Genomic DNA, 55,760 nt, shown 5'->3' with positions numbered 1-55,760 from the left:
AGGAGAACCAGGCCCGGCGGCTGCTCAACGACTTGGAGAGCTGGATGGCCACCCAGGACGACTACGCCCCGGGCGACCCCCTCGGCGCCCGCCCGGAGGTGCTCGCCCACCGCTGGGTGCGGGAGGTGTTCCGGCCGACCGTGCGGGCGGTGCCGGTGGAGCTGCGGGGCGCGATGGACCCGGCGGAGATCTACCACGAGCTGCTGGAACACCGCTGGTACCTGTCCGAACGGGCCCAGCACGACATCGGCCTGGACACCGCCGTCCAGGACTACATCACGAACATCCTGCCGAAGGCCCGGGAGACGCTCCAGCCCATGCCGGAGTGAGGCTCCCGGGCACGGCTCAGGCGTGCGGGACCACCGCCACCGGGCAGGCCGCGTGGTGCAGGACGCCGTGAGCCACCGAGCCGATCCGGGCGCCGACGGCGGTGCGGCGGGCGCGGCGGCCGACGACCGTCAGCTGGGCGTTCCCGGCCGCCGCCAGCAGCACCTGGCCCGCGCTGCCCATCTCCACGTGCTCGACCACCGGTACGTCGGGGAAGCGCTCGCGCCACGGCGCGAGCGCCTCGCCGAGGGCCTTCCTCTCGTACTGCTCCAGGCCGCCGGCCTCGTCGGCGAGCCGCATCGAGCCCGGGCTGTAGGTGAACACCGTCGGCAGGGTCCAGGCACGCACGGCCCGCACGGTGGCGCCGCGCGCGGCGGCCGCCTCGAAGGCGAACCCGATCACGTCGGCGCTGTCCTCCGGTTCCCCCTGCTGACCCACGACGACCTCGCGGCCGGCGGCCTCCGCCGCGGCCTCGTCCCCGGCCCGCACGAGGACGACGGGCCGGGGCGTCTCGGCGATCACCTGTTGGCCGACGGAGCCGAGCAGGAAGCCGACGACCGCTCCGTGGCCGCGCGAGCCGAGCACCAGCGTCCGGGCCTCGGCCGCGGCGGCGAGCAGCACGGCGACGGCGTCGTCGGCCTCGGTGACGTCCGTGGTCACCGCGAGGTCCGGGTGCCGCTCGGTGACGGTCCGGACCGCCTCGGCGACCGAGTCCCGGACCCACCGTTCCTGCGCGTCCCGGTCCCCCGCGCCGGCCGCTTCCGGCTCGGCCCGCCAGGCGTGCACGACGTGCAGCGGATCTCCCCGGCGGACCGCCTCCCTGGCGGCCCAGGCCAGTGCGGCCAGGCTCTCCTCGGATCCGTCCAGCCCTGCCGTGATCGGGCGCGTCATGCGGGTCCCTCCCTGTGTCGCGGTCACGTCCATGGGGCCAGTCTTCACCACGGTGCACGCGCGGCGTCACAGCGGGAGCGGGTGGTGACCTGCGGGGGGCCGCGGCCGGCAGCTCCGCGTGCCGGGCGGGCGCGGCCCGGTCGGCCCGAGCGGTGCGGGGCGATCGACCCTACGATGGGTCCCAGGCCGGTGCGGTGACGGGGACGCCGTGCCGTGAACCCGGCCGTTCGACGTGGGGGACGCATGGCACAGGCGGACGCGGCGACACGGACCGTCATCATGACCGTGGACGACGATCCGGGGGTCTCCCGCGCCGTCGCCCGTGACCTGCGGCGGCGCTACGGCGCCTCGTACCGGATCGTGCGCGCGGAGTCCGGCGAGTCGGCACTGGAGGCGCTGCGCGAACTCAAGCTGCGCGGCGACCTGGTGGCCGTGATCCTCGCCGACTACCGGATGCCGCGGATGAACGGCATCGAGTTCCTCGAGCAGGCCCTCGACGTGTACCCGGGGGCACGGCGGGTGCTGCTGACCGCGTACGCCGACACCGACGCGGCCATCGACGCGATCAACGTCGTCGACCTGGACCACTACCTGCTCAAGCCGTGGGACCCGCCGGAGGAGAAGCTCTACCCGGTGCTGGACGACCTGCTGCAGGCGTGGCGCGCCGGCGACCACCGGCCGGTGCCCAGCACCAAGGTCGTCGGACACCGCTGGTCGGCGCGCTCCTCGGAGGTCCGCGAGTTCCTGGCCCGCAACCAGGTACCCTACCGCTGGTACTCCTCCGACGAGCCGGAGGGACGGCGGCTGCTGGCGGCGGCCGGGCAGGACGGGCAGCGGCTGCCGGTGGTGATCACGCCCGACGGGACATCGCTGGTGGAGCCCCAGGCGCCGGACCTCGCCGCCCGGGTGGGGCTGGCGACGACGCCGGCGGCCGAGTTCTACGACCTGGTCGTGGTCGGCGGCGGCCCGGCCGGGCTCGGGGCGGCGGTGTACGGGGCCTCCGAGGGCCTGCGGACGGTGCTGGTGGAGCGCTCGGCGACCGGTGGGCAGGCCGGGCAGAGCTCCCGGATCGAGAACTACCTCGGTTTCCCCGACGGCGTGTCCGGCGGGCAGCTCACCGAACGGGCCCGGCGGCAGGCCGCGAGGTTCGGCGCCGAGATCCTCACCGCGCGGGAGGTGACGGGCCTCGAGGCCAACGGGGCGGCGCGGATCGTCCGGTTCTCGGACGGCTCGGCGGTCGCCGCGCACAGCGTGATCCTGGCGACCGGCGTCTCCTACCGGCAGCTGGCCGCGCCGGGCACGGACGAGCTGACCGGCTGCGGGGTGTTCTACGGTTCGGCGCTGACCGAGGCCGCGGCCTGCCAGGACCACGACGTGTACATCGTGGGCGGCGCCAACTCGGCCGGGCAGGCGGCGATGTACCTGTCCCGGGGCGCCAAGTCGGTGACGCTGCTGGTGCGCGGCGACTCCCTGACGGCGTCGATGTCGCACTACCTGATCCAGCAGATCGAGGAGACGCCCAACATCCGCGTGCGCTGCGGCACGGTCGTCGAGAGCGCGCACGGCGACGGGCACCTGGAGCGGCTGACGCTGCGCGACGCGGAGAGCGGGCGCACCGAACTCGTCGACGCGCAGTGGCTGTTCGTGTTCATCGGCGCGGCCCCGCTGACCGACTGGCTGGACGGCACCGTGCTGCGCGACGAGCGCGGTTTCATCCTCGCCGGACCCGACCTCACCCCCGACGGACGGCCGCCGGCGGACTGGGAGCTGGACCGGCCGCCGTACCACCTGGAGACCAGCGTCCCGGGCGTGTTCGTGGCGGGCGACGCCCGCGCCCGGTCCGCGAAGCGGGTCGCGTCCGCCGTCGGAGAGGGAGCCATGGCCGTGATGCTCGTCCACCGCTACCTGGAGCAGTCGTGAGCGGGCGGCCGATGCCGTGCAGCCCCGGGGAGATCGGGAAGCTGTTCCTCTTCGAGAAGCTCTCGCCCGAGCAGCTGGGCCGGCTGTGCGCCGAGGGCCGGGTGGAGCTGTTCGAACCCGGCCCGGTGTACACCGAGGGCGAGCCCGCGACCTGCTTCTACGTGATGCTCGACGGCACGGTCGTGCTCTCCCGCCGGGTCGGCGGGGACGACGTGGAGACCAACCGCACCTCGCAGCGCGGGGTGTACGCGGGCGCGATGCAGGCGTACGTCGGCGACCGGGTGCCGCAGGTCTACACCAACTCTCTGCGGGTCACCGAGCCGACGCGGTTCTTCGTCCTGCCGGCGGACACCTTCGCGTCCGTCATGCGGGAGTGGTTCCCGATGGCCGTGCACCTGCTGGAGGGGTTGTTCTTCGGCTCGAAGAACAACCAGCGGACCATCGGGCAGCGGGAGCGGCTGCTCGCGCTCGGTTCGCTGTCCGCCGGTCTCACGCACGAGCTCAACAACCCGGCGGCGGCCGCCGTACGCGCCACGTCGACGCTGCGGGAGCGGGTGGCGAAGATGCGGCACAAGCTCGCCGTCATCGCCGAGGGCCCGTTCTCCCGGGACGCGCTGGCCGGTCTCATCGAGATCCAGGAACGCACGGCCGAGCGGGTCGCGAAGGCGCCGTCGCTGAGCCCGCTGGAGGCCGCCGACCGGGAGGACGCCCTCACCGACTGGCTGAAGGACCACGGCATCGAGCAGGGCTGGCAGCTCGCGCCGACGTTCGTGCAGGCCGGCCTGGACACCGAGTGGCTGGAGCAGGTCGCGGCGGCCGTGGACGCGGAGATCCTGCCGGGAGCCGTCGGCTGGCTCAACTACACCGTCGAGACCGAGCTGCTGATGAACGAGATCGCGGACTCCACCGCCCGCGTCTCCCACCTCGTGGACGCGGCCAAGCAGTACGCCCAGCTCGACCGGGCGCCGTACCGGACCGTCGACGTCCATGAACTCCTCGACAGCACGCTGCTGATGCTGTCGGGCAAGATCGGCCCCCGGATCGAGGTCGTCAAGGAGTACGACCGCACGGTGCCGGCCGTCCCGGCGTACCCGGCGGAGTTGAACCAGGTGTGGACCAACCTGATCGACAACGCGGTCTCCGCGATGAACGACGGCGCGGGCGGCGAGGGCACGCTGACCGTGCGGACCGCGCTCCACCACGACCGGCTGCTGGTGGAGTTCCGCGACACCGGCACCGGGATCGCCCCGGAGATCCGGGAGCGGATCTTCGACCCGTTCTTCACCACCAAGCCGGTGGGCGAGGGCACCGGACTCGGCCTGGACATCTCCTGGCGGATCGTGGTGAACAAGCACCACGGCACCCTCCGGGTCGATTCCGTGCCGGGCGACACCCGCTTCCAGGTGCTTCTCCCGCTCACCGCGGACGAACCCGAACCGGCCGCGGACTAACCCGAACCGGCCGCGGACTAACCCGACACGACCGCGACCGGGCCCGACACGACCGCGACCGGGCCCGAACCGACCGAGGAGCCGGCATGACCAGCGACACCGGAATCGACCCCACCGCCGCGCCGAGCGGCACCGGCTGCGTCGAGTGCGACACGACGGGCGGCTGGTGGTTCCACCTGCGGCGCTGCGCCGCCTGCGGCCACGTCGGCTGCTGCGACAGCTCTCCGGGGCAGCACGCGACCGGCCACTACAGGGCCACCGGGCATCCCGTGGTGCAGAGCTTCGAGCCCGGCGAGGACTGGTTCTGGGACTACGCGACCGACGAGGTGCGGCCCTCCGGTCCGGACCTCGCCCCGCCCCGCAGCCACCCCGGCGACCAGCCCTCGCCCGGCCCGGCGGGACGGGTCCCGGAGGACTGGGCCGACACGCTGCGGCGCTGACCGCTCGCGGACCGGCGGCGCCGGCCCACCGTCCGGCGGCGCGTGTCAGGATGGGCGGCGTGTCACAGACCTCACCCACCCGCCCACTCGTCGGCCGCGAGGACGAACTCGCGCGTCTCACCGAGGCGTTGGACCGTGCCCGCGGCGGTGAGGCCCGCGCGGTGCTCGTCGCCGGGGACGCCGGGGTCGGCAAGACCCGGATGCTGGACGAGGTCGCGGGGCGGGCCGCCGCGGCCGGGACGACCGTGCTCACCGGGCACTGCGTCGACCTGGGCGACGTCGGCCTGCCGTATCTGCCGTTCACCGAGATCCTCGGGGTGCTGGCCGCCGACGAGCGGTTCGCCCCCGTGCTGGCCGCGCACCCGGTGGCCGAGCGGCTGCTGGGGGGCGGTCCGGAGGACGACGCCGGCGCCCCGCGTTCGCGACTGCTGCTCTTCGAGGGCGTGGCCGCCCTGCTGACCGACCTGGCGGACGCCGCGCCGCTGCTGCTGGTCCTGGAGGACCTGCACTGGGCCGACCAGTCCTCCCGGGACCTGCTGAGGTTCCTGCTCAGCAGGGGGGTGCTCCAGCGCCACCGGATCGCGGTGTTCGCCTCGTACCGGGCGGACGACCTGTACCGCCGCCACCCGCTGCGCCCGCTGCTCGCCGAGCTGGTGCGGCTGCCCGCCGTGGAGCGGCTGGAACTGCGGCCCCTGCCGGACGCCGACGTGGCCCGGCTGGTGCGCGCGCTGCGGGAGCGGCCGCTGCCGGACACCACCGTGCACCGGATCGTCGAACGCGCCGAGGGCAACGCCTTCTACGCCGAGGAGCTGGTCGCGGCCACGGACACGCCCGCCGGGGGCGTGCCCAGCGGTCTGGCCGACGTCCTGCTCATCCGGTTCGAGCAGCTGTCCGACACCGCCCAGCAGGTGCTGCGCACCGCCGCCGTCGCCGGGCGCCGCGTGGGGCACGGCCTGCTGCGGGACGCCGTGGGGCTGCCCGAGGAGGAGCTGGAGTCGGCGCTGCGCGAGGCCGTGGAGCGGCAGTTGCTCGTCTCCGGCGACGGGGGCGCGTACTCCTTCCGGCACGCCCTCGCCCGGGAGGCGGTCTACGCCGACCTGCTCCCGGGCGAACGGGCCCGGCTGCACGGCGCGTTCGCCCGGCTGCTCGCCGGGGCGGGCCGCCGGTCCGACAGCGCCGCCGAGCGCGCCCACCACTACCGGGAGAGCCACGACCTGCCCGAGGCCCTGGCCGCCTCGCTGGAGGCCGCCGACCACGCCCAGCGGGTCGGCGCGCCGGCCGAGGAGCTGCGGCACCTGGAGGCGGTCCTGGACCTGTGGTCGGCGGTCGACGCCGCCGCACGTCCCGTCGGCCCCGACGCGGTGACGCTGACGCTGCGCGCCTCGGCCGCCGCCGCGCACGCCGGGGAGCTGCACCGCGCGGTCTCCCTGACCCGGTCCGCGCTGGCGGGCCTCGGCCAGGACGCGGACCTGGAGCTGGCCGCCCGCGTCCGCTACACGCTCGCCGGGAACCTGCTGAGCGTGGACAACCTGTCGGCCGCGTACGCCCACAGCAGCGAGGCGCTCGGCCTGATCCCCGCCGAGCCCCCGTCGTCGACGTGGGTGTGGGCCGCGGCCACCCATGTGACGGCGGCCCGCCAGGTCGGGGAGAACGAGACCGCGCTGCGGGTCGCCCGCCGGGCCCTGCGGGTCGCGGAGGACCTGGGGGTCACCGACGCCCGCGCCGATCTGCTGATCTCCCTGACGAGTCTGGAGGGGGGCAACCGGTCCACCCCGGCGGGCCGGAAGCGGCTGCTGGAGGCGCGCGAGCTGGCGCGGCGGGCGGGCAACACGCCCGTGGAGATGCGCGCGCTGTTCAACCTCGCCATCGGCTGCTTCGAGTCCGGTGACGTGGAGGAGTGCCTGTTCTGGGCGGCGGAGGGACTGGACCGGGCCCGGCGCTCCGGGCTGCTGTCCTCGCCCTATCCGCGGGAGATGCGGTACCTGCGGCTGCTCGTGCAGTACACGCTGGGCCACTGGGACGAGGTGCTGCTCGAGTCCGCCGAGCAGGCCGGGGTGCGGCCGGCCCTGAGCGGTCACGCCCTCGGTCCCGGACTGTACGTGGCGCTGGCGCGCGGCGACCTCGGGGCGGCCGAGCGGGCCCGGGCCCTGCTGGAGGGGCCGTTCGACTGGATGGCGCGGATGGTCGGCGGAATCGTGCTGACCGACGCGGCGGCGCTGCGCGGGGACGCGGAGGAGGCCGTGCGGTGGATGCGGTCCTCCGTCGAGGCGCTCGTGCTCACCGAGGCGGGCACGCGGCCCGCCGTGACCGTCCGGCTCGCCACGCTCGCGCTGTCCGCGGTCGCCGACACCGTGGCCGAGCTGCGCCGGGCCGGGGACGGGCCGGGAGCGGCCCGCTGGACGGACACCGCGGCCGAACTGCTGGCCGAGGCCCGCTGGTCCGCCGAGCACGGCTACGACGACCTCCCCCAGGGCCCGGAGGGCCAGGCGTGGCTGGCGCGGGCGGAGGCCGAGTGGTCCGGGATCTCCGCCGCCGCGCCTGACCCGGCGTCCTGGGAGCGGGCGGTGGCCGCCTTCGCGTACGGCGACCCCTACGAACGCGCGCGGTGCCGGCTGCGCCTGGCCGGAGCCCTCCTGGCGGCGGGCCGCCACCAGGAGGCGGCCGCCGAGGCCGACGCCGTACGCCGGGAGGCCGACCGGCTCGGTGCCACGCTGCTGCGCGAGCGGCTGGACGCCCTGGTCCGGCGCGGAGGACTGACGGACGCCGCGCCCGCCGGGGGCGGTACGGCGGTGCTGACGGCCCGCGAGCAGGAGGTGCTGCGGCTGCTCGCCCTGGGACGCACCAACCGGCAGATCGGCGAGGAGCTGTTCATCAGCGCCAAGACGGCGAGCGTCCACGTCTCCCACATCCTCGCCAAGCTGGGTGCTTCGAGCCGTACGGAGGCCGTCGCGGTCGCCTACCGGCAGGGCCTCGTCGCACCGGAGCCGACCGCGTCGGGCTGACCCCGGCCGGACGCCGGGAACCCCGGCCGGCCGGGGGACGTTGTCCGGGCACCCCACCCCATGGCGAACCGCGACACAGGGCGGCACAGGATGAGCGAGTTGGTCCCCGGCGGCAACGTCCCCCTGCCGGGCGGCCCCGTGAACGTGCGGGTGCCGGGCGGGTTCGACGTGTCCGCCCTCATCACCGACGACGGCGGCAAGGTGGGCGGTGACGGCGACTTCGTCTTCTACAACCAGCCCGACGCCCCCGGTGCCCGGCTGCGGGACGACACGCTCACCGTCGATCCGCGGCGGCTGCGCGCCGGTGCCACCCGGGTGACGGTGGCCGTCAGCCCCGCCGACCCCGGGATGCCGCTGAGCGGCCTGCCCTCTCCTGCGCTCCACGTCACCGACGCGGCCGGCCGCGTGCTCGCCCGGTTCTCCCCGCCCCGCCCGCGCCAGGAGACCGTGCTGCTGCTCGCCGAGCTCTACCGGCGCGGCGGGGGCTGGAAGCTGCGCGCCCTCGGCCAGGGATACGCGGACGGACTGGCCGGTCTCGCCCGGGACTTCGGGGTGGAGGTCGTGGACGACGCCCAGGACCCCGACGCGGCAGCGCCGCCGCCCGCCGCCCCGGACGGCTTTCTCGAGCTGGTCAACTCCGCCCGCGCGACGGCCGGTTCCCCTCCCGTCTCGGCCGACGCGCGCCTGGCCTCCGCGGCCCGCTCGCACGCCGGCGCCATGGCCGCCGGAGGCGCGTTGAGCGTGGAGACCCGGGACGGCGTCTCGGTCCACCAGCGCGTCGTCCTGGCCGGGTACGCGTACCTCACCGTCGGCGAGCACCTGGTCTCGGGCCCGCGCACGCCCGCGGAGTTCGTCGAGCACTGCCTGCGCACCGAGCGGGCCCGGCGCACCCTGTACGAGGCCGTCTTCACACACGCCGGCTGGGGCCACGCCACCGGCGGGCCCTCGAGCGACACGTACTGGACGGCCCTGTGGGCCGTGCCGCTGACACCGGACGGCCTGGACCGCGCGACGGGCGAGGTCGTCGGCCTGACCAACCGGGAGCGGGCCCGGGCCGGCCTGCCCGGGCTGGCCGCCGACCCGCGGCTCACCACGGCCGCGCAGGCGCACAGCGCGGACATGGTGGCCCGGAACTTCTACTCGCACACCGACCCCGACGGCGGCAGGCCCTGGGACCGGGCGGCCGCGGCGGGCGCCACGCGGCGCACGGTCGGCGAGAACATAGCCTGCGGCCAGCGTTCTCCCGCCGAGGTGGTGGAGGGGTGGATGAACAGCCCCGGGCACCGGGCCAACATCCTGAGGGCCGACTTCACCCACATCGGGGTCGGCCTGGCCGGCGGCGGCCGGGCGGGCATGTACTGGACCCAGCTCTTCGGCGGCTGACCGGCCGTCTCCCGGCGGAACCGGCCGCGGCGGCGGGCACGACCGTCGAGGACGCCGAGGTCGTGCGGTACGTGGTGGACGGCGAGGTGCCCGCCCGGCGGGGAGCGGTGCCCGTCCACCGCGGCAGCCTCCGGTTCGGGCGCAGGGGGCCGGGGCGTGGGCGGCGTGCCCGGGCACGCGGTCCCCTCGCCCGATGCCGCGCGGGGGCCCGGGGAGCCCCGGCGGCCTCGCCCGGGGACCCTGTTGACCCGGGGCACGTCGCGCGGAAGGCTGCGAGGCGGCGTGGATCACCACCCGCGCCGGAAGGATGACTGCCTTGATCGGGATCACTCAGATCGAAGCCGCGGCCGAACGGATCGCCGGCCATGTCGTGCGCACCCCGACGGTACCGAGCCCGGGGCTGACCGCGCTGCTCGGGGCCCCGGTCACCGCGAAGCTGGAGTTGTTGCAGCGCACCGGGTCGTTCAAGGCACGCGGCGCGACGGCGAAGCTGTTGTCGCTGACCGAAGCCGAACGGGCCGCGGGTGTCGTGGCGGTCAGCGGCGGCAATCACGGCATCGCCGTGGCGGTCATGGCCGCCGCGCTCGACGTGAAGGCCACGGTGGTGATGCCGCGCACGGCGCCCGCGCGTTCGGTGGAGACCGCCGAGGAGGCGGGTGCGCTGGTGCGGCTCACCGACGGCATGGACAGCGCCTTCGCGCTCGTGACGCGGTTGCGGGAGGAGGGGCTGACGCTGGTCCATCCCTTCGACGATCCCGTGGTGATCGCCGGGCAGGGCACCGTGGGGCTGGAGTTCGCCGAGGACGCCGGGGAGCTCACCGACGTGGTCGTGAGCATCGGCGGCGGCGGGCTGATCGCGGGGGTGGCGGCGGCGTTGCGGGCCCGTCGGCCGGACGTGCGGATCTGGGGCGTGGAGACGGAGGGTGCCGAGGCCATGTCCCGGGCGCTGGCGGCGGGCGGCCCGCTGCCGGTCCCGCTGTCGTCGGTCGTCACCACGCTCAGTGCCCCGTCCGTCTCGCAGTTGACGTACGACCATGTGTCCGCGCTGGTCACCGACGTGCTCGTGGTGTCCGACCGGGAGGCCGTCCAGGGGTCCCTGGAGCTCGCCGAGCACGCGAAGGTGTGGACCGAGCCGGCCGCCGGCTGCCTGCTGCCCGCGGCCCGGCGGGTGGTGGAGCGGGTGGGCGGCGGGGCCCGGATCGGGCTGGTGGTGTGCGGGGGGAACGCCACGATCGCCGACATGACGGCCTGGGCGGACCGCTTCGGGCCGCGCTGACGCCGGCGTTCCGCGCGGGACGCGCAGAACGGAGCGGGCCGGATTGAACACACCCCGGCCCGCTCACCGTATCCCTGGGCGAGCCGAGAGCCGGCGGCACGGACGGGGGTGGCCATGGGCAGGGCGCACGTCTCCGCACACCACCTGGTCGCCGGGCGCCACCGCCTGCTCGAGGTCGTCCACCGGGAGACGAACCGCGTCTGCTGGTCCGGGGAGGACACCGGGACGGGCCGCCCGTGCCTGGTGACACAGGTCGGCCTCCCGGAGGACCCCCCGGACGAGAGCGCCCGCCGGATGACCGGCCGGGTCGTGCGGACCTGCGAGACCGTGCGGCTGCTGCGTCCGGACCGGGTGGCGGCGGTGGTCGATGCGGTCGTGGAGCACGGCGCCCTGTGGACGGTCACCGAACGGGTCGGCGGTACGCCGCTCAGCGAACTCCTGGCCGAGCGGGGCGCGTTCACCCACGCGCGGGCGGCACGCGTCGGACTGGAGCTGCTGGACGTACTGGAGGCGGCGCACGGACAGGGCATCACACACGGCGAGCTGAGCCCGGGACAGGTGTTCGTGCGCGAGGAGGGTTCCGTCGTCGTCGCCGGCTTCGGACTGGCCGGCGCCACCCTCGCCCCGCGGCTCACCGCTCCCTCGTACGCCTCCCCCGAGCAGGCCCGCGACGAGCGGATCGGACCGACGGCCGACCTGTGGACGCTGGGGGCGATCCTCTACGCGATGGTCGAGGGCCGTCCGGCGTTCCGTGACCGGGGCGGCCTCGAGGCCACGCTGAAGGGCGTGGACCGGCTGCCGCTGCTCACCCCGGTGCGTGCCGGGCCGCTCACCCCGGTGGTGCAGGGGCTGCTGCGCAGGAACTCCCGGGAGCGGCTGAGCCGTCCGGTGGTCCGCGAGGCCCTCCTCCAGGTGCTGTCGGAGGATCCCGATGCGGGGACGCCCCCGGCGCCCCGGGCCGCCGCCCGCCGTGCCGGCCGGGGGTGGAACCGGCGGACGGCGGTCTCCGTGACCGCGGTGGCCGCCGCCACGGTCACGGTCGCCGTCCTGGCCGCCGCCCACGGCCTGTCCGGCACGGGCGGCGACACCGGCGCCGGTACGCGGCAGCGCCCCTCCTCCCCCGCCGCGCCGCCCGCCGGCACCGCCGCGCCCCCCTCCCCCGCTCCCCGGCCGGGTGCGACGCCGTCCCCGTCGGGGTCCGGCGCGGCCGTCCCCGCCGGGTTCCGCCGCTACCGGGCGCCGGAGGGCTTCTCCGTGGCCCTCCCCGGGAACTGGCGGCGGCTGGGCACCTCGCGCGCGCCGGACGGATCGTACCGGGCCGTCTTCGGGGCGGTCGGCGATCCGCGGACCCTCGCGGTCACCTACAGCGAGCGGGCGGGCGCGGACCCCGTGGCGGTCTGGCGCGACGAGGTCGAACCCGGCCTGGAGCGGTGGAGCGGGTACCGGAGGGTCGGCGGGATCCGCGCGACGACCTACCGGGGGCGCGAGGCGGCCGACATGGAGTGGCTCGCCGAGGACGACGGCGTCCGGGTGCGCACGTTCGGGCGGGGTTTCCTGCTGGGCGGCGGGCGCAGCTTCTCGCTGCGCTGGACGACCCCGGCCGCCGACTGGGACGACGCCGCGAACGAGCGGGCGCTCACCGCCTTCCTCGCGACGTTCCGGGAGGAAGGCGGCTGACCCGGGCCCCGGCCCCCGGCACGCGTCCGTTTTCGTGCCGCGCAGGCGGGGACTCGCCCCGCATGGTGCAAATCGGATACACGATGATGACCGAGCAGGCCGGTCCCCGTGAGCTCGTCGACCACGTGGTGCGGGCCGAGCAGGCGGGCTTCGACTTCTCGGTGACCTCGGACCACTACTTCCCGTGGCTGCGCTCGCAGGGGCACTCGCCGTACGCGTGGAGTGTGCTGGGCGCCGCGGCGCAGGCGACGTCCCGCATCCCGCTGATGACGTACGTGACGTGCCCGACGTTCCGCTACCACCCCGCGGTCGTGGCGCAGAAGGCGGCGACGATGCAACTGCTGTCCGAGGGCCGGTTCCGGCTGGGGCTCGGCTCGGGCGAGAACCTCAACGAGCACGTGGTGGGCGGCGGCTGGCCGTCCGTCGACGTGCGCCACGAGATGTTCGCGGAGGCCCTGGAGATCATCAAGGCGCTCTTCGAGGGCGGCCACGTCACCCACCACGGCACGCACTTCGACGTCGAGTCGGCCCGGCTGTGGGACCTGCCGGACAGCCCGCCGCCCATCGGCGTCGCCGTCTCCGGGGAGCGCTCCTGCAAGCTGGCGGGCGAGCACGCCGACCTGGTGATCGCCACGGAGCCCAGGCCGGATCTGCTGGAGGCGTTCGACCGGCACGGCGGCCGGGGCAAGCCGCGCGTCGGCCAGCTGCCGGTCTGCTACGACCCGGACCGGGACGCGGCGATCGAGCGCGCCCACGCCCAGTTCCGCTGGTTCGGCAGCGGCTGGAAGGTCAACTCCGAGCTGCCGCATCCGGATTCGTTCGCGGCGGCGACCCAGTTCGTCACCCCCGAGGACGTCGCGGAGTCGATCCCCTGCGGCGACGACCCCGACGCCTTCGTCGAGGCCGTACGCCCGTACGCGGAGGCCGGGTTCACCGAGATCGCCCTGGTGCAGATCGGTGGCGAGTCCCAGCCGGCGTTCCTGGACTGGTCGGAGAAGACCCTGCTGCCGGCCCTGCGCGACGCCCTGGGCTCCTGACGAGAAGGAGCCGACGAGGGAATCACCCGGTTGCCGGAGCATCTTGCGGAGGATCGGGGTACTAGAGGGCCCTACGTCTGTTCTCCCGGAGGCACCTGCCGTGAAGTCCCTCGTGCACAAGTCCCTGGTCGTGCAGCTCCAGACGGGTGAAGCCGACCGTTTCCCGGTGCTCGCCCACCTGAGCTACGACCGGGCGGACCCGTTCGCGCTCACCGTGGTGTTCAGCCACGACGGCCGTGTGCTGGCCCGCTGGACGCTGGACCGGGAGATGGTGGGCGAGGGGCTCGTCCGCCCGGTCGGCGTGGGCGACGTCCGGCTGCGGCCCGAGTCGCGGGGCCTGTGGGAGGAGCTGCGCATGGAGTTCCTCGGCGACCACCGGCCCGACGGGGAACGCCACCGCGCCGTGGTCTTCCTGTGGGCGGCGGCGGTGGCCGCGTTCCTGCGCGAGACCCACGCGGTGGTCCGGCCGGGCGAGGAAGAGGTGCACGTCGACGACTTCCTGGCGGACCTCATGGCCGACGGCTGAGCGGACGCGGCACACCCCCTCGGCGCGGCTCCCCGGCAGAGGGCCGCGCCGTCAGCGTGAGGCGTGGCGGTACCGGGTCCACAGGGGGATCCCGAACCAGCACAGCAGGTACCACAGCACCACGCCGGCGACCAGGTAGGGAACGAAACCGTCGTGGGTCGCGACACGCAGGATCAGCAGGAGCGAGGCGGTCGTGGTGGCCAGCAGCAGCACCAGCCCGAGCAGGGTCAGCCGGGAGGCCCACCGCACCGCATGGGGTTTCACGCGCCGCCCGGAGACGAGGCGGTGCAGGGACACCGGCCCGATCAGGGCGCCGGTGGTCACGGCCCCGAGGACGACCGTCACCAGGTAGATCGTCCGGTCCGTGTCCGACAGGTCGTCGTACTTCGGGGTGAACACGACGGTGAGCAGGAAGCCGAAGAGGATCTGCACGCCCATCTGCGCGACGCGGACCTCCTGGATCAGCTCCGTCCACATCCGGTCCGCGCGCTCGTCCTCCGTCTCGTCGCGCCCCTTGCGCCGGTCCGGGTCCCCCGTCGTGTCCGCATCCGTGTCCGCCACTGTTCCTCCCGTCGCCGCAGTCCGGATCCCCTTCCCTCTTCCCGGGTTCCCCGCGGTCAGACACCGTGTCGTCGGCGGCGCCCGGTTTGGGCGATCGGGGGGCGGTTACACGGGCGGGACCCACACCGAGGCCGAGGAGGATGACGAAGGATGCCCGACACTCAGCTCACCCTGACGCTCAGCGGGGGCGGCATCGACGACGCGCGGGCGGTCGTCCGCGCCCTGGAGGGTGTCTTCGGGGCGCCCGACGATCTGCCGGCCGACGAGCGGGCGACGGTCCGCACCGCGACCTTCAGCTCCCCGCCCTCCCCGGAGGCGGACGCGGCACCGCCCCGGGCGGGCGCCGGGCTGTCGGCGCCCGTGACGGTCACCGTGCAGGGCACCCCGCAGGCCGTCGAGGCCGCGAGCAGGACACTGAGCGGCGCCTTCTCGACGCGGGACGAGGGCGCCTCTTCCGGCGACCAGGAGCGGGAACGACAGCTGCTCCTGGTGCCGTGAGCGGTGCGGTGAGGGGCGGCGTGCGGCCGCCGGAACGGGCTACCAGCGGCCTTCGACCTGCTCCCTGATCCGGCGGTCGTAGAGGTCGCGGATCGCCGTGAGCGTGTCGTCGGTCAGCTCCGGCAGCCGGGCGGCGTCCGTGTTGGCGCGGGCCTGCTCGGGCGAGCGGGCGCCGGGGATCACGGTGGTCACGCCGGGCTGCTGGACGATCCAGCGCAGCGCCAGCTGGGCCGGGGTGTACCCCTCGGGGGCGAGGGCGGCGAACTCGGCGGCGGCCTCCACGCCGGTGGCGAAGTCGACGCCGGAGAAGGTCTCGCCCTGGTCGAACGCCTCGCCGTGGCGGTTGAAGTTGCGGTGGTCGTTCGCGGCGAAGACCGTGTCCTTGGTGTACTTGCCGGACAGCAGGCCGGAGGCGAGCGGCACCCGGGCGATGATGCCCACGCCGGCCTCCCGGGCGGCCGGCAGGACCTCGCGCAGGGGCTTCATCCGGAACGGGTTCAGGATGATCTGCACGCTCGCCACGTTCGGCCGGGCGATGGCGGTCAGTGCCTCCTGGCAGGTCTCGACGCTGACGCCGTACGCCTTGACGCGCTCCTCCTCGACGAGGGTGTCCAGGGCGTCGAACACCTCGTCGGAGGAGTAGACCGGGGTCGGCGGGCAGTGCAGCTGGACCAGGTCCAGGACGTCGACGCCGAGGTTGCGCCGGGAACGGTCGTTCCACTCCCGGAAGTTGTCGAGGACGTAGTTCTGCGGGATCTGCTCGACGCGCCGGCCCATCTTCGTGGCGACCAGCACGTGCAGATCCGGCCTGCCGCGCAGGAAGGCCGCGATGGTCTCCTCGCTGCGGCCGTCGCCGTAGACGTCCGCGGTGTCGAAGAAGGTCACGCCCGATTCGGCCGCCGCCTCCAGTACCGCGAGGGCCTCCTTGTCGTCGACGTCTCCCCAGTCGGCTCCCAGTTGCCAGGTGCCGAGGCCGATCACCGACGCGTGCTGGTCCGACCTGTCGAAAGTGCGCTCTTCCATGCCGTCAGTCTGTCACCCGCGGCGCCCGCACCGGCCCGCGGGTCCCGCAACCGGGGGGTTCGCCGGGCGGCCGCCGGGTACCCGCGCGGTTCCGTCCGACGAACCGAAGGAGGAGACACAGCGTGTCGCAGGTCGAGGAGACCATCGAGGTCCACGTCCCGGTCCACACCGCCTACAACCAGTGGACCCAGTTCGAATCGTTCCCCGAGTTCATGAGCGGGGTGGAGCGCATCGAACAGCGCGGTGACACCCTCACCCACTGGGTGACGAGCGTGGACGGCGTCCGCCGGGAGTTCGATGCGGAGATCACCGAGCAGGTACCGGACGAACGGGTCGCGTGGACCACGGTGTCCGGCGAGGCCCGGCAGGCCGGTGCGGTCACCTTCCACCGCCTGGACGACGACCGCACCCGGGTGATGCTCCGGATGGAGTTCCAGCCGGAAGGCCTCGTCGAGAAGGTCGGTGACAAGCTCGGGGTCGTGCAGCGCCAGACCAAGGGCGACCTGGAGCGGTTCAAGCGGTTCATCGAGGAACGCGGCCGGGAGACCGGCGGCTGGCGCGGCACCGTCGGGTGAGCCGCGCGTCCGGCCGGGGCTACCCGGCCGCCGCCGTGCGGCACTCCGGGTGACCCCAGCCCTGGTCGTTCTTGGCGATCGACTCCCCGGCGGCGTACGAACGGCCGCACACGCAGCGCCCGGGGAACTTCGCCTTGATGGTGCGCGCGGAGGCACCACCGCCCTTGCGGGCCGTACCCGGCCCGCGACGCGGTGCCTTCCTCGCCGCCGGGACGGCCGGCGCGGGCGGCGGCTCGGGGGAACCGAGGCCGCTGCCCGCGGGCTCCTGGACGGTGGCCGCCTGGCTGGCGGCGCGGTCGGCGAAGTCGTTGAGCCGGTCGCCGTCGACCTGGTGGGCGGGCACGTAGCGGAACTCGACCGAGCGGCCGTCCAGCAGCTCGTCGATGCGCACGACCAGTTCCTGGTTGGCGACCGGCTTGCCGGCGGCGGTCTTCCAGCCGTTGCGCTTCCAGCCGGGCAACCAGGTGGTGACGGCCTTCATGGCGTACTGGGAGTCCATGCGGACCTCCAGCGGCACGTCCGGGTCGGTCGACGCCAGCAGCCTCTCCAGCGCGGTGAGTTCGGCGACGTTGTTGGTGGCCCGGCCGAGCGGTCCCGCCTCCCAGCGGGCCGGGGCCTCCGACGCGTCGGCCACCACCCAGGCCCAGCCAGCCGGACCCGGGTTTCCCTTCGAAGCCCCGTCGCACGCGGCCACCACACGTTCACGCATGGCCCCGATCATGCCATGGCCCGTCCGGGCGCCCGGACGGGCCTCGGGAGACGGGCCCGAGGTTCGGTATCTCCCCCCGGGGTCCTCGTGGCGTCGATCACGGAGGGGTCCGCGCCCTGCAGGCCGCCGGGCGGCGCGGAGCGGCCGAACGGGGTGTCCACGGGCCCGAGGCGCGGGAAGGGTCCGTTCCCTCACGTCGGGCATCACGGCCCGGTCCCGCGCACCGGGCGTCGCGGTCCCGGGACGGGCCGGGCGCGGGCCGCCGCGCCGGGCACGGCGGCGGGTGCCTCACTGCTCCGCGTACGCCTTCTCCAGCTCGGCGATGTCGAGCCTGCCCATCGACATCATCGCCTTGAAGGCACGGGCGGCCCTGGCCGGGTCCGGGTCGCGGAACATCTCCCCGATCCGGACCGGCACGACCTGCCACGACACCCCGTACCGGTCCTTGAGCCAGCCGCAGGGGCCGTGTTCGCCGCCGCCCTCGACGAGCCTGGCCCAGTAGTGGTCGACCTCCTCCTGGCTCTCGCACATGACCTGGAAGGAGACCGCCTCGTTGAACGTGAACTGGGGCCCGCCGTTGAGGGCGACGAACTTCTGTCCGTTGGCCGTGAAGTCGACCGTCAGGACGGCGCCGGCGGAGCCGGGGGCGCCCTCGGGATAGCGGGTGACGGCACCGATGCTCGATCCCTCGAAGACCGAGACGTAGAAGTCGGCGGCCTCTTCCGCCTGGCCGTCGAACCACAGACACGTGGTGAAGCCGTCGGTGGTCATGAGTACCTCCCGGGTGCGGGCGCGGAACGCGGTCACCACTGTCGACCGGCGCGGACCGGGGAACTCATCGGTCGCGGCGCCGGAATCTCCCGCCGGGACGGGTGAGCGCTCTGCTCACGGCGAATCTGCCGCGGGCAGAGAAATCCCCGCGGGGACCGGTCCCCCACCGAGAGTGGAGGAACCGCGGCGCACCAGCCGCCCACGACTTCCCCGACGACTCGACGAGGAGCGCCGATGTCTCCACTCATCACCGGCCCGGCGCCGGTCACGCAGCCCCGGGCGGAGGAGGGCGACACCCTCCCCACCCGGTTCGACGACCACCTGGCCGCGCAGCTGCTCGCGCAGCGCATCGTGCTGCTGGGCACACAGGTCGACGAGGTCTCCGCCAACCGGGTCTGCGCCCAGTTGCTGATCCTCTCGGCGGAGGACCCGCGCACCGACATCAGCCTGTACATCAACAGCCCCGGCGGCTCCGTGCACGCGGGGCTCGCCATCTACGACACGATGCGGCTGATCCCCAACGACGTCTCGACGCTCGCCATGGGGTTCGCGGCCAGCATGGGGCAGTTCCTGCTCAGCGTCGGCACGGCGGGCAAGCGGTACGCCCTGCCGAACGCGCGGATCATGATGCACCAGCCGTCGGCGGGCATCGGCGGCACCACGGCCGACATCGAGATCCAGGCGGACAACCTGGAGTTCACCAAGCGGACCATCGAACGGATCACCGCCGAGCACACCGGCCAGAGCCCGGAGACGATCTCCCGGGACGGTGACCGCGACCGCTGGTTCACGGCCGAGGAGGCCAGGGAGTACGGCATGGTCGACCAGGTCGTCCAGTCCCTCGCGGACGTCCGGCCGGCCGCCTCGCGACGCAGGATGGGGCTGCAGTGATGGGGAGCTACACGATTCCGAACGTCGTCGAGCGCACCCCGCAGGGCGAGCGGTCCTACGACGTGTTCAGCCGGCTGCTGTCGGAGCGGATCATCTTCCTGGGGACCGAGATCGACGACGGCGTGGCCAACGTCGTCATCGCACAGCTCCTGCACCTGGAGTCGTCGGCCCCGGAGAGCGAGATCGCGGTCTACATCAATTCCCCCGGCGGCTCGTTCACGTCGCTGATGGCGATCTACGACACGATGACGTTCGTGCAGGCGCCGATCTCGACCTTCTGCGTCGGGCAGGCGGCCTCCACGGCGGCCGTGCTGCTGGCCGGCGGGGACCCCGGGCGACGGTTCGTGCTGGAGCACGCGCGGGTGCTGCTCGGTCAGCCGGCCAGCGGTGGACGGCAGGGCACGGTCTCCGATCTGGCCCTGCAGGCCAAGGAGATGGTGCGGATCCGCTCCCAGGTCGAGGAGGTGCTGGCCCGGCACACGGGGCACGATCCGGCGACGCTGCGCGCGGACATGGACCGCGACAAGGTGTTCACCGCCGAGGAGGCCGTGGCCTACGGGCTGGCCGACGAGGTGCTCTGCCGCCGCCTCGCGAGGGTGTGAGCCGCGAGGGTGTGGGACTCCCGCCCGGCGCCCGGCGACGATCGTCGCGGGGCGCCGGGCGGGAACGTCCCGTCAGGCGGCCAGGCACATTCCGTCGTACCGGGCACCGGGGCCGCGGCCGGCGCCGATGTGCCGCGCGGTGACGCGGACCAGCTCGCCCTGGGCCCGCGCCAGCAGGTCGGCCAGGCCCATGCCGAGGGCGCCCGCCGCGGCGGCGAGGACCTCCGACGACGCCTCCTTGCGGCCGCGCTCCACCTCCGACAGGTACGGCATCGAGATGCGCGCGGCCTCCGCGACGTCCTTCAGGGTCCGTTCCTGGGCCAGGCGCTCGCGCCGCAGGACGTCACCGACCAGGTCGCGCCACAGGGGCTCTCTGACGGCGGGGCGGTCCTGGGGGCGCGCGGCCGGCGGACGCAGGGGGACGACGCGGGCTTCGTTCGGCACGTGGCTGGTCACGTCCACAGCCTAGGAGCCCGGTGGCCGGGGGGAAGGGCGCGGCGTTCCGCCCACAGGGAAATCACCGGAGGGCGATCCTCCGCATCCGGCGCGCCCGGGTGCCTCCGGCCGCTCGCGGGCATAGCCTGGAAGGACAGCCGACATCCCGCGACGACGCCGTGGTCGCCGCTTTCACGCCATCCGGAAAACCGGGGGGCGTGAACACGCCTGACCCGGGTATCCGGCAGCGGGAAGAACCTGGGGAGACGCCCAAACCGTGACGCTCGTGGGAGAGGCAATGAAGACCGCCGTGATCCGGCCGGAAGCGCAGGTCGTCGGGGAGACCACCGGGAGCGGGACGGACGACGGGTCACTGCCGGACGTCGTGGACCCGAGCGCCGTGGCCCCGCGGGACGCGCGGCAGCTGTCCCGTCAGTTCTTCCAGCGCCTGACGGAGCTCGAAGAGGGCACGCACGAGTACCAGTACGCGCGCAACACGCTGATCGAGATGAACATGTCGCTCGTGCGGTTCGCCGCCGGCCGGTTCCGCGGCCGTGGCGACGACATGGAGGACATCGTCCAGACCGGCATGATCGGCCTGATCAAGGCCATCGACCGGTTCGAGCTGTCGCGCGAGGTCGAGTTCACCTCCTTCGCGCTGCCGTACATCGTCGGCGAGATCAAGCGCTTCTTCCGTGACACCACCTGGGCGGTGCACGTGCCGCGGCGGCTGCAGGAGCTGCGCGTGGAGCTGGCCAAGGCCCGCGAGGAGCTGTCCAGCCGACTGGACCGTGAGCCCACCGTCGCCGAGCTCGCCACGCTGATGAACATCAGCGAGAAGGAGGTGGTCGAGGGCCAGATCGCGTCCAACGGCTACAACTCCTCCTCGCTGGACGCCGCGCTGACCGGGGACGGCGCCGAGAGCGGCGAGTCGGTGCTGGCCGACTTCATCGGGGTCGAGGAGGAGGGGCTGCGGCTCGTCGAGGACTTCCATGCGCTCGCCCCGCTGATGGCCGAGCTCAGCGAGCGCGACCGGCGGATCATCCACATGCGGTTCGTGGAGGAGGCCACCCAGGCGGAGATCGGCGAACAGCTCGGCTGCTCGCAGATGCACGTGTCCCGGCTGATCAAGCGGATCATCACCCGGCTGCGCGAGGGCATGCTGGGCGAGCTGGGCTGCGCCTGACACCGACGACGACGCGCCCCGGGGTTCCTCACGGCCCCGGGGCGGTCCGTTTCCCCGACGCGCCGGTCATTCGTCGGTGAGCCGCACCACCGCGCGCACGCGCTTGCCGACCGGCACCCGCTCGACGACGAGCGTCTCGGCGAGGGCGTGGACGATCTCGAGCCCGTGCCGCCCGACGCGTTCGGGATCGCGGGGGAAACGCCGGGGCACCGTACCGCTGCTGTCGTAGACGGTCACCGTCACCGTGGTCTCCGTGCCCTCCAGCTCCAGGATGTACGGCCCCTGGCTGTGCCGGTCGGCGTTGGTGACCAGTTCGCTCACCACCAGGAGCACCGCGCCGTCGGACCGCCGGCCGACCGTGGCGCACCACTCGGTCCTGAGCTGGTCGAGGAAGAGCGAGGCCAGCTGCCGCGCCTGCGCGATGCATCCGGGCTCGCCGGAGTAGTGCGCCGCCCGCCTCAGCGGTTCCACGGGTACGTCGAAGCCAGTCGGTATCACTGCCCCGTCCAGGTGTTCGATCATGCGTTTCTCTCTCGGAAGCCGGACTGGCCGGACGCTACTGCACCAGCCCTCGTACCCCGCGACCGGCCCCGCAGTCCCCCTCTTCCCGGAGTGCGGGCATCGTCACAGCCGGCCGGGGAACCCGGAGGGGGCGGGAAGGGTGTGCGATGAACGAACTGATGGGTGCGCGCAGTCTCACCACCCGGCCGGTGGTCACCCTGGGCGGGGACGCCGTCGCCCACGTCAAGGACACCGTCTTCGACTCCGCGGCCGGGCGGATCACCGGTTTCACGCTCAGCGGCCGGGGGCTGTGGTCCGGGCCGATGAAGGAAGGACTTCCCTGGTCGGCGGTGCACGCGCTCGGCCACGACGCGGTGATGGTCCGCGACCGGCGCGGCCTGGTGAGCACCGCACTGCTGACGGTGCACCGGGAGACGCTGCGGGGCCGGCTGCTGGGGGCGAACGTGGTGACGGACGCGGGCACCGAGGTCGGCACCGTGCTCGACGTCGTGGTGGAGGGCGGCACCGGCGGGCGTGTCGTCGGCTTCCGGGTGGCGGCGAGCAGGCGGTTCGCGCCCGGCCCGGCCCGTCACCGGCGCAAGGTGTACGTGGCGCGGGGACAGACGCTGACGGTCGCCGGCCGGGCGCTCGTCCTCCCCCTGGACGCCGTGCGGCACGTGGCCGACGACCTGTCGGGTTTCACGGCCCTGCTCGGCGGTGTGCCCGGCAGCTGGAGGGGCTCGCTGTCGTGATGCTGTTCTCCGAGGTGCGGGGCCTGCCCGTGCTGGATCAGGACGGGGACCGCAGGCTGGGCGCCGTGACGTCCCTGACGGTCGACGCCTCCTCCGGCGTGGTCAGCCACGTCCGGTACCGCGCCGGCCGCCTGCGCGGGGAGACCGTGCTGCCCTGGGAGGCGGTGCGGTCGCTCGGCCCCGGGGCGCTCCGGGTGGGTCCGGGGACCGCACCGGACGTGGTGCCGCCCGGTCACGACCTGCTGGGCCGTCGGGTCCTGACCGAGGCGGGCGTCGAGCACGGCACGGTGCTGGACGTGGCGTTCGATCCGCACAGCGGCCGCGTCCTGGCGCTGTTCACCACGCGGGGCGAGCTGCCGGCCGGCCGCATGACGGGCCTCGGCGACCACGCGCTCGTCGTCCGGGCGGGCTGAGCCCGGACGGCCGGATGCGGGCCGACGCGGACGGACCCGCCGGGAGGGCGCGGCGCGCGGATGCTGCTTAGCGTGGTCGCGTGAGCTCACGAACCCCCTCCGGTCCGGCGGCGGCCCGCCCCGGCTGGGCTCAGGCCCTCGCCACGGTGCTGGCCGGGCTGGTCGCCATGGGAGCCGTGGCCGCGTTCGGGCTGTGGGCGGCCGGCGCGGCGGACCTGCCCGACAACGCCTTCCCCCGGGTCGTCACGGCGACGGTCGTCGCCGCCGCGGGCGGTTCGCTGGAGCTTTCCGGGGACGTCGGCGGGCTCGCCGGCACCGACGCGGGGCTGACCGTGATGCCGCTGTCCGTCACCCTGGCCGGGGCGCTGGTGATCGCCGCGGGGTTCCTGCGTCCGCTGCGCCACCGGGCGGCCGCCGGCGCCGGGGAGCTGGCCGGCTGGGCCGGCCGCATCGCCGTGCCGTGGCTGCTCGCCCTGGTCGGGCTGGCCCTCGCCTCGCGGCAGACCTTCGAGGTGTCGCTCGGGGAGGGCGTGCTCGACGACCTCGGGGACCTGTTCGGCATCACACCGCGGATCGGCTTCACCACGGACGTGCCGCTGACCGTGCTGTTCGGACTGCTGTGGCTGGCGGGTGTGCTGGTGCTGGCCCTGCTGGTGTCGCGCGGGACGCCGCTGCCGGGCCGGCTGTCGCGCTTTCGGGCGTCGGTGCGGCCGGTGGCGTACGCGATGGTGACGCTGCTGCTCGCGTACGTGGTCGCCGGTGTCGTCGTGGGCCTGGTCGTCACCGGGACGCGGGGGCACCCGGCGGACACCTTCGCCGTGCTGCTGCTCGGTCTGCCGAACCTGGCGTGGCCCGCGCTCACCATCGGCCTCGGCGCCGCCTGGAACGGGCGGGTGGAGGGGCCGTTCGGGCTGCCGATGCCGCAGGTGCTCGACGAGGTGCTGCGCACACCGGACGTCTCCACGGTGGATCTGGGCACGCTCACCGAGCGGGACGGGCGGATGTGGTGGCTCCTGGTCGCGGCCGTGGTGCTGCTGCCGGCCGCCGGGTGCCTGGCGGCGGCCCGGTCCCCGGCCGGGACGCCGGCCTGGCGGCACGCCGTGCACATGGCGGTCGCGCTGGCGCTCACGGTGCTCATGATCTGCGCGGTGGGCCGGATCTCCGCGTACTACGGCCTGTCGGTGCTCGGCATCGGGGACCTGGGCGGAGGGCTGTCCGGGCGGCTGTTCCTGCGCGCGCGGCTGTGGGGCGCGGTCGGCCTCGCCCTGCTGTGGGGTCTGGTCGCCGGGTTCCTCGGCGCGCTGCTCGTGCGAGGGGTGCGCGGCAGTGGTGGCGCGGCCCGGGGGCGTCCGGTCTAGGGCTCTGCCGCCGTACGCGGGCTCAGGCGACGGGGACGACCAGCGGCGGGGCGGCACGCTGCATGCGCAGGGCGTCGACGGACTCGGCCAGCAGTTCGTACTCGGTGGTGTCGTCGCTGGTGGCGATGCGCACCAGGCGCCCTGCGGCCAGCTCGTCGGCGACCAGCTCCTGCTGGACGACGTCCGCGCACCACACGCGCAGGACGCGCGGCACGTCGGGAGCGTCGTCGGCGACCGGGGTCAGGGCGCCGCGCGGTAAGTGGGGGGAGTCGGGCTGCGGGTCCAGGCGCTCGGCGATCCAGGACGCGCGGTCGCGCAGCCACCACAGGGCCAGGGCGAGCGTGGGAGCCCGGTAGGTGCCCAGGGGTACGCCGACGCGCCGACCGTCGCAGACGCCGTAGGCGGTGACATGGCACAGGAACTCGTCGTGCACTGCTCCCCTCCCCCGTCGCCCGGCCCGTCCGCCGGCCGGGCATGACGTCCGTGCGGCTCGTGTGTGCTGTGCGTGAGGACGCTGTCGCGTGGTGTGAGACGCCCTAGAGGTGAGTATGTTCACTGCTGAACCACTGTCACCATGAATTTCCGGCCAGTCTCCTGGCATATTCACGGCGGCTGTTGGCCGAAAACACGACGAGCGGACCGGTCCGCCGTCACGAGGACGCCTCCCCTCCGCCGCCCCGGGCTCGGGGTGGCGGAGGGGAGGCGCGGGACGAGGAGGGCGCCGCGGTCCCGGTCCGGGCGGCGGGGCGGGCCGAATCGGACCGGAACGCGACCGTGGCGAACGGGCGTCCTACCGGGTGACGAGGGCGTCGATCCGGGCCAGTTCGTCGGCGTCGAAGGCGAGGTTCCCGATGGCCGAGACGCTGTCCTCCAGCTGTCCCGGGCTGCTCGCGCCGACGAGGGCCGAGGTCACCCGTCCCTCGCGCAGCACCCAGGCCAGTGCCATCTGGGCCAGGGACTGGCCGCGGGACTCGGCGATCTCGTTCAGCGCGCGCAGGGTGCCGACCAGTTCCCCGGTGACCGCGTCGGAGTTCAGGAAGGGGCTGTCGCTCGCGGCGCGCGAGTCCTCGGGGATGCCGTCGAGGTAGCGTCCGGTCAGCAGGCCCTGCTCCAGCGGGGAGTAGGCGATGGAGCCGGTCTCCAGCTCGTCGAGGGCGTCCAGGAGACCGCTGGTCTCCGGGCGGCGGTCGAGCATGGAGTAGCGCGGCTGGTGGATCAGCAGCGGGGTGCCCAGGTCGGCGAGGATGCGGGCGGCCTCGCGGGTCTGCTCGGGCGAGTAGTTGGACACGCCGACGTACAGCGCCTTGCCCTGCTGCACCGCCGCGTGCAGGGCGCCCATCGTCTCCTCCAGGGGAGTCTCCGGGTCCGGTCGGTGCGAGTAGAAGATGTCGACGTACTCCAGCCCCATCCGCTCCAGGCTCCGGTCGAGCGAGGAGAGCAGGTACTTGCGCGAGCCCCACTCGCCGTACGGGCCGGGCCACATCAGGTAGCCGGCCTTGGTGGAGATCACCAGCTCGTCGCGGTACGGCGCGAAGTCGGCCTTCAGGGCCTCGCCGAGGGCGGACTCGGCGGCGCCGGGCGGCGGGCCGTAGTTGTTGGCGAGGTCGAAGTGGGTGACACCGAGGTCGAAGGCGCGGCGCAGGATGGCGCGCTGGGTCTCGACGGGGCGGTCCGGGCCGAAGTTGTGCCACAGGCCGAGCGAGATCGCGGGGAGCTTCAGGCCGCTGCGTCCGGTGCGCCGGTAGGGCATCTCCGCGTAGCGGTCGGGGTGTGCGGTGTACAACGCGACTCCAGTGGGGTTGGCACCCGGGGTGCGGGTGTGTGCGGAACCGTGTCCCACTCTGCCGTGACCTGCGTGCAGTGGTCCAACAGAAGAATCCGATGGGATTGTGCGCCTACGCTTCTCAGTCATGGAACTGCGTCATCTCCAGCACTTCGTGGCGGTCGCCGAGGACCAGCACTTCACCCGGGCGGCGGAACGGCTGCTGGTGTCCCAGTCCGGCCTGTCCGCGTCCATCCGGGCCCTGGAGCGGGAGCTGCGGGCGCCGCTGTTCGTGCGCACGACGCGCCGCGTGACGCTGACCGAGGCCGGACGGGCGCTGCTGGGCGAGGCCCGGCGCGTCCTGGCACAGGTGCGGTCGGCGCACGAGGCGGTCGCCGCGGTGCAGGGGGTGCTGCGCGGGACCCTGTCGCTGGGCACCGAGCAGTGCATCGCCGGGGTGCCGGTGGCGGGGCTGCTGGCCGCGTTCCGGCGCCGGCATCCGGACGTGGAGATCCGGCTGCGGCAGGCGGGTTCCGGGGAGCTGGCGGAGGAGGTCGCGGCCGGGCGGCTGGACCTCGCCTTCGCCTACCGGACGCAGGCGGACACGGACCAGCTGCGATCGGTCTCGCTGGCGGGCGAGCCGATGACCGTCCTGTGCCACCCCGGCCACCGTCTGGCGCGCGGCGGCGCGGCGCTGAGCCCGCACGATCTCGCCGACGAGGTCTTCGTCGACTTCCACCCGGACTGGGGCCCGCGCCGCGTCACCGACGCGGCCTTCGCCGCGGCCGGCGTGCGGCGGACCGTCGCGCTGGAGGTCAACGACGTCCACGGGCTGCTCGACCTGCTCGACGAGAACCTGGGCATCGCGGTCGTGCCGCGCCACTTCCGGCACAAGCGGGCCTCGCTCACCTCGCTGCCGCTGGGGGACGGCGACGAGACGGCCTACGAGACCATCGCCCTGCTGCCGCCCGCCGAGGCCACCAGCCCCGCGGCGCGGGCGCTGATGGGGCTGCTGGAAACGGGGGGCGCGTGAGGGCGGACTGCGCGAGGGTGGACCCATGCATGCGAAGGACATCCTCATCGAGGGCTACGGCCGCATCCAGGAAGAAGTCCACGCCGCCGTCGAGGGCCTGGGGCCCGACGGCCTGAACACCCGTCCCGCCGACGACGCCAACTCCGTCGCCTGGCTGGTCTGGCACCTCACCCGGGTGCAGGACGACCACGTCGCGGACGCCTTCGGGCTCGACCAGGTGTGGCTGGCCCGGGATTGGGAGAAGCGCTTCGGGCTGGACCTGCCCCGCCGCGACACCGGGTACGGTCACGGTCCGGCGAAGGTCGCCGAGGTGCGGGTCGACTCGGCCGACCTGCTGACCGGCTACTACGACGCCGTCCACGAGCAGACGCTCGGCGCCCTGCGTTCCCTGACCGCGGGGGACCTGGAGCGGATCGTGGACGAGAACTGGGATCCGCCGGTCACGCTGGGCGTGCGGCTGGTCAGCGTCCTGTCCGACGATCTCCAGCACGTCGGACAGGCCGCCTATGTGCGCGGGCTCGTTCAGAGCGCCGCGGCGTAACCCGGCAGGACGACGTCCTCGATCAGGGCCTTGCGCTCGTCGAAGGGGATGAAGGCGCTCTTGAGGGCGTTCACCGTGACCGTGCGCAGGTCCGCGACCGTCCAGCCCGCCTGCTCGACGAGGAGGGACATCTCGCGGGTCATCGTCGTGCCCGACACCAGACGGTTGTCGGTGTTGAGGGTGACGCGGAAGCCGAGGTCCTTGAGCGCCGTGATCGGGTGCTCGGCGATGGAGGGGGCGGCGCCGGTCTGGAGGTTGGAGGTCGGGCACATCTCCAGGGCGATGCGGCGGTCGCGGACCCAGGAGGCGAGGCGGCCGAGCTTGCCCGCCGCGAGGTCGGGGATGTCGTCGGTGATGCGCACCCCGTGACCGATGCGCTGGGCGCCGCACACCTGGAGGGCCTGGTGGATGCTGGGCAGCCCGTGGGCCTCGCCGGCGTGGATGGTGAAGGGCACGTTCTCGCGGCGCAGGTGCTCGAAGGCGTCGAGGTGGTCGGCGGGCGGGAAGCCGTCCTCGGCCCCGGCGATGTCGAAGCCGACGACGCCCGCGTCCCGGAAGGCGACCGCGAGGTCGGCGGTCGCGCGGGTGCGGTCGAACATCCGCATGCCGCACAGCAGGGTCCCGACGCGGACCGGCGTCCCCGCCGCCGCGGCCTTGGCCATGCCGGCGGCCAGGCCCTCCTGGACGGTCTCCACGACCTCGGCGAGGCTCAGCCCGCCGTTCGTCATCAGCTCGGGGGCGTAGCGGACCTCGCCGTAGACGACGCCGTCGGCGGCGAGGTCGAGGACGTACTCCTCGGCCGTGCGCAGCAGTCCCTCGCGGTTCTGCATCACGGCGAGGGTGTGCTCGAAGGTGGCGATGTAGCGCACCAGGTCACCGGAGTTGGCGGCCTCGTAGTACCAGGCGGCCAGCTCGTCGGGGTCGGTGGTGGGCAGGGTGTGGCCGACGGACTCGGCCAGCTCCACCACGGTCGCGGGGCGCAGGCCGCCGTCGAGGTGGTCGTGCAGCACCGCCTTGGGGAGGCGACGGAGGGTGTCGGCGTCTATGCGCGTAGATGACATGTGCGGTGGTTCCTCGGCAGGGTCTGTGCGGAAAGGGGGGCGGGTCAGGCGGCGGGCTGGAGCAGGTCCCAGCGGTTGCCGTACAGGTCCTGGAAGACGGCGACCGAGCCGTAGGGCTCGTGCCGGGGCTCCTCCAGGAAGGTCACACCGGCCGCGGTCATGCGGGCGTGGTCGCGGGCGAAGTCGTCGGTGTGCAGGAAGAAGCCGACGCGCCCGCCCGTCTGGTCGCCGACCCTGGCGCGCTGGTCCTCCCCCTTCGCCCGGGCCAGCAGCAGGGCGGTGCCCCGCGTCGAAGTGCCCGGGCCCCCGGGCTCGACGACGACCCAGCGGGAGCCGTCGGGCCGGGGGGTGTCCTCGGCGAGCCGGAATCCGAGGGCCTCGGTGTAGAAGCGGATCGCCTCGTCGTAGTCGTCGACGACGAGGGTGACCAGGGCGATGCGTGTCATCGGGACCTTCCGGGACGGGTGATTGACGGGAGAGGTTATACGTAAAACCCGTCGCGGCGCCAGTCTCCGGTCCTACGTTCCGGGCCCGAGGTGCGAGCGCGACCCCGTCCACTACCGTCACGGCCATGAAGATCACCGCACCGCCGCGCGAGCCCGGTCGCCGCAAGCAGGACGTGTTGGACCGCCTGGAACGGGAGGAGGACGTCTGGGTGGCCACGGCGGACGCCGCCGGGCTGCCGTGCATGGTTCCCCTGTGGTTCGCCTGGGACGGGGAGTCGGCCTGGCTGTGCACGCGGCTCACCAACCCGACCGGTCGCAACCTGCGGGACGGCGGCCGGGCCCGGCTGGCGTTCGGGCACACCCGGGACGTCGTGCTGGTCGACGGCGAGGTGGAGACGTTCGGCCTGCGGGAGGCTCCGGCCGCGGCGGCCGAGGCGTTCCTCGCGAAGACCGGCTGGGACCCGCGCGAGGACGGCGCCTCGTACGCCTGGTTCCGGGTGCGCCCGCTCGCGGTGCAGGCGTGGCACGGGCAGCGCGAGCTGAAGCAGCGGCACATCATGCGGGACGGCGCCTGGACCGTCTAGGCGTGCTGTCCGGATCGGGACGGCTCCGGGCGACGCCGCACGCACCGGACCCCGCGGCCCCGGCAGGACCCGGACGACGCCCCTGGCGCGTCAGCCCTTCCGGGCGCCGTCGAGTCGCGCCAGGTCCTCGTCGGTCAGGCGCAGGGCGCCCGCGGCCACGTTCTCGGCGAGGTGGCCGGGGTCGCCGGTGCCGGGGATGGCGAGGACGTTCGGGCCCTGGTGCAGCGTCCAGGCGATCCTGACCTGCGCGGGACTCGCGCCGTGGGCGTCGGCGACGGCGCGGACCTCCTCCTCGTGCGCGGTGCCGGCGCCCCGCGGCCCGGCCTCGCCGGCGATGGCGTAGAAGGGCACGAAGGCGATGCCCTGCTCCCGGCACACGGCGAGGACCTCGTCGGCGGCGGGATCGTGGAAGCCGAGGCCGTAGCGGTTCTGGACGCAGACCACGGGCGCGATGGCCTGGGCCTCGGCGAGGTGGCGGGGCTCGACGTCGGAGAGGCCGAGGTGGCGGATCAGGCCCGCTTCGCGCAGCTCGGCGAGGGCGCCGAAGTGTTCGGCTATCGAGTCCTGCCGCATCCGGCGCAGGTTGACGACGTCGAGGTGGTCCCGGCCGAGCTGGCGCAGGTTCTCCTCGACGTGGGCGCGCAGGTCCTCGGGGCGGGCGGAGGTGCCCCACTCCCCCGACCAGTCGCGGTACGGGCCGACCTTGGTGACGATCACGAGGTCGTCGGGGTACGGCGCCAGCGCGCTGTTGATCAGTTCGTTGGCGGAACGCAGGGAGGAAAAGTAGAAGGCCGCGGTGTCGATGTGGTTGACGCCGAGCTCGACGGCCCGGCGCAGTACGGCGAGGGACCGTCCGCGGTCGCTCGGCGTGCCGAGGTGGAAGGCGGCGCTGCCCGTCAGCCGCATCGCGCCGAAGCCGACGCGGTTGACGGGCAGGTCGCCGAGGTTCCAGGTGCCCGCGGACTCCGCGGTGATCATTTCCGGGGTCATCGGCGGAGTCTCGCACACGCCCGGCGGGGCTCAACAGTACAGATTGCCGCCCGGATCGACGCCGAGGATCTGGCTGAACCGCTGGTACGCGGCGACCCGGCTCTGGACCTGCGCGGGATTCCTGCCGTCGCACTCCAGGGAACCGTTGATGGAGCGGATCGTCTGACCGAAACCGGCCCCGTTGACCATGGCGTTGTGCGGGGTCATGGTGCCCGGCCCGGACTGGGTGTTCCAGTACCACAGGCCGGTCTTCCAGGCGACGGCCGCGTCGTTCTGCACCAGCCAGGGGTTGTTCAGCAGGTCGATGCCCAACGCGTCGCCCGCGGCCTTGTAGTTGAAGTTCCAGCTGAGCTGGATCGGACCGCGCCCGTAGTAGGCGGCCTGGCCGGCCGGGCAGCCGTAGGGCTGGCTCCAGTCGCAGTAGTGCGGGTAGTTGGCGGTGTTCTGCTCGACGACGTGCACGAGGCCGCCGGTCTCGTGGCTGACGTTGGCGAGGAAGGCGGCGGCCTCCCGCTTCTTCGTCGTGTCGCTGCCGGTGTTGGCGAAGCCCGGGTAGGCGGCGAGCGCGGCGGTGAGGCCGCTGTAGGTGTAGAAGGAACTCCGGCCCGGGAACATCTGGTTGAACTGGGCCTCGCTGACGACGAAGTTCCCGACCGGCGTCTGCGAGCCGCCGTCGCAGGCGTACGGCTCCCAGTACCAGGTGCTGATGACCGGGTCGTAGCCCGGGTTGGCGTGCTCGGCGATGTAGGCCCTGCCGTCGGTGTAGCGGACGATGTCGCCGGCGTTGTAGGACCTTCCGGCCGTCCAGTTCGGGTAGCTCGAACACGCGGCGGCGGACGCCTCGGTGGCCGGCAGGACGGCGGGCACGGCGCCCGCGAGGGCCAGCACGGTCAGGGCGGCGGAGATACGGCGCTTCGGCACGGGTCTGCCTCCTTTGCGAAGCACGGCCGTTCCCCGCGAGAAGGGCAGGGGGGAGCCGGACCTTGTCCGGGCGTGCCGGTCGGACCGGCCGGGCGTGGGGGCGGCCGTGGTGGGGGGTGTGGAGGCATACTCAACCGCTTTGGTCTGTACCAGTCAAGGGTGTAGACCACCTCAACCCGGCCTGGTTCAGGCCGGGTCGGGGAAACGGTGGCGTCCGGTCAGCCCAGCGGCTTGTCGAGGACGGCCTTGCGGTGGCTGAACGTCTCGAGGGAGTACCGGCCGTGGTAGCTGCCCGTGCCGCTCTCCCCCACACCGCCGAACGGCAGGTCGGAGACGGTGAGATGGGCGAGCGGAAGTCCGCTGCCGAGCGCGCCGGACGACGTCTCCGCGGCGAACCGCTCCCGGGTCTCGGCGGACTCGGTGAAGACGTAGAGGGCGAGCGGCTTGTCCCGGTCGTCGACGAAGGCGATGGCCTCGTCGAGCCCGGGGACGGTGACGATCGGCAGGATCGGGCCGAAGATCTCCTCGCTCATCACCGGCGACTCGGGCGCGACGTCGGCCAGCACGGTCGGCGCGATGTACTTCGCCGCCCGGTCGCCGGTGCCGCCCACGACCACCCGGCCCGAGTCGAGCAGCGCCGTGAGCCGGTCGAAGTGCCGTTCGTCGACGATCCGGCCGTACTCCGGCGCGTTCGCCGGGTCGTCGCCGTACAGGGCCTCGACGGCGCGGGCCAGCGCGGGTTCCAGGGCCGCGGCGGTCTCCGGGTCGGTCAGCACGTAGTCGGGGGCCACGCAGGTCTGCCCGGCGTTCAGGAACTTGCCGGCCGCCAGCCGGGCGGCGACGACGTCGAGGTCCGTGTCGCGGTCGACGAACGCCGGAGATTTGCCGCCGAGTTCGAGGGTGACCGGGGTGAGGTGCTCGGCCGCGGCGCGCATGACGATGCGGCCGACGGTGCCGTTGCCGGTGTAGAAGATGTGGTCGAAGCGCTCGGCGAGCAGGGCCGTGGTCTCGGGCACCCCGCCCTCGACGACGGCGACGGCCTCGGGGTCGAGGTAGGCCGGCAGCAGCCGGGCCAGCACGGCGGAGGTGGCGGGGGCCAGCTCGCTCGGCTTGGCGACCACCGCGTTGCCCGCGGCCAGGGCGCCGGCCAGCGGGGTGAGCAGCAGTTGCGCGGGGTAGTTCCAGGGCGCGATGACGAGGACGACGCCCAGGGGGTCGTACTGGGTCCAGGCGGTCGCGTCGGTGCCGAGGTGGGCCGGGACGGGCGCGGGCTCGGGACGCAGCCAGTCGGCGAGGTGCTCGAGGGTGTGGTCGATCTCGCGCACGGTGAAGCCGATCTCGGTGCGCTGCGCCTCGGCGGCGCTCTTGCCCAGGTCGGCGTGGAGCGCGGCCTCGAGGTCCGGGCCGTTCTCCGTGAGGAGTGCACGCAGCCGGCCCAGCTGCGCGGTGCGCCACTCGACGGGCTTGGTGCGGCCGGTGCGGAAGGTGGCGCGCAGCCGGGCCAGGATGTCGGCCGGCCGCTCGGGGGCGGGGTGGTTCACGGTGCCTCGTTGGTGTGTGACGCGGGGGGACGGCGGCCGACGACGGCCGCCATGTAGATGCATTCACCAACATTTCAGGTAGCGAAATACATTCCCGCCCCAGGATTCCGTTCCGTGCGCTCCGTCACCCACCGTCACTCGCGTGCGGTGCTCAAGCGTCGGCCCGCACCCCGTCCTCGTCGCGGGCCGGCACCACCACCAGGAAGGCGTCCGTCTCCAGATCCATCACGACGGTGGCGGGCTCGCCCTCGGCGCGGCGTCGCGCCGCGAACTCCTCCGCCGGCCACGACCCGCGCGGAGACCCCGCCGGAAACCGTTCCAACACCTTCGCACCCATGACGGTCACCACCTCCACCATTCCCTCGGATCGGTCGATCGCTCGCGCACTCCTGCGGATGCCCGCGATCCGGGGAGACATGTAAGAGGCGCGTACAGGCCACCCATCTCTACACATAAGGGTGAAATAAGGGCAGAATGGGTGACATAAGGCGCTACCGCACCACGTCTGACGTGGTCGGCCCGGCAAGTCGAAGGAGACGACTCATGGCCAACGTCTCGCACAGCAGAGGTGACATCACCAGCCACCCCGACGCACCGGAGATGCAGGCGCGCTACGCCCGTGTGCTCGACGGTCGCGACGTGGCACTCGTGGACGGACCGGTGTTCCTGCTCGGCCTGTACTGTGCCGTGTCCCCGTGGATACTCCACTTCACCACGAGCCAGCCCGCGCTCGTCGCCCACAACCTGATCATCGGAATCGCGATCGGCCTGCTCGCCCTCGGGTTCACCCGGGCCCCTGAGCGCATGTACGGCCTCAGCGGGGCCATGTGCGCCATGGGCCTGTGGATGATCATTTCGCCGTGGATCGTCGGCAGGAACCCGGACGCCGGCGTCATCTGGAACAACATCATCATCGGCGCCCTGACGCTGGCCCTGGGCACGGTCTGCGCAGCCACGGCGGCGAGGAGCGCCCACCGGCGATAGCTCCGCGAGGCCCGGCACGGAAAGGACGGACCGGACAGCTCGATGCGGCGCGCCGGACCCGGCGCGCCGCACTCGTGCGTCCTCACCGGTTCGCACGCGCCCTCGCCGACTCGCGTACACCTCACCGCGGAGGGCGCGCCCGGGGCCGCACGAGGCCCCCGACGCGACCGGGCACCGGGGTGTCGCGGGCCGGGAGGCCGGAGGAGGGGCACGGCCCGCGGGCCCGCACCGGCCGCCTCACCCCGGCGGGCCGGGCACCGCGGCCCCTCCCGCCGACGGGAGACCGGGACGGACGTCCGTCCCGGTCAGCTCCCGGCCCCCGGACGGAAACGCCGGTAGAGGACCGCTCCGCCCAGGACGAGCGCGGCGCCGCCCGCGAGGGCGGGCAGGGTCGCGTCCGCGCCCGTGTGGGCGAGGGACGCCACGGCCCGCGGCGGTGCCGTGTGCGGGGACGACTGGGGCTGCGCACGCTCCTCGGCGGGGACGTCGGACGTCGGCTTCGCCGGCTGACGCGGTTCCTCGGAACGGTCGCCGGAGGTGTTCGTCGACTCGTTGCCGACGGCCGGGTTGCCGATGCCGACCACGTTCACGCTGTTGCCGCTGACGTTCACCGGCGCGTGGACCGGCAGCTGCACCGTGTTGCCGGAGAGCACGCCCGGGGAGCCCTCCGCCTTCCCCTCGGCCACGGCGCCGCCACCGGGGGTGCCGGGCGAGGCGTCCGTCCCCGCGTGCGCCGTCCCGCCCGTACCGGTGTTGGCGCAGCTGTTGCCCACGGCCGGGTTGAGGAGCCCGACCACGTTCACCGTGTTCCCGCACACGTTCACCGGGACGTCCACGGGGATCTGCACGGTGTTGCCGGAGATCACCCCGGGCGAACCGCTCGCGGAGCCGTCCGCGACGGCACCGTCGGACGCGAACGCCGCGTACGCCGGCATCGTCACGGCCAGCGCGCCGGAGGCCGCGACAGCGAACACACCGTTTCGGGTAACCCTTCGCATGAGGTTCCCTGCCTTCCAGACATTGTCGCGGGCGCTCGCCCGCACCGGTTAAAACGCGGGCGCACCATCCGAGTTATGGCTTATCGGTCTTTCACCCCATCGAGTGGGCGGTTTGTCGAACGAGCGGCACGGTGTCCGCACGCCCGCGCAGGCCCCGCACGCCCGGCGAAAGCGCCCGGAGGCGCGGGCCGCGGGGCCCGTCTATGGTGAGCGAGGGCGCCGGCGACGGGTTCTCGACGGGGCGCCCGGGAGGCATCGATGCTGGCCAAGCTGTCGACTCGGTCCTCGGTCCGGCGTTGCGCGGTCACCGGGGCGCTCGGGTTGGCCCTGCTGGGCGCGGGGCTGCCCGCCGCGACCGCGGACGACACCGGCCCCGGCCTGTCGCGTTTCTACGACCAGAAGATCAGATGGTCGGCGTGCGAGGGCATGGAGGTGCCGAAGGACCTGCAGTGCGGGAAGGTCACCGTCCCCCTCGACTACGACCGCCCCGGGGGCGGAACCCTCGACCTGGCCCTCGCCCGGTACCGGGCGACCGGTCGCTCACGGGGCTCGGTGCTGCTGAACTTCGGCGGACCGGGCGGTTCGGGCGTCGGTGAACTGTCCGCCGGGGGCAAGGACTTCATGCACCTGACCAACGGCTACGACGTGGTGTCGTTCGACCCCCGCGGCGTCGGCCGGTCCTCGCCGGTCACCTGCGGCCCCGCCATCGGCGAGATCGTCGAGGCGACGGACGGGGACGAGGAGATCGGCGACCCGCGGTCCGTGCTCCGCCGGCTGCGCGACGCGGCCGCCGCGTGCGCGAAGCACTCGGGGCCCGTGCTGCCCCACATGGGAACGGTGAACGTCGCCCGGGACATGGACGTGATGCGCGCGGCGCTCGGCGACGACCGGCTCGACTACCTCGGCTTCTCCTACGGCACCCGACTGGGTTCGGTCTACGCCGCGCAGTTCCCCGACAAGGTGGGCCGGATGGTCCTGGACGGCGTGGACACGCTGACGGAACCGCTGGCCGAACAGGGGCTGGCCGGCGCACGGGGGCAGCAGACCGCGCTGGAGAACTTCCTCGACTGGTGCGTCGAGGACATCGCCTGCCCGTTCGGGCAGGACGCCCGGGACGCACGCCGCCAGGTCGTCCAGCTCGTGGGCTCGCTCGACGCGGACCCGGTGCCGACGGCCTTCGGCGAGTCGTTCTCCGGGGAGGACATGGTGGGCGCCATCGGGCAGGCGCTCTACAGCCGGGAACTGTGGCCCTCGCTGGAGCGCGCCCTCGCGCAGCTGGTGGAGGACGGCGACACCCGCGGTCTGGAGCACTTCGCGTCCGGCGGCGTCACCTTCCCCGTCCGCGGGGAGAGCCGTGCGGACGGCGGCGGCCTCACCGACGAGGAGGACATCCCCATGGACAACCTGCCGGCGGCCCTGATGGCCGTCAACTGCGCGGACGACCCCGACCGCCCCACCGCCGAGCAGGTCGTCCGGTCCCTGGGACGGCTGCGCGAGCGGTACGAGGAGGCCTCGCCGGTCTTCGGGCGCTACCGGCTCACCCAGGTGTTGATGTGCTACGGCCGCCCGAAGGGCACCGACTACATACGCGAGGACGTGAAGGACGTCGACACCGCGAAGATGCTGCTGGTCGGCACCCGCGGTGATCCGGCGACGCCGTACCGCTGGACCGTGGAGACGGCCGAGCGGCTCGGCCCCTCGGCGGTGGTGCTCGACAACAGGGGAGAGGGCCACACCGGTTACGCGTCCTCCGACTGCGTCCACCGCAAGATCGACGACTTCCTGCTGTACGGCTCCCTGCCGCCCGACGGCAGTTCCTGCGGCCCCGAGGACGAGGAGCACTGAGCCGTCGCCACGGGGCACCGACGAGGCCCCCCGGTGTACACGGACTGCCCCGAATGCCCGATACGCCCGATCGCTCTATGGTGCTGGCATGGAGCACGATCTGAGTCCCGCCGCCCTTGCCGAGCTGCGCCGGCCCCGCCCGTACCCGGCGGTGTCCGTGCTGACGCCGACGCACCGCCGCGAACCGGACAACGCCCAGGACGCGGTCCGGCTGCGCAACGCGATCGCCGAGGCCAGGAAACAGCTGGAGGACGATCCGGCCGTCACCCGGGAACGGCGCCTCGACGTCGTGCGGGAACTGGACCGGGCCCTCGCCGAAGTCGATCTCACGCACGCCGAGGACGGTCTGGCGATCTTCGCCGCCCCCGGCGAGCACCAGGTCTGGACGCTGGCCCGTCCCGTGCCCGAGCGCGTCGTGCTCTCGGACACCTTCCTGACCCGCAACCTCGTCGCCGCGCAGGCCGCCGAGCGGCCGTTCTGGGTGCTGTCGGTCGCCGCGGACCGCGTCACGCTGTGGAACGGCGGCGGGGACCGGGTCGTCGAGGAGCGCGCCGGCGGCTTCCCGATGGACCGGGCGCCGGAGGAATTCGACCCCGAACGCCAGGAGCAGATCGGCGACGCGCCGAGCACCTTCCGCGACGAGGGCGTCCGCCGGTTCCTGCGCGAGGCCTCCGCCGCGATGGACAAGGTGCTGCGCGCCCGTCCCCGGCCGCTGTACGTCACCGGACCCGAGGCCGCGCTGTCGCTGTTCCAGGAGGCCGGAACGATCACGGCGAACGCGGTGCTCGTCCCGCACGGCGGCCTCGCCCACGGCACCGCCGAGGCCGTGCGGCAGGCGGTGCGGCCGGTGCTCGACGACGAGGCGCGCGGCGCCGTCGAAGCCGTGGCCAGGGAGCTGGAGGCGGCCCGCGGGCGCAAGGACTTCGCGGCGGGCGTCGACGAGCTGTGGGAGAGCGCGCACACCGGGCGGGTCCGGCTGCTCGCCGTCGAGGAGAACTTCCGGGTGACGATGCGGAACGACGGCGACCACCTGATGCCCGCCGACAGCGGCGATCTCGACGCCCGCGAGGACATCGTGGACGAGATCGTCGAGCAGTGCCTGGAGACGGGCGCCGACGTCCGGTTCGTGCCGGACGGTGCGCTGAACGACGTGGACGGCATCGCGGGGGTGCTGCGGTACTGACGCCGTCGCCGCGCCCCGCGGGGCCTTGACGACCGTGAAACCCTGTTCGTCGTACACGCATCCGCCCTCGCGGGTGCGCGGCGGACAGGGAAGGGGCGGGCGGAGCGTGAGCGGTCTTCTGGGTGTGGCGGTCCTGGGCGCGGGGCACATGGGCGCCGATCACATACGGCGCCTCGACAGGGTGGTGAGCGGCGCCAGGGTCGCCGCCGTCGCGGACCCCGACGCCGAACGGGCGCGTGAGGCCGTGGCCGGGATCGACGGGGTGGTCGTGCGCACGGACGCCGAGGCCGCGCTCGACGCGCCCGGCGTCGAGGCCGTCCTGATCGCCTCGCCGGGCGAGGCGCACGAGGAGGCGCTGCTGGCCGCCTTCGCCCGCGGCCTGCCGGTGCTGTGCGAGAAGCCGATGGTGCCGGATCCGGCGGGCGCGCTGCGCGTGGTGGAGGCGGAGGCGCGGCTCGGCCGCAGGCTGGCGCAGATCGGCTTCATGCGGCGGTACGACGCCGAGTACCGGCGGTTGAAGTCCCTGCTGGACGGCGGGCGGCTGGGCCGGCCGCTGATGCTGCACTGCGTGCACCGCAACGTGTCCTCCCCGCCGCACTTCACCTCCGCGATGCTGGTCAACAGCTCCGTCTCGCACGAGATCGACGCCGCCCGCTGGCTGCTGGGCGAGGAGCTGACCGCGGTGACCGTCCTGCGGCCCCGGCCGTCCTCGGGCGCGCCCGAGGGGCTGCTCGATCCGCAGTTCGTGCTCTTCGAGACCGAGCGGGGCGCACTGGTGGACGTGGAGGTCTTCGTCAACTGCGGTTTCGGCTACGAGGTCCGTTGCGAGGCCGTCTGCGAGGCGGGCAGTGCCCGCATCGGGGAGGCGCACACCATGGTGGTGACGGCGGCGGGCGGCGCCCGGGAGGAGGTGCCGCAGGACTACCTCGTGCGGTTCGCGGACGCCTACGACCGCGAGGTGCAGGAGTGGGTGGACGCCACCCGGCAGGGGCGGGTCACCGGGGCGAGCACCTGGGACGGGTACGCCGCCTCCGTGGTCGCCGAAGCCGGCGTCCGGGCCCTGGAGACAGGGGCGCGCACCGCGATCGTGACGGCGCCTCGCCCGGCACTGCACACCCCGGACGGGAACAGGGGTACGACGAACACCTGAGCGACGACGCCCCCGGGGGCCGGTGGACCCCAAGTGGCGTAGGAACACTACGACTTGGAGCGCCACGGACGTACGCCGACCGTGTGCGGACGCCACTTCGGGAAGACCCTGGCATATGCCAGGAGCACCACCGTATCGGGTGTTGCCAAACCTCTTACAGGGCGCCGCGGGCTGTGCGACAGTCGTAGCGGTCCTTCCGCCACCCCCCGGATCCGCCTCGGTCGTACCGTCTGCACATCGGAGCGCGTCATGTCGTCCCCCCTCTCCGCGGACCGTCCAGCCGCCCAGCCACCGGGCGGCGGCCCGGTCGAGGCACTGATCTCGCAGACGCGGCGGCTGCGGGGCGACGTGGACGCCGTACGGCGGGGCACCCGGCACGACGCGGCGGATCCGCGGGGACGCTGGCAGCGCGCCCTGTGCGACCTGGCCCTCCACCAGCTCACGGACGTCGACGAGCACTTGGCGCAACTGCGGGACGGCCCGGACCCCGCGCCGCGGACCGGATCGCTGCTCAGCCGGGTCGGCAGCGCCGAGTGGAACCTGCTGACCGACGAGGCCGACTGGTCCGGTGAGCTCTTCCGGATCCTCGGCCTCGACCCGGCCACCGCCCCGCTCAGCCTCGACGAACTGCCGTCCCTGGTGCTCGCCGAGGACCGGCCGAAGCTCACCGCGATGGTCACGGACTGTCTCGTCGACGCCCGGCCCGTCGACGGGGAGTTCCGCGTCGTGCACCCCGACGGCACCGTACGGACCGTGCACATGATGGGCGAGCCCGTGCTCGACGCCGACGGCAGCACCGCCTCGATGTGGGCGGTGCTGCGGGACGTCGGCGAACTGCGCCGCAGCCAGCGGGTGGTGAGCGAGACCCGTGACTCGCTCCACCGCCACCCGCGGGACGCGGACGGTGGGCGACGGGCCGTGGTGGAACCGCAGGAGGCCGTGCCGCCGCCCTGGCACGCCCTCCTGCGGTTCCCGGACCGGGGACGGCCCGGCCTCGACCTGGCCGCCGGGTGTCCGGCGGCGCCCGTCGGCGCGCCCCGCGGCGGCGGCTGGTACGACGCGTGCCCCCTGGCCGGCGACGAGACGCTGCTCAGCGTGGGCGCCCTCGCGGGCACGGACACCGACGTGGCGTCGGCGCCGGCCCTGGTGATCGGCGCCCTGCGCGGCCTGGCGACCGGGGGTACGCGGATCGGCGAACTGCCGGACCGGCTCACCGGGTTACTGGAGTCCACCACCCTGCCGCCCGTGCACGCCGCCGTGTACTGCGGCTACCGCCCCGGCACCCGCACCCTCACCTGGGCGCACGCCCGGGGCCCCGCCCCGCTGCTGTTCCGCGACGGGACGGGGCGTGAGCTGGACGAGGGCGCCGAGACGCGGCTCGAGGCCGGCGACCTGCTGCTCCTGCACACCGGCGGACTCGCGCCGACGGCCCTGCACCGCCTCCTCGCCCTGGCCCCCCGGCTGACCGGGGCGCGCTCGGCGCGGGACGGCGTACGGCTCGCGACGGAGGCGCTCGGTGGGCCCGGCCCGGCCGGCCGGCCTGACGGCGCCTGTGTGCTGGTCGCCCGGGTGACGGCGTAGCGCACGCGCCGCCCGCTACGCCCGGGCGATGTCGCCACCCCTTCCCCCGCCCTTGGACGCCTTGCCCTTGGGCAGGGCCTGTTCGATCTCCTCCCGCAGTTCCCGGATCTTCGGATAGCCGGCGTACTGGGCGGTGAGCCGGTACATCTGGCGCAGCCGGTCCCAGGTGCGGCGCGAGGAGTTGGACCCCATCGACACCAGTGCCAGGCGCGCGTACCCGGCCGCCTGCTCCGGATCGTCGGCGATGAAGCAGGCGGACGCCATGGAGAGGTGGTCGAAGATCTTCGACCGTTCCTGTGCGTCGACCCGCAGCGCCAGCGCCTTGTCCGCGTAGTGCCGGGCGTGCGTGGCGGCGCCCGGCTCGAACTCCGCGAGCGTGCGGTAGGCCAGCGCCTGCATGCCGTACAGGTCGGCCTCGTTGAACAACTGCATCCAACTCGGCGGCGGCACGTCGCTCCTGTCGGAGACGAACAGGTCCTCCGCCCGGCCGAGGGTCCGGCGCATCGCCTGGCCCTTGCCCATGGACGCCTGCGCCCAGGCCTCGATCGTGTGGAACATCGCCCTGGTCCGGGGCAGCACCTGCTCGCCGGAGCCGGACTGGGCGAGCTTCATCAGGTCCAGCGCGTCGTCGGGCCGGCCCAGGTGCACCATCTGACGGGCGGCCCGGGACAGTGCCTCGCCGGCCCGGGGCCGGTCGCCGCCCTCCCTCGCGGCGTGCGCGGCGATGACGAAGTACTTCTGGGCCGTGGGCTCCAGGCCGACGTCGTGCGACATCCAGCCCGCGAGGACGGCGAGGTTGGCCGCCACGCCCCACAGGCGCCGTTGCAGGTGGGGCGGATGGTGGTAGGCGAGGATGCCGCCCACCTCGTTGAGCTGGCCCACGACCGCCTTGCGCTGGAGTCCGCCGCCACGGGCGGCGTCCCAGGCGCGGAACACCTCGACCGAACGCTCCAGTTCCTCGACCTCCTCCGACCCGATGGGGGCGGCCTCGTAGCGGTCGTACCCGGCGGGGTCGGCGCGCAGGGGATCGGTGACGTGGGGTGCGTCGGCAGTCAGGGCAGGGTCGGTGTGCAGCCAGTCGTGCATGGCGCTGCTGAGTGCGGATCCCGCGGCGAGCGCGGCGCCCGCGCCCACCAAGCCGCGTCGGTTGAGCATGAGGTCCATTCCCGTGAATTCGGTGAGGACCGCCGCTGTCCGCTCGGGCGCCCACGGCACTCCGTCGGGATGTTCCTCGCTCCCGCCGCCCTGCCGTTTCCCCGCGCGCCCGTGCCGGACCAGACCGAGGTCCTCGATGGTCACGACACGGCCGAGACGCTCGGTGAACAGAGCCGCCAGCACCCGTGGCACCGGATCGCGCGGGATCTCTCCCATGTCGATCCACCGCCGTACCCGCGAGGTGTCGGTCGCCAGCTGGGGGTGGCCCATGGCCGCCGCCTGCCGGTTGACCAGCCTCGCGAGTTCGCCCTTGGACCAGCCGGCCAGGCCGAACAGGTCCGAAAGACGGGTGTTGGGTTCTCCGCTCACGTCAAGCCCCCAGGTTCTCGGCTGAGTTGACAGTAGCCCCGCGCGGGTTGCCGGGCGACTATTCGCCACCGTTCGCCAGGGTGCGCCAGATGGTGTGCCACGGGCGGGCGGGTGTCAGGTAGGAATGCGCCACCCCGACCCGGTCGCCGCGGGGGGTACTCCCCAGGGTGGCCCCCGGCGGCCGGGCGGGTAGCGCGAAGGCTTTTCGGAGGGCGCGCCCGCTGCGGCGGGCACCGCCTCCAGGCAGGCACAGCAGGCACACGAAGGGATCTGTCTCGCCCATGTACGCAGCATCGTCCTCCGTGTCCGCCCCGCAGCGATCGCTCCACCCCCGCCCGGCGGCGGGCGGCGGCCCCTACCTCGCCCCCGCGCGTCCGGCGGCCCCGGTGCTCGGGGCGGGCAGGGCGCGGCGCGGCGCGGGAGCCGGCACGCAGCCGCTCAGCGGCAGAATCGACCTGTCCGGCGCCCAGGGCGCCCAGCTGCGCACGGCGATCGCCTCCGTGCACCGGATCTGCCCGGAGTTCGCCCCGGTGCAGGTGCTGCGCCGCAGCGGGCGGTCCGTCCTCCTGGTCGGTATGACCGGACGCAGCACGGCCGTCGCCAAGTGTTTACTGGACCACTCCCCCGCCTGGGCCGAGCGGGTCCGGCACGAAATAGCGGCATACCGCTCGTTCGTCCGGCACCGCCCGCCGGTGCGGGTGCCGAGACTGATCGCGGCGGATCCGGACAACGGCACGCTGGTGATCGAGCGGATGCCGGGACGGCCCGCGGCACTGCGGCGGCACCCGCTGGAGGTGCCGCCGCGGGCGGACATCAGGGCGGCGCTCGGCGCGCTCTGCCGGCTCAACACCTGGCGGCCGCCGGCCGGGACCTTCGACGCCCCGCTGGACTACGCGGCACGGATCTCCCGGTACCACGAGCTCGGACTGCTCACCGACCGGGACCTGGGCGACCTGCAGAAGCTGCTGCACGGCATCGCCCACACCGCCGGGCGCCAGGGCATGGGCCAGTTCTGCCACGGCGACGCGCTGCTGTCCAACATCCTGATGTCACCGGCCGGTCCGGTGCTGGTGGACTGGGAACACGCCGGCTGGTACCTGCCGGGCTACGACCTGGCGACCCTGTGGTCGGTGCTCGGTGACGCCCCGGTGGCCCGCCGTCAGATCAGTCAGCTCGCCCAGTCGCAGGGGCCCGCGGCGCGCGACGCCTTCCTGGTGAACCTGATGCTCGTGCTGACCCGCGAGATCCGTACGTACGAGACGGCCGTGCAGCGGTCGATGCAGGAGACGGCTCCGGTGACCCCGACGGCGGCCCCCACGGGCGCCGTGCCCTCCGGGGAGGAGCAGCGGCTGCTGCTGCGGCGGCTGCACGACGACTGCCAGCTGGCCCGGCGGGCCGTGCGCGCGGCGGTCGGCACGCGCTGACGAGGACGGGAATCCGCGGTGCCGCCCGGGAAGGGGACACCGCGGACTTGGTGTGTCCGGGTCTTTCGGCGAGGGCCATTGGTGTACTCCACTGACGCCCCGCAGGCCGGTGAGCCGCCGCCACGAAACTCGCCGGAGCCCTGTTGACGTGGGAAATCGCCGCAATGTCGGCATGATTGACGGATCGTCGGACCGCCGGGTACCACTGACCCCACGCCCGGCCCCGCACACCCCGCCACGCCCGACCGTCACAGGAGGCCGCTTTGCGAGGATCCGCCACCGTTCCCGAGCCCGCCCCCGGCGGCAGACGCGTCCGTACGACGGCAGGTGCCCTGGCCGCGGCGGCGCTGCTGCTGCCGCTGCTCGGTGCGGCCCCGTCCGTCGCCGGGCCGGCCGCACCGCCCGCCCCGGACCGCCTCCAGCGGGCGTTCGCCGCCGCGGCGGCCGAGTACCACGTGCCGCAGTCCGTCCTGCTCGGCGTCTCCTATCTGCAGTCCCGCTGGGACGCGCACGGCGGCGCCCCGAGCGTGACCGGCGGTTACGGCCCCATGCACCTCACCGACGCCCGCACCGCGCTGGCCGGGGCCTCGCACCACGGTGGGGGCACCGAGGATCCGCGTGGCGACGACGCCCGCGCCCCGCGGCGCACGCGCGAGGCGACTCCCCCCGCGACCAACGGGCTGCCGGCCCGGCTGACCACGCTGCGCAGGGCGGCCGAGCTGACCGGGCTGAGCCCGGACGCGCTGCGCACCGACCCGGCCGCGAACGTGTCGGGCGGTGCCGCGCTGCTGGCCGCCGCACAGCGGGAGCTGGGCGAGCCGCTCAGCGAGGACCCGGCGGACTGGTACGGGGCGGTGGCCCGCTTCTCGGGCGCCGACGACTCCGCCACGGCGGCGGCGTACGCCGACGACGTGTACGGGGTGATCCGTGCCGGCGAGCGGCGGACCACGGACGCCGGGCAGCGGATCACGCTGGCCGCCCGCCCCGACGTGGTCCCCGACACGGCGCAGCTGGCGCACACCGGTCTGCGCGCCGCCGCCTCGGCCGGCACCGAGTGCCCGGCGTCGGTGTCCTGCGAGTGGATCCCGGCACCGTACGAGGAGTTCGGGGACGGCGACTACGGCAACCACGACCTGGGGAACCGTCCCGCCTCCCAGCGCATCCGGTACATCGTCGTGCACGACACGGAGGGCACCTGGAACGGCGTCCTGAACATGGTGCAGGACCCGACCTACGTCTCCTGGAACTACACGCTGCGCTCCACCGACGGCCACATCGCACAGCACGTGAAGGCCAAGGACGTGGCCTGGCACGCGGGCAACTGGTACGTCAACGCGAACTCCGTCGGCCTGGAGCACGAGGGCTTCCTCGCGGACCCGGACGCCTGGTACACGGAGGCGATGTACCGGTCGTCGGCGCGGCTGGTGAAGTACCTGGCCGGGAAGTACGACATCCCGCTGGACCGGCAGCACATCCTGGGCCACGACAACGTGCCCGGCCCGACCGCCTCGACCGTCCCCGGGATGCACACCGACCCGGGCCCGTACTGGGACTGGCGGCACTACTTCCAGCTGCTGGGCCGCCCGATCGAGCCGACCGCCGGCAAGAAGGCGCAGCTGGTGACGATCCGCCCCGACTACGACACGAACCGCCCGGAGTACACCGGCTGCACGGCCGCGGGCACGCCCTGCCCTGCGCACGGTTCCAGCGAGGTGCGGCTGTACACCGACCACGACGTGAACGCGCCCCTGGTCGAGGACGTGGGTCTCGGCACCACCCCGACGACCGGGGTGAACGACCTGTCATCGCGGGTCTCCACGGGCCAGCAGTTCGCGGTGGCCGACCGGTGGGGCGACTGGACGGCCATCTGGTACCTGGGCCAGAAGGCCTGGTTCCACGATCCGAAGAAGCACCCGGCGGCGGTACCGGCCTCGGGCCGGCTGGTCACCCCGCGCGCCGGTCTGGAGAGCGTCCCGGTGTACGGACGTGCGTACCCGGAGAGCGCCGCCTACCCGGCGGGTGTGCCCGCGCAGGCGGTGTCACCGCTGCGGTACACGCTGCCGAAGGGGCAGGCGTACGTGGTGGGCGACGAGGTGCCGGGCGAGTACTACTACGCGGTCACCTTCGACGAGGCGTCCCACCGGGTGGTGACCGGCCGGGACCGGTACTACGAGATCCAGTACGGCCACCGGGTCGCGTACGTGCGTGCCGCGGACGTCACGCTCACGACCGCGCGGTAGCGGCCTGCTCAGCCCTGCTGGAAAAGCTCCGCCGGGAGCGGCTTCAGCAGGGCGTACAGGTCGTCGGTGATGGGACGGTCCCAGGCGGCGATGGTCACCAGGACGTTGTCGCTGCGGTCGAACTGCACGCAGGAGATCCGGCTCTCGGAGAGTTTGAGGCGGCGCACGATCAGCAGGTTGTCGCCCTGCATGACCGGCACGTCCTCGGTGCCGACGACCGTGATCTCCTCGTCGTTCTCCAGGGCCAGCAGCAGCTGGGCCACCTCGAAGGGGATCTCCCCCTCGGGGACGTCGCGGGCCGGGGAGCCCTCCGGCAGATTGCCGATGATCATCGCGGGGCCGCGTCCGCCGAACAGGTCGTAGCGCAGGAAGACACCCTGGCAGCTGCCGTCGGGCGCGGGGAGGAGCCCGGCGCCCAGGTTCCCGGGCCAGTCACCGGGGTCCATGGCCAGTACGTCGAAGTCGGGCCCGGCGGGCGTGGCGCTGCGGCGGCGGAGGAACGACATGCCGCCATGGTACGTGGCCGGGCCCCCTGAACGGAGTGCGGGCGGGCGTCGGGGTCGCGGGAGGCGGCGACCGGCCGCGGCCGGTTCCCCCGGGGGGCGTGCGGGGTCATTCCCGCGGCGGGGCGGGCGGCACCACCGCGACCGGGGACGCGGCGTGCAGCAGGACGGCGTGGGTGACCGAGCCCATCATGCGGGCGGGGGCCAGCAGGCGCCGGCGGTGGCGGCCGACGACGACCAGTTCGGCGTCCCGGGAGGCCGCGACGAGGTGCCCCGCGGCGTCACCGGCCACGACGTACGCGTCGGCGCGGACGTCGTGGTGACGTCCGCGGTGGGGCGCGAGGAGGCCGTCGGCCAGAACGCGGGTCTCGCTCTTGACGGAGACCTCGTCGATCACGAGGGGCACCGCCTGGCCGGCGGCGGCCCAGGACTGCACCGGCCACGGGTGGGCGGCCACGACCTGGAGGCGGGCGCCGCGCCGCGCGGCCTCGGCGAAGGCGAAGGACAGCACCGCGTCGTCGGGGCTGTCCACGTGCAGGCCGACGACCACCCGCGGGCCGGGCTCGGCCGGTGGCGCGCCGTGCACCTCACGGCCGGGGCGGGGCACCACGACGACGGGGCACCGGGCGTCGCGGGCGGCGGCCAGACCGTTGGAGCCGAGCAGCAGGCTGGCGAATCCGCCGCGGCCGCGGGAGCCGAGCACCAGCAGCTGGGCGTCGGCGCCCAGTTCCGGCAGTACGGCGGCCGGTGCGCCCTCCACGCCGAGGTACTCCGTCTCCGGCGTGTCGGCCCGGTCCCGCAGACGGGCGCGGGCCTCCTCGAGCACCGGGTCCTCACCGGTGTCCGGTGGGCCGGGGACCGGTACGCCGCCCCGTGCCCGGGCGGCGTGCTGCCGCACGTGCACCACCCGCAGCGGCGCCGCGCGCCCGCGGGCCGCGTCGACGGCCCAGTCCAGTGCGCGCAGGCTGTCCTGCGAACCGTCGACCGCCGCGATGACCGGCAGGGTGCTCATGGGTTCCTCACCTCCGGAGGGACGATCTTCCCCCTCGTGGCGTCAGCCTCGCTCAGGCGTCGGCCGCGACGGGGCGCTCACGGTCGCGTGTCCGGAAAATCGGGTGGAACACCCCCGGATCGGCCGGACGGTCTCCGGCCGGCGCACTCCGCGCCCGGGATCAGGTGAGGTCGAACTCCCCTTCCCGCGCTCCCGACACGAACGCGCCCCACTCCGCGGGGGTGAAGATCAGGGAGGGGCTCTCCGGGCTGCCGCTGTTCCGCATGGCGATGAACCCCTCGACGAAGGCGATCTGGACATCCCCCAGTCCTCGGCTGCTGGACTGCCACTGCGCGTTGCTGAGATCCAGCTCCGGCTTGTCCCAGCCCATGAGCGGGCGCTGGTGGGTGGTGCTCTCGGCCACGTCCGTGCTCCTCCCGGTCTCGTCGTCCGCGGGCCAGCCTAGCGAGCGGGTGGGACCGCCGACAGGCCGTGCGGGGCGCGCCTTTCGGAAGATCGGCGCCGGGGTTCCCGGGCGACCCTCGGGAACCCCGGGCCTCCCCCGTCTCAGGCGTGCCCGAGGAAGGCGGCGACCCTGCGGACGAACCACTGCGGGTCGTCCAGCCACGGGTAGTGCGCGGCGCCCGGCTGCACCGCGACCTCGGCGTGCGGGAAGACGTCGGCGCAGCGGCGGGCGAGTTCCGGGCGGGGGCCGCCGTCGACCTCGCCGGCGAGGACGAGCACCCGGGCGGCGCAACGGGCGAGGGCCGCCCGGGTGGCGGGCGGGTCGAAGGCGTCCGGGGACAGGTAGACCTCGGCGGCCTCCTCGTTGGTCTGCTGCTCGTCCCGGGACACGTGGGCGCGGGCGGTGTCGTCCCAGCGGCCGTGGAAGAAGGGGAGGAACACGGGATCGAAGTCGCGGGTTCCCGCCAGCCAGGCCCGGAAGGGCTCGTACGCCTCTTCGAACCAGGGTTCGTCCTTGCGCAGCAGCGCCGCCTCGAGCCGGTCCTCGGCCGTCGCCGGCCTGCCCAGCGCCCACGGTGTGGCGGTGACCAGGACGAGCCGCCGGACGCGTGCCGGGTGGCGGGCGGCGTACAGCAGGGCGAGGCTGCCGCCCGCCGAGTGGGCGAGGACGTCCACGCTCTCCGGGCCGAGGTGGACGCGGAGGGCCTCCACGTCGTCCACGAGCCGGTCGCAGCGGTACGTCGCGGGGTCGTCGGGCACCGCGGAGTCGCCGGTGCCGCGCAGGTCGAGGAGGACGAGCCGGCGGTGGGCCGTCAGGCCGCCGAGGTCCCCCAGGTAGGCGGAGGCGCGCATGGGCCCGCCCGGCAGGACGATCAGCGGGTCCCCGTCGCCCCGGACATGGTAGGCGAGTTCGGTTCCGTCGTACGCGGTGAAGGTCGGCACGACGCCGATCATGGCCGTCGGCCGCGGCGGGTGCAACGGAGTTGTCGTACCGGGCCCTAGGAACCGGCGAAGCGGTCCCGGAGTTCTCGCTTGAGGATCTTGCCGCTGGCGTTGCGCGGCAGGGCGTCCACGAACAGGACGCGCTTGGGGGCCTTGAAGGCGGGCAGCTTCTCGCGGGTGTGGGCGATCAGTTCGTCCTCGGTGACCTCGCCGCGGCGGACGACGACCGCCGTGACGGCCTCGATCCAGCGTTCGTCGGGCAGGCCGACCACGGCGGCCTCGGCGACGGCCTCGTGGGTGTAGAGGGCGTCCTCGACCTGGCGGGAGGCGACCAGGACGCCGCCGGAGTTGATGACGTCCTTCACCCGGTCGACGATGGTGAGGTAGCCGTCGGCGTCCCGGACCGCGAGGTCGCCGGAGTGGAACCAGCCGCCGCGGAAGGCCGCCTCGGTCTCCTCGGGCCTGTCCCAGTAGCCCTCGCACAACTGCGGGGAACGGTAGACGACTTCGCCGGGGGTGCCGTCGGGCACGTCCTTGCCGTCCTCGTCGACCACGCGCGCGTCGACGAACAGGACGGGCCGGCCGCAGGAGTCCATGCGGCCCTCGTGCTCGTCGGGGCCGAGGACGGTGGCGAGGGGGCCGATCTCGCTCTGGCCGAAGCAGTTGTAGAAGGCGAGGTGCGGGAGGCGTTCGCGCAGCCGCTCCAGGACGGGCACGGGCATGATCGACGCGCCGTAGTAGGCCTTGCGGAGGCCGTCGAGGTCGCGGGTGGCGAAGTCGGCGCGGTTCGCGAGGCCGATCCAGACCGTGGGCGGTGCGAACAGGCTGTCCACGCGGCCGGCCTCGATCAGGTCGAAGAGGCGGTCGCCGTCCGGTGCGTCCAGGATGATGTTGGTCGCGCCGACGGCGAGGTAGGGCAGCAGGAAGACGTGCGTCTGCGCCGAGTGGTAGAGGGGCAGCGCGTGCGCGGGGCGGTCGCCGGCGCCGAGGTCCAGGGCGGTGATGGCGCTGAGGTACTCGTGCACCAGGGCCCGGTGCGTCATCATCGCGCCCTTGGGCAGCGCGGTGGTGCCCGAGGTGTAGAGCAGCTGCACCAGGTCCTCGCCGTCCGGCTCGGGACCGTCGTGGGCGGGTGCCGTGGCCAGCCGGTCGAGCAGACAGCCGTCGGCGTCGCGCAGTGGCAGGGTGCGTACGCCGTCGGGGAGGCGGCCGGCGAGGTCCGGGTCGGTGAGGACGAGGGCGCTGCCGGACTGGCCCACGAGGTAGGCGAGGTCGTCGCCGGTGAGGTTCTGGTTGACCGGGACGTGCACGAGGCCCGCGCGGGCGCAGGCGAGGAAGGCGATCAGGTAGGCGTCCGAGTTGTGCCCGTAGGCGGCGACCCGGTCGCCGGGGGCGAGCCCCTGGTCCCGCAGGACGCTCGCCGCGCGGGAGACCGCGGTGTCGAGTTCCTCGTACGTCCAGGAGCGGTCGCGGTACTCCACCGCGACGCGCGCGGGGGTGCGTCGGGCGCTGCGCCGCAGCACCCCGTCGACCGTGCTGCGGTGTCCGGGCGTCATGGCATGATCCTCGGCCGGTACGGGGGGCGGGTCAAGACGTGTGCGGGTGACGCCCCGGCTCATGCCGTCATGCCACTGACACGCTCACGCACCGATCGTCCGGCCGGGGGTCTCGTCCCGCTTCTGCGAGCGGGGACGTTCCGGCGCCGCCCGCGCTGCGGGTCGTCCGGGTGCGCGAGCGCCGAGCGGCACCGTCCCGCGGCCGGTCCGGTGACCCGCCGGGCGGGCCGCGGCCCGTGGGTCTCGCACGCCCCATTGACACGATCCGCCGCTGACAGGAAAGTTTCACCCCGCACGGCGATCCGGGAAAGATACTTTCAGCTTCGGTGGCGGGAGGCTCTTCGATGGCCGGTCAGGGGACGAGCGGATTCACGCGGCGGCAACTGGGCGCCGGCGCCCTGGCGCTGGGCGGGGCGCTGGCGATCGCCCCGCTCGCGGCCGGGCCCGCCGAGGCCGTCGCGGACAGGACCCGCCGCCCCACCCTCGAACGCGGCTCGGCGGAGCGCGCCGGGCTGCTCCGCGGCCATCTGCGGCAACTGGTCACCGACGCCGAGGCGTTCCTCGCCCCCTCTCCCGAGCACCCCTGGTACGCGGGCGCCGTGCTGCTCGCCGGGCGCGGCGGCACGGTGGCGCTGCACGAGCCGATCGGCATGGCGGTGCGCTACCGGGCGTACGACGAGAAGACCGACACCGGGATCGAGTTCCCGGCCGGGCAGCAGATCCCGATGGCCGAGGACACGGTGTTCGACCTCGCGTCGATCTCCAAGCTGTTCACCTCGCTCCTGGCCGTGCAGCAGATGGAGCGGGGCGCGCTGGACCTTCGGGCGCCGGTCGCCTCGTACCTGCCGGAGTTCGGACGCGCGGGCAAGCAGGAAGTGACGATCCGTCAGCTGCTCACCCACACCTCCGGGTTCCGGGCCTGGATCCCGCTGTACAACGCGCCGACGTACGAGGAGAAGATCCGGCTCGTCCACGACGAGGCTCCGGTCAGCCCGCCCGGCACCGCGTACCTCTACTCGGACCTGAACATGATCTCGCTCCAGCTGGTGCTGGAGAAGGTCACGGGCCGCACCCTGGACGTCCTGCTGCGCGAGGAGATCACCGCCCCGCTCGGCCTGCGCCGCACCCGCTACAACCCGCCCGCCTCCTGGCGGCCGAAGATCGCGGCCACGGAGGACGCCCGCCGCCCCTGGTCCGGCCTCGACCGGGGGCTGGTGTGGGGCGAGGTGCACGACGAGAACGCCTTCAGTCTCGGCGGGGTCGCCGGCCACGCGGGGGTGTTCTCCTGCGCGTGGGACCTGGCGGTGCTGGGCCGCACGCTGCTCAACGGCGGGTCCTACGGGCGGGCGCGCATCCTGCGGCAGGAGTCGGTGGAGCTGATGTTCACCGACTTCAACACCGCCTTCCCCGGCGACGAGCACGGCCTGGGCTTCGAGCTCTACCAGCACTGGTACATGGGCGCGATGGCCACGCCGCGCACCGCCGGGCACACCGGCTTCACAGGCACCTCCCTGGTGCTCGACCCGACGACCGACTCGTTCCTCGTCGTGCTGGGCAACTCGGTCCACCCGGTGCGCAGTTGGCGCTCAGGGTCGGCTCCCCGGGTGGCGGCCGGCACGAACCTGGCGCGCGCCGTGCCCGTCCGCCCGGCGCACGGACGCACCGCCTGGTTCTCGGGGACGGCGAGTTCCGCGTCGGCGACGCTCGCCCTGCCCGCGCTGGACACGTCCGCCGGGGAGGCGCGGCTGCACTGCGCCCTGTGGTGGGACACCGAGCCCGGGGCGGACGTGCTCGCCCTGGAGGCCACCACGGACGGCGGCGCCACGTGGCGGCCCGTCCCCTTCACGACCACGCGCCGCGGCGAGGAGCCCCGGACGCGTCCGGCGGGCTCGGTCGGCGGCTGGTCGGGGCGCGTGTGGCACCGCCTGGCGGCGGACCTCCCGGCCGCCCGCGGGCTGGTCCTGCGCTGGCGGTACACGACCGACCGGCTGTACGTGGGCCGCGGGGCGTACGTCGACGGGCTGCGCGTCCAGGCGGCCGGCGGCGTCCTGTTCGACGACGCGCGCCCGGCGGACGCGGCGCGGATCGAGGCGGCGGGATGGACGCCGTCGGCCGACTAGGGCAGGCCACGAGGGGCCGCTACCCGTTGAACACGGCCTTCTGCACCTCGTTCGGTCCGTCGAAGCTGTTCTCCTTCAGGCCGTCGAGACGGCTGACGACCTTGTCGTCCGCCCCGTTCCTGCGGGCGCAGTCGACGAGCGCCTTCTTGTCCGCCGGGTAGTCGATGCCGCTGAGGGCCTTCTGCAGGTCGATGGGGCTGAGGTCCGCCATGGCAGACTCCTTGTCGTGCTGGTGATGCGCACGGTATTTCCGTCATGTCGTGGTACCCGGCCCGGACCCGCGCATGCGCCGGTCACCCCCCGGTCCGCTCCAGCACGGCCATCGCGGCGTTGTGTCCCGGCACCCCGCTGACCCCGCCTCCGCGCACCGCCCCCGCCCCGCACAGCAGGACGTTGTCCTGGTCCGTCTCCACTCCCCAGCGGCCGGTGCCCTCGGCCGCGTGGGGCCAGGACAGCTCGCGGTGGAAGATGTGGCCGCCGGGCAGCCTGAGGTCGCGGTCCAGGTCCAGCGGTGATCTCGCCTCGATGCAGGGCCGTCCCTCGGCGTCGGTCGCCAGGCAGTCCGCGAGGGGTTCGGCCAGGTGGGCGTCGAGCTGGGCGAGGGTCGACCTCAGCAGTTCCTCGCGGACGGCGTCGTTGTCCCGGGCGAAGAGCCGGGCAGGGGCGTGGAGACCGAAGAGGGTGAGGGTGTGCAGGCCCCGCTCGGCGAGGTCGGGGGCGAGGATCGTGGGGTCGGTCAGCGAATGGCAGTAGATCTCCGAAGGCGGGACGGCGGGCAGGTCACCGGCCGCGGCCCGGGCGTACGCGGTGGCCAGCTGCTCGTAGCCCTCCGCGATGTGGAAGGTCCCCGCGAAGGCCTCGCGCGGGTCGACCGCGGGGTCGCGCAGCGCCGGCAGGCGCTCGAGCAGCATGTTCACCTTGAGCTGGGCGCCCTCGGCGGGCGGGGGCGGCGCCTGGCCGGTCAGGGCCGCCAGCTCCCGCGGGGAGGCGTTCACCAGGACGTGGCGCGCGGCGGCGACGCCCTCGCCGTCGGCCGACCGGTAGGTGACCTCGGCCGCCTTTCCATCCGTGTCGACGCGCACCGCCTCGTGCCCGGTGGCGAGCACGGCACCCGCGGCGCGGGCCGCGTCGGCCAGCGCGTCGGTGAGGGCGCCCATGCCGCCGACCGGCACGTCCCAGGCGCCGGTGCCGCCGCCGATCACGTGGTACAGGAAGCAGCGGTTCTGGCTCAGGGCGGGGTCGTGGGCGTCGGCGAAGGTGCCGATCAGCGCGTCGGTGAGGGCCACGCCCCGCACCAGGTCGTCCGCGAAGTGCGCCTCGATCGCGACGCCGATCGGCTCCTCGAACAGCGCCCGCCAGGCGTCCTCGTCGTCGACCCGGCGGCGCAGCTCCTCCCGGGTGGGCAGCGGCTCGGTGAGGGTCGGGAAGACCCGCTGGGCGACCTGGCCGGTCATGCCGTAGAACCTCTGCCAGGACTCGTACTCCCGCTCCGAGCCGGTGAGCGCGGCGAACGACTCCCGGGTGCGCCGCTCGCCCCCGCCGACGAGCAGCCCGGTGGGCCGGCCGTCCCGGTGGACCGGCGTGTACGAGGAGACGGTGCGGCCGCGTACCCGGAAGCCGAGGCCGAGGTCCCGCACGATCTTCCGGGGCAGCAGGCTGACCAGGTACGAGTACCGGGACAGCCGTGCGTCGAGGCCGGCGAACGGCCGGGTGGACACGGCCGCGCCCCCGGTGTGGCCGAGCCTCTCCAGCACCAGCACGGAGCGCCCGGCGCGGGCCAGGTAGGCGGCGGCGACCAGCCCGTTGTGGCCGCCGCCGACGATGACGGCGTCGTAGGTGCGGGATGCGCGGGGTGGGGTCATGGCTCTTGGTAGCACGAGGTGATCCCGGGGTGCCAGGGGTGGACCGGGGCGGCCGGCGTCCGCGCGCTCACGGGCGGGCGGTGTCCGCGCGCTCACGGCGGGCGGCGGGCGGCTCAGCCGGATCCGGCGCGCCGGAGGACCGCCGCCCTGCGGTGGAGTTCCACCGCCTCCGGCACCCGGCCCAGCTGCTCCAGGCAGTGCGCCTCGTCGTCGCGGCTGGCGAGGGTGTCGGGGTGGTCGGGCCCGAGGACGCGTTCACGGGCGGCCGCGACCTCGCGGTACTCGGCCAGGGCGGCGGACCAGCGGCCCAGCCAGCCGAGGCCCACGGCGACCTCCCGGCGGCTGACCAGGGTGTCGGGGTGGTCGGGCCCGAGGACGCGCTCGCGGATCGCCCGGACCTCGCGCGCCGTCGTGAGCGCCTCCTCCCAGCGGCCGAGGCGTCCGAGGTTGACCCCGAGGCCGTGCCGGGCGCGCAGGGTCTCGGGGTGCTCGGGGCCCTGGACGCGGGTGCGGTCGCCGATCAGCGCGGCGTACAGCGCCAGCGCCTCGGCGCTGCGTCCGAGGCGGCCCAGGCAGATGCCCGACTCGTAGCGGGCGGCGAGGGTGTCGGGGTGGTCCGGGCCGAGGGCCCGGGTGCGCGCGTCGACGACCTCGCGGTAGGTCTCCAGGGCTTCCCGCCAGCGGCCGAGCCGGCCGAGCGCGTAGGCCACCTCGTAGCGGGTGACCAGGGTGTCGGGATGTTCGGGTCCGAGGACCCGGGCGCGGGCCTCGGCGACCTCGCGGGCCATGCGGTGGGCGTCCTCGGGTCGGCCGAGCCGGCCGAGGTTGAAGGCGAGGTTGTGGCGGCAGCGCAGGGTGTCGGGGTGATCGGCGCCCATGGTGCGCTCCCGGGCGGCGAGCACGGCCGTGTAGACCTGGTGGGCGTCGGCGTACCGGCCCAGCCTGCCCAGGACGTACGCCATCTCCTGGCGCGCGGCGAGCGTGTCGGCGTGGTCGGCGCCCAGCACCCGGATCCGGGCCTCGGCCACGCGTTTGTACGCGCGCAGCGCGTCGGCGGCGCGGCCGGTGCGGCTGAGGGTGAAGGCGATCTCGTAGCGGCTGGCGAGGGTGTCGGGGTGGTCGGGGCCCAGCAGGCGCTCGCGTTCGCCGGCCACGGCCCGGTGCAGCCTCGCCGCCTCCGTCCAGCGGCCGAGCCGGCCGAGGCCCAGTGCGGCGCCGTGCCGTTCGGCCAGCGCGGTCAGGGCCGTCGGCGTCGGGGCGGGCCGCTCGCCGGGGGCGGGTGCCGCCGCCTCGGGCCCGGGGGCCGTG

At 74.1% G+C, this 55,760-nt stretch carries 54 protein-coding genes (1 of these 54 running past the window's edge); 29 read left to right on the top strand and 25 right to left on the bottom strand.

Annotated features, from left to right (window positions below):
* Positions 1-329 carry the 3' portion of a DUF4032 domain-containing protein gene (locus JHAT_RS17715; protein ID WP_077799166.1) on the top strand. Its footprint begins 904 nt before the window's first position, so 329 of the gene's 1,233 nt are visible here — the last part of the coding sequence; its start codon lies beyond the left edge, outside the window; its stop codon occupies positions 327-329.
* 16 nt (positions 330-345) lie between these two features.
* On the opposite strand, the gene JHAT_RS17710 is transcribed toward JHAT_RS17715, so the two are convergent.
* Positions 346-1,218 carry a universal stress protein gene (locus JHAT_RS17710; RefSeq protein ID WP_171990947.1) on the bottom strand — a complete coding sequence of 291 codons (873 nt, stop codon included), beginning with the start codon at positions 1,216-1,218 and terminating at the stop codon, positions 346-348.
* A gap of 243 nt (positions 1,219-1,461) precedes the next feature.
* On the opposite strand from JHAT_RS17710, the gene JHAT_RS17705 reads away from it, so the two are divergent.
* The 9 genes from JHAT_RS17705 (at position 1,462) to JHAT_RS17665 (ending at position 13,930) form a co-directional block, all read left to right on the top strand.
* A complete protein-coding gene (locus JHAT_RS17705) occupies positions 1,462-3,138 on the top strand; it encodes an FAD-dependent oxidoreductase (RefSeq protein WP_077799164.1) in 1,677 nt (558 codons plus the stop codon).
* A gap of 11 nt (positions 3,139-3,149) precedes the next feature.
* Positions 3,150-4,589: an ATP-binding protein gene (locus tag JHAT_RS17700; protein ID WP_375603570.1), complete on the top strand. Its 1,440-nt coding sequence runs from the start codon at positions 3,150-3,152 to the stop codon at positions 4,587-4,589.
* Between the two features lie 86 nt (positions 4,590-4,675).
* Entirely contained in the window at positions 4,676-5,029 is a 354-nt protein-coding gene (locus tag JHAT_RS17695) for a UBP-type zinc finger domain-containing protein (protein WP_077799162.1), read from the top strand.
* 50 nt (positions 5,030-5,079) lie between these two features.
* Positions 5,080-8,031, top strand: coding sequence for a helix-turn-helix transcriptional regulator (locus tag JHAT_RS17690; protein WP_077799161.1), 2,952 nt, complete (start codon positions 5,080-5,082; stop codon positions 8,029-8,031).
* A 90-nt stretch (positions 8,032-8,121) separates the two neighbouring features.
* The gene (locus JHAT_RS17685; protein WP_077799160.1) at positions 8,122-9,414 is read left to right on the top strand and encodes a CAP domain-containing protein; all 1,293 of its coding nucleotides are present in this window, start codon (positions 8,122-8,124) and stop codon (positions 9,412-9,414) included.
* A gap of 316 nt (positions 9,415-9,730) precedes the next feature.
* On the top strand, positions 9,731-10,690 hold the full coding sequence (locus JHAT_RS17680; RefSeq protein WP_077799159.1) for a threonine/serine dehydratase: 960 nt from the start codon (positions 9,731-9,733) through the stop codon (positions 10,688-10,690).
* Between the two features lie 114 nt (positions 10,691-10,804).
* Positions 10,805-12,367 (top strand): protein kinase, encoded by a 1,563-nt coding sequence (locus JHAT_RS17675; RefSeq protein ID WP_171990946.1) that lies wholly within the window; start codon positions 10,805-10,807, stop codon positions 12,365-12,367.
* A gap of 62 nt (positions 12,368-12,429) precedes the next feature.
* Positions 12,430-13,404: an LLM class F420-dependent oxidoreductase gene (locus JHAT_RS17670; protein WP_077799157.1), complete on the top strand. Its 975-nt coding sequence runs from the start codon at positions 12,430-12,432 to the stop codon at positions 13,402-13,404.
* Between the two features lie 100 nt (positions 13,405-13,504).
* Entirely contained in the window at positions 13,505-13,930 is a 426-nt protein-coding gene (locus tag JHAT_RS17665; protein ID WP_077799156.1) for an SsgA family sporulation/cell division regulator, read from the top strand.
* Between the two features lie 51 nt (positions 13,931-13,981).
* Here JHAT_RS17665 and JHAT_RS17660 read toward each other — a convergent pair whose 3' ends face one another.
* Entirely contained in the window at positions 13,982-14,491 is a 510-nt protein-coding gene (locus JHAT_RS17660) for a DUF6328 family protein (RefSeq protein ID WP_077799155.1), read from the bottom strand.
* A 150-nt stretch (positions 14,492-14,641) separates the two neighbouring features.
* Between JHAT_RS17660 and JHAT_RS17655 the strand changes: the two genes are divergently transcribed.
* Positions 14,642-14,989, top strand: coding sequence for a hypothetical protein (locus tag JHAT_RS17655; protein WP_077799154.1), 348 nt, complete (start codon positions 14,642-14,644; stop codon positions 14,987-14,989).
* A gap of 39 nt (positions 14,990-15,028) precedes the next feature.
* On the opposite strand, the gene JHAT_RS17650 is transcribed toward JHAT_RS17655, so the two are convergent.
* The gene (locus JHAT_RS17650) at positions 15,029-16,012 is read right to left on the bottom strand and encodes an aldo/keto reductase (protein ID WP_077799153.1); all 984 of its coding nucleotides are present in this window, start codon (positions 16,010-16,012) and stop codon (positions 15,029-15,031) included.
* A 122-nt stretch (positions 16,013-16,134) separates the two neighbouring features.
* Between JHAT_RS17650 and JHAT_RS17645 the strand changes: the two genes are divergently transcribed.
* Positions 16,135-16,587: an SRPBCC family protein gene (locus JHAT_RS17645; RefSeq protein WP_077799152.1), complete on the top strand. Its 453-nt coding sequence runs from the start codon at positions 16,135-16,137 to the stop codon at positions 16,585-16,587.
* A 19-nt stretch (positions 16,588-16,606) separates the two neighbouring features.
* Here the strand turns inward: JHAT_RS17645 and JHAT_RS17640 are convergent, their stop codons facing one another.
* A complete protein-coding gene (locus JHAT_RS17640) occupies positions 16,607-17,308 on the bottom strand; it encodes a ribonuclease H (RefSeq protein WP_077799151.1) in 702 nt (233 codons plus the stop codon).
* A 276-nt stretch (positions 17,309-17,584) separates the two neighbouring features.
* Positions 17,585-18,067 (bottom strand): VOC family protein, encoded by a 483-nt coding sequence (locus JHAT_RS17635; protein WP_077799200.1) that lies wholly within the window; start codon positions 18,065-18,067, stop codon positions 17,585-17,587.
* Between the two features lie 234 nt (positions 18,068-18,301).
* On the opposite strand from JHAT_RS17635, the gene JHAT_RS17630 reads away from it, so the two are divergent.
* On the top strand, positions 18,302-18,958 hold the full coding sequence (locus tag JHAT_RS17630) for an ATP-dependent Clp protease proteolytic subunit (RefSeq protein WP_077799150.1): 657 nt from the start codon (positions 18,302-18,304) through the stop codon (positions 18,956-18,958).
* Complete coding sequence (locus tag JHAT_RS17625) at positions 18,958-19,560, top strand: ClpP family protease (RefSeq protein WP_077799149.1); 603 nt, start codon at positions 18,958-18,960, stop codon at positions 19,558-19,560. The genes JHAT_RS17630 and JHAT_RS17625 overlap by 1 nt, the downstream gene beginning before the upstream one ends.
* Positions 19,561-19,632: 72 nt before the next feature.
* On the opposite strand, the gene JHAT_RS17620 is transcribed toward JHAT_RS17625, so the two are convergent.
* Positions 19,633-20,016 carry a helix-turn-helix domain-containing protein gene (locus JHAT_RS17620; RefSeq protein ID WP_077799148.1) on the bottom strand — a complete coding sequence of 128 codons (384 nt, stop codon included), beginning with the start codon at positions 20,014-20,016 and terminating at the stop codon, positions 19,633-19,635.
* Positions 20,017-20,293: 277 nt separating this feature from the next.
* On the opposite strand from JHAT_RS17620, the gene JHAT_RS17615 reads away from it, so the two are divergent.
* Positions 20,294-21,181 (top strand): RNA polymerase sigma factor SigF, encoded by an 888-nt coding sequence (locus tag JHAT_RS17615; RefSeq protein ID WP_077799147.1) that lies wholly within the window; start codon positions 20,294-20,296, stop codon positions 21,179-21,181.
* Between the two features lie 66 nt (positions 21,182-21,247).
* On the opposite strand, the gene JHAT_RS17610 is transcribed toward JHAT_RS17615, so the two are convergent.
* Positions 21,248-21,703, bottom strand: coding sequence for an ATP-binding protein (locus JHAT_RS17610; RefSeq protein ID WP_077799146.1), 456 nt, complete (start codon positions 21,701-21,703; stop codon positions 21,248-21,250).
* Between the two features lie 146 nt (positions 21,704-21,849).
* On the opposite strand from JHAT_RS17610, the gene JHAT_RS17605 reads away from it, so the two are divergent.
* From JHAT_RS17605 to JHAT_RS17595, 3 genes are all read left to right on the top strand, one after another.
* The gene (locus JHAT_RS17605) at positions 21,850-22,434 is read left to right on the top strand and encodes a PRC-barrel domain-containing protein (RefSeq protein ID WP_077799145.1); all 585 of its coding nucleotides are present in this window, start codon (positions 21,850-21,852) and stop codon (positions 22,432-22,434) included.
* Positions 22,431-22,847, top strand: coding sequence for a PRC-barrel domain-containing protein (locus tag JHAT_RS17600; RefSeq protein ID WP_107481955.1), 417 nt, complete (start codon positions 22,431-22,433; stop codon positions 22,845-22,847). Before JHAT_RS17605 ends, JHAT_RS17600 begins: the two co-directional genes overlap by 4 nt.
* Positions 22,848-22,927: 80 nt before the next feature.
* Entirely contained in the window at positions 22,928-24,205 is a 1,278-nt protein-coding gene (locus JHAT_RS17595; RefSeq protein WP_171990945.1) for a streptophobe family protein, read from the top strand.
* A gap of 22 nt (positions 24,206-24,227) precedes the next feature.
* On the opposite strand, the gene JHAT_RS17590 is transcribed toward JHAT_RS17595, so the two are convergent.
* Positions 24,228-24,638 (bottom strand): hypothetical protein, encoded by a 411-nt coding sequence (locus JHAT_RS17590; protein WP_077799143.1) that lies wholly within the window; start codon positions 24,636-24,638, stop codon positions 24,228-24,230.
* A gap of 357 nt (positions 24,639-24,995) precedes the next feature.
* Positions 24,996-25,988, bottom strand: coding sequence for an L-glyceraldehyde 3-phosphate reductase (mgrA, locus tag JHAT_RS17585; RefSeq protein ID WP_077799142.1), 993 nt, complete (start codon positions 25,986-25,988; stop codon positions 24,996-24,998).
* 127 nt (positions 25,989-26,115) lie between these two features.
* Between mgrA and JHAT_RS17580 the strand changes: the two genes are divergently transcribed.
* Both JHAT_RS17580 and JHAT_RS17575 read left to right on the top strand, forming a co-directional pair.
* Positions 26,116-27,000 carry a LysR substrate-binding domain-containing protein gene (locus JHAT_RS17580; RefSeq protein ID WP_077799141.1) on the top strand — a complete coding sequence of 295 codons (885 nt, stop codon included), beginning with the start codon at positions 26,116-26,118 and terminating at the stop codon, positions 26,998-27,000.
* Positions 27,001-27,025: 25 nt separating this feature from the next.
* Positions 27,026-27,541: a DinB family protein gene (locus JHAT_RS17575; RefSeq protein ID WP_077799140.1), complete on the top strand. Its 516-nt coding sequence runs from the start codon at positions 27,026-27,028 to the stop codon at positions 27,539-27,541.
* On the opposite strand, the gene JHAT_RS17570 is transcribed toward JHAT_RS17575, so the two are convergent.
* Together JHAT_RS17570 and JHAT_RS17565 are read right to left on the bottom strand one after the other, a co-directional pair.
* A complete protein-coding gene (locus JHAT_RS17570) occupies positions 27,523-28,602 on the bottom strand; it encodes an adenosine deaminase (RefSeq protein WP_077799139.1) in 1,080 nt (359 codons plus the stop codon). The genes JHAT_RS17575 and JHAT_RS17570 overlap by 19 nt on opposite strands.
* A gap of 44 nt (positions 28,603-28,646) precedes the next feature.
* Positions 28,647-29,048, bottom strand: a complete 402-nt coding sequence (locus JHAT_RS17565; RefSeq protein ID WP_077799138.1) for a VOC family protein — start codon at positions 29,046-29,048, stop codon at positions 28,647-28,649.
* 125 nt (positions 29,049-29,173) lie between these two features.
* On the opposite strand from JHAT_RS17565, the gene JHAT_RS17560 reads away from it, so the two are divergent.
* On the top strand, positions 29,174-29,632 hold the full coding sequence (locus JHAT_RS17560) for a pyridoxamine 5'-phosphate oxidase family protein (protein ID WP_077799137.1): 459 nt from the start codon (positions 29,174-29,176) through the stop codon (positions 29,630-29,632).
* A gap of 90 nt (positions 29,633-29,722) precedes the next feature.
* Here the strand turns inward: JHAT_RS17560 and JHAT_RS17555 are convergent, their stop codons facing one another.
* The 4 genes from JHAT_RS17555 to JHAT_RS17540 form a co-directional block, all read right to left on the bottom strand.
* Entirely contained in the window at positions 29,723-30,622 is a 900-nt protein-coding gene (locus JHAT_RS17555) for an oxidoreductase (protein ID WP_171990944.1), read from the bottom strand.
* Positions 30,623-30,652: 30 nt separating this feature from the next.
* The gene (locus JHAT_RS17550) at positions 30,653-31,543 is read right to left on the bottom strand and encodes a glycoside hydrolase family 19 protein (RefSeq protein WP_077799135.1); all 891 of its coding nucleotides are present in this window, start codon (positions 31,541-31,543) and stop codon (positions 30,653-30,655) included.
* Positions 31,544-31,761: 218 nt separating this feature from the next.
* Positions 31,762-33,084, bottom strand: a complete 1,323-nt coding sequence (locus JHAT_RS17545; protein WP_077799134.1) for an aldehyde dehydrogenase family protein — start codon at positions 33,082-33,084, stop codon at positions 31,762-31,764.
* Positions 33,085-33,235: 151 nt separating this feature from the next.
* Complete coding sequence (locus tag JHAT_RS17540) at positions 33,236-33,442, bottom strand: hypothetical protein (RefSeq protein ID WP_077799133.1); 207 nt, start codon at positions 33,440-33,442, stop codon at positions 33,236-33,238.
* A gap of 185 nt (positions 33,443-33,627) precedes the next feature.
* On the opposite strand from JHAT_RS17540, the gene JHAT_RS17535 reads away from it, so the two are divergent.
* Complete coding sequence (locus tag JHAT_RS17535; RefSeq protein WP_077799132.1) at positions 33,628-34,068, top strand: SPW repeat protein; 441 nt, start codon at positions 33,628-33,630, stop codon at positions 34,066-34,068.
* 305 nt (positions 34,069-34,373) lie between these two features.
* On the opposite strand, the gene JHAT_RS17530 is transcribed toward JHAT_RS17535, so the two are convergent.
* Entirely contained in the window at positions 34,374-35,066 is a 693-nt protein-coding gene (locus JHAT_RS17530; protein WP_077799131.1) for a chaplin, read from the bottom strand.
* A 258-nt stretch (positions 35,067-35,324) separates the two neighbouring features.
* Between JHAT_RS17530 and JHAT_RS17525 the strand changes: the two genes are divergently transcribed.
* The 4 genes from JHAT_RS17525 (at position 35,325) to JHAT_RS17510 (ending at position 40,825) form a co-directional block, all read left to right on the top strand.
* The gene (locus tag JHAT_RS17525) at positions 35,325-36,911 is read left to right on the top strand and encodes an alpha/beta hydrolase (RefSeq protein ID WP_077799130.1); all 1,587 of its coding nucleotides are present in this window, start codon (positions 35,325-35,327) and stop codon (positions 36,909-36,911) included.
* Positions 36,912-36,999: 88 nt separating this feature from the next.
* Positions 37,000-38,094 (top strand): chemotaxis protein, encoded by a 1,095-nt coding sequence (locus tag JHAT_RS17520; protein WP_077799129.1) that lies wholly within the window; start codon positions 37,000-37,002, stop codon positions 38,092-38,094.
* Positions 38,095-38,200: 106 nt separating this feature from the next.
* Positions 38,201-39,244, top strand: coding sequence for a Gfo/Idh/MocA family protein (locus tag JHAT_RS17515; protein ID WP_077799128.1), 1,044 nt, complete (start codon positions 38,201-38,203; stop codon positions 39,242-39,244).
* 249 nt (positions 39,245-39,493) lie between these two features.
* Positions 39,494-40,825, top strand: a complete 1,332-nt coding sequence (locus JHAT_RS17510; RefSeq protein ID WP_077799127.1) for a PAS domain-containing protein — start codon at positions 39,494-39,496, stop codon at positions 40,823-40,825.
* A 15-nt stretch (positions 40,826-40,840) separates the two neighbouring features.
* On the opposite strand, the gene JHAT_RS17505 is transcribed toward JHAT_RS17510, so the two are convergent.
* Positions 40,841-42,349 (bottom strand): hypothetical protein, encoded by a 1,509-nt coding sequence (locus JHAT_RS17505; RefSeq protein WP_077799126.1) that lies wholly within the window; start codon positions 42,347-42,349, stop codon positions 40,841-40,843.
* 281 nt (positions 42,350-42,630) lie between these two features.
* On the opposite strand from JHAT_RS17505, the gene JHAT_RS17500 reads away from it, so the two are divergent.
* The gene (locus tag JHAT_RS17500) at positions 42,631-43,773 is read left to right on the top strand and encodes an aminoglycoside phosphotransferase family protein (RefSeq protein ID WP_077799125.1); all 1,143 of its coding nucleotides are present in this window, start codon (positions 42,631-42,633) and stop codon (positions 43,771-43,773) included.
* A gap of 263 nt (positions 43,774-44,036) precedes the next feature.
* Complete coding sequence (locus tag JHAT_RS17495; protein WP_077799124.1) at positions 44,037-46,013, top strand: N-acetylmuramoyl-L-alanine amidase; 1,977 nt, start codon at positions 44,037-44,039, stop codon at positions 46,011-46,013.
* 8 nt (positions 46,014-46,021) lie between these two features.
* Here the strand turns inward: JHAT_RS17495 and JHAT_RS17490 are convergent, their stop codons facing one another.
* The 5 genes from JHAT_RS17490 to JHAT_RS17470 all read right to left on the bottom strand — a co-directional run bounded on the left by JHAT_RS17490 (position 46,022) and on the right by JHAT_RS17470 (position 50,470).
* Positions 46,022-46,519, bottom strand: coding sequence for a hypothetical protein (locus tag JHAT_RS17490; RefSeq protein WP_077799123.1), 498 nt, complete (start codon positions 46,517-46,519; stop codon positions 46,022-46,024).
* Positions 46,520-46,625: 106 nt separating this feature from the next.
* Positions 46,626-47,528 carry a universal stress protein gene (locus JHAT_RS17485; protein WP_077799122.1) on the bottom strand — a complete coding sequence of 301 codons (903 nt, stop codon included), beginning with the start codon at positions 47,526-47,528 and terminating at the stop codon, positions 46,626-46,628.
* 160 nt (positions 47,529-47,688) lie between these two features.
* Complete coding sequence (locus JHAT_RS17480; RefSeq protein WP_043377340.1) at positions 47,689-47,931, bottom strand: DUF397 domain-containing protein; 243 nt, start codon at positions 47,929-47,931, stop codon at positions 47,689-47,691.
* A gap of 143 nt (positions 47,932-48,074) precedes the next feature.
* Entirely contained in the window at positions 48,075-48,914 is an 840-nt protein-coding gene (locus JHAT_RS17475; RefSeq protein ID WP_077799198.1) for an alpha/beta fold hydrolase, read from the bottom strand.
* 56 nt (positions 48,915-48,970) lie between these two features.
* Positions 48,971-50,470, bottom strand: coding sequence for an acyl-CoA synthetase (locus JHAT_RS17470; protein ID WP_077799121.1), 1,500 nt, complete (start codon positions 50,468-50,470; stop codon positions 48,971-48,973).
* Between the two features lie 344 nt (positions 50,471-50,814).
* Here JHAT_RS17470 and JHAT_RS17465 point away from each other — a divergent pair, with 344 nt between their 5' ends.
* Entirely contained in the window at positions 50,815-52,590 is a 1,776-nt protein-coding gene (locus JHAT_RS17465; protein ID WP_171990943.1) for a serine hydrolase domain-containing protein, read from the top strand.
* Positions 52,591-52,609: 19 nt separating this feature from the next.
* On the opposite strand, the gene JHAT_RS17460 is transcribed toward JHAT_RS17465, so the two are convergent.
* From JHAT_RS17460 to JHAT_RS17450, 3 genes are all read right to left on the bottom strand, one after another.
* Positions 52,610-52,801 (bottom strand): DUF2795 domain-containing protein, encoded by a 192-nt coding sequence (locus JHAT_RS17460; RefSeq protein WP_077799119.1) that lies wholly within the window; start codon positions 52,799-52,801, stop codon positions 52,610-52,612.
* 82 nt (positions 52,802-52,883) lie between these two features.
* Entirely contained in the window at positions 52,884-54,452 is a 1,569-nt protein-coding gene (locus JHAT_RS17455) for an NAD(P)/FAD-dependent oxidoreductase (RefSeq protein ID WP_077799118.1), read from the bottom strand.
* Positions 54,453-54,565: 113 nt separating this feature from the next.
* Positions 54,566-55,760: tetratricopeptide repeat protein (locus JHAT_RS17450; protein WP_143660449.1), on the bottom strand; the 1,195-nt coding region annotated here is incomplete at its 5' end.

The organism is Streptomyces sp. JHA26, from assembly GCF_002005565.1.
Taxonomy (GTDB): Bacteria; Actinomycetota; Actinomycetes; order Streptomycetales; family Streptomycetaceae; genus Streptomyces.
This window is presented reverse-complemented; position numbering and strand designations above follow the sequence as displayed.

What these genes read in the sequence shown, in the direction of transcription:
- JHAT_RS17710 (WP_171990947.1), bottom strand. Translation starts at nt 1,218, where the DNA reads ATGACGCGCCCGATCACGGCAGGGCTGGACGGATCCGAGGAGAGCCTG.
- JHAT_RS17705 (WP_077799164.1), top strand. Translation starts at nt 1,462, where the DNA reads ATGGCACAGGCGGACGCGGCGACACGGACCGTCATCATGACCGTGGAC.
- JHAT_RS17700 (WP_375603570.1), top strand. Translation starts at nt 3,150, where the DNA reads ATGCCGTGCAGCCCCGGGGAGATCGGGAAGCTGTTCCTCTTCGAGAAG.
- JHAT_RS17695 (WP_077799162.1), top strand. Translation starts at nt 4,676, where the DNA reads ATGACCAGCGACACCGGAATCGACCCCACCGCCGCGCCGAGCGGCACC.
- JHAT_RS17690 (WP_077799161.1), top strand. Translation starts at nt 5,080, where the DNA reads ATGGGCGGCGTGTCACAGACCTCACCCACCCGCCCACTCGTCGGCCGC.
- JHAT_RS17685 (WP_077799160.1), top strand. Translation starts at nt 8,122, where the DNA reads ATGAGCGAGTTGGTCCCCGGCGGCAACGTCCCCCTGCCGGGCGGCCCC.
- JHAT_RS17675 (WP_171990946.1), top strand. Translation starts at nt 10,805, where the DNA reads ATGGGCAGGGCGCACGTCTCCGCACACCACCTGGTCGCCGGGCGCCAC.
- JHAT_RS17670 (WP_077799157.1), top strand. Translation starts at nt 12,430, where the DNA reads ATGGTGCAAATCGGATACACGATGATGACCGAGCAGGCCGGTCCCCGT.
- JHAT_RS17655 (WP_077799154.1), top strand. Translation starts at nt 14,642, where the DNA reads ATGCCCGACACTCAGCTCACCCTGACGCTCAGCGGGGGCGGCATCGAC.
- JHAT_RS17650 (WP_077799153.1), bottom strand. Translation starts at nt 16,012, where the DNA reads ATGGAAGAGCGCACTTTCGACAGGTCGGACCAGCACGCGTCGGTGATC.
- JHAT_RS17640 (WP_077799151.1), bottom strand. Translation starts at nt 17,308, where the DNA reads ATGATCGGGGCCATGCGTGAACGTGTGGTGGCCGCGTGCGACGGGGCT.
- JHAT_RS17635 (WP_077799200.1), bottom strand. Translation starts at nt 18,067, where the DNA reads ATGACCACCGACGGCTTCACCACGTGTCTGTGGTTCGACGGCCAGGCG.
- JHAT_RS17630 (WP_077799150.1), top strand. Translation starts at nt 18,302, where the DNA reads ATGTCTCCACTCATCACCGGCCCGGCGCCGGTCACGCAGCCCCGGGCG.
- JHAT_RS17625 (WP_077799149.1), top strand. Translation starts at nt 18,958, where the DNA reads ATGGGGAGCTACACGATTCCGAACGTCGTCGAGCGCACCCCGCAGGGC.
- JHAT_RS17615 (WP_077799147.1), top strand. Translation starts at nt 20,294, where the DNA reads ATGAAGACCGCCGTGATCCGGCCGGAAGCGCAGGTCGTCGGGGAGACC.
- JHAT_RS17610 (WP_077799146.1), bottom strand. Translation starts at nt 21,703, where the DNA reads ATGATCGAACACCTGGACGGGGCAGTGATACCGACTGGCTTCGACGTA.
- JHAT_RS17605 (WP_077799145.1), top strand. Translation starts at nt 21,850, where the DNA reads ATGAACGAACTGATGGGTGCGCGCAGTCTCACCACCCGGCCGGTGGTC.
- JHAT_RS17580 (WP_077799141.1), top strand. Translation starts at nt 26,116, where the DNA reads ATGGAACTGCGTCATCTCCAGCACTTCGTGGCGGTCGCCGAGGACCAG.
- JHAT_RS17575 (WP_077799140.1), top strand. Translation starts at nt 27,026, where the DNA reads ATGCATGCGAAGGACATCCTCATCGAGGGCTACGGCCGCATCCAGGAA.
- JHAT_RS17570 (WP_077799139.1), bottom strand. Translation starts at nt 28,602, where the DNA reads ATGTCATCTACGCGCATAGACGCCGACACCCTCCGTCGCCTCCCCAAG.
- JHAT_RS17565 (WP_077799138.1), bottom strand. Translation starts at nt 29,048, where the DNA reads ATGACACGCATCGCCCTGGTCACCCTCGTCGTCGACGACTACGACGAG.
- JHAT_RS17560 (WP_077799137.1), top strand. Translation starts at nt 29,174, where the DNA reads ATGAAGATCACCGCACCGCCGCGCGAGCCCGGTCGCCGCAAGCAGGAC.
- JHAT_RS17555 (WP_171990944.1), bottom strand. Translation starts at nt 30,622, where the DNA reads ATGACCCCGGAAATGATCACCGCGGAGTCCGCGGGCACCTGGAACCTC.
- JHAT_RS17540 (WP_077799133.1), bottom strand. Translation starts at nt 33,442, where the DNA reads ATGGTGGAGGTGGTGACCGTCATGGGTGCGAAGGTGTTGGAACGGTTT.
- JHAT_RS17535 (WP_077799132.1), top strand. Translation starts at nt 33,628, where the DNA reads ATGGCCAACGTCTCGCACAGCAGAGGTGACATCACCAGCCACCCCGAC.
- JHAT_RS17530 (WP_077799131.1), bottom strand. Translation starts at nt 35,066, where the DNA reads ATGCGAAGGGTTACCCGAAACGGTGTGTTCGCTGTCGCGGCCTCCGGC.
- JHAT_RS17525 (WP_077799130.1), top strand. Translation starts at nt 35,325, where the DNA reads ATGCTGGCCAAGCTGTCGACTCGGTCCTCGGTCCGGCGTTGCGCGGTC.
- JHAT_RS17520 (WP_077799129.1), top strand. Translation starts at nt 37,000, where the DNA reads ATGGAGCACGATCTGAGTCCCGCCGCCCTTGCCGAGCTGCGCCGGCCC.
- JHAT_RS17510 (WP_077799127.1), top strand. Translation starts at nt 39,494, where the DNA reads ATGTCGTCCCCCCTCTCCGCGGACCGTCCAGCCGCCCAGCCACCGGGC.
- JHAT_RS17500 (WP_077799125.1), top strand. Translation starts at nt 42,631, where the DNA reads ATGTACGCAGCATCGTCCTCCGTGTCCGCCCCGCAGCGATCGCTCCAC.
- JHAT_RS17490 (WP_077799123.1), bottom strand. Translation starts at nt 46,519, where the DNA reads ATGTCGTTCCTCCGCCGCCGCAGCGCCACGCCCGCCGGGCCCGACTTC.
- JHAT_RS17485 (WP_077799122.1), bottom strand. Translation starts at nt 47,528, where the DNA reads ATGAGCACCCTGCCGGTCATCGCGGCGGTCGACGGTTCGCAGGACAGC.
- JHAT_RS17470 (WP_077799121.1), bottom strand. Translation starts at nt 50,470, where the DNA reads ATGACGCCCGGACACCGCAGCACGGTCGACGGGGTGCTGCGGCGCAGC.
- JHAT_RS17465 (WP_171990943.1), top strand. Translation starts at nt 50,815, where the DNA reads ATGGCCGGTCAGGGGACGAGCGGATTCACGCGGCGGCAACTGGGCGCC.
- JHAT_RS17460 (WP_077799119.1), bottom strand. Translation starts at nt 52,801, where the DNA reads ATGGCGGACCTCAGCCCCATCGACCTGCAGAAGGCCCTCAGCGGCATC.
- JHAT_RS17455 (WP_077799118.1), bottom strand. Translation starts at nt 54,452, where the DNA reads ATGACCCCACCCCGCGCATCCCGCACCTACGACGCCGTCATCGTCGGC.